Origin of the sequence: Bacillus cereus group sp. N6, assembly GCF_016483705.1 — a bacterium.
GTDB classification, from domain to species: domain Bacteria; phylum Bacillota; class Bacilli; order Bacillales; family Bacillaceae_G; genus Bacillus_A; species Bacillus_A wiedmannii.
The window spans coordinates 1-57671 of sequence record NZ_JAEHBI010000035.1 but is presented as its reverse complement, the minus strand read 5'-3'; the positions used below and the strand labels follow the sequence as shown (position 1 = coordinate 57671).

Here is a 57671-nt window from a genome sequence, read left to right as displayed (position 1 = left end):
CATTACTTATTTAGTTTTAAGGCGGTAATCTTCTATATCTACTCTTATTCATACGAGATAAAATAAAAAGAGGATTACTCATTATAAGTAATCCTCTTTTTGACTATTGATTTTTAAATATTCTGTTCCACTAAACTAAAATCTTTACTTAACTTCATACCACCAGCCTTTACGATCAAGGTAATCCGTCATTCCTTTAAGTTGCGCATCTGAAGTTGGTTCAGAGATAAAATATGTTAGACCATCCGATTGTAAGATGAAGTTAGCTGTCATTTTTAGTGACGTTAATGCTCCCATTACATCGGGGGTTTCATGCGGTGAAAAAGCTCCTGATTGAATGATATTTTTTTTCGATGGCGGAGTTGTCCCACCAGATTGCCCCGTTAACGCATAAACAATTGAATTTGCAATCTTATCTGGATTCCATTTTGACATATCTGCTTCATTATCGATAAATCCAAGTTCAATTAAGATTGCAGGTGCTTTCGTATTCGCTAATACATAAAGGTCTTTTCGCTCCTTCGCGCCACGATTTGACCAGCCAATATCTTTTGAAAGTTGCGCTGCTATCTTTGCTGATAAAGCTTGTTGGTCATAATACAGTACTTCAACACCATTAGCATTCGTATCATATGAGTTTAAATGAAATGAAACTACTAAGTCTACATCATGTGAGTTTGTTTTAGATACAATGTTATTTAAATTTTGCGCTTGTGTTGTCCCTACTTCATCAGTATCATCATAAACTGTATGCCCTAATGCTCTTAATTTAGCAACAACTGCATCCTTAACTTGGCGATCCATAATATGTTCTTTCCGATTCCCATAATTTGCACCCTGTACAATACTATTGTGACCTCCATGTAAACTATATCTAGCCATTGTTCAACATCCCCTTTTTTATTAATATATTCAAAGCTCGTCTTATTGTCCGGTCAAATATCCAGTAAAGCTCCAGCAAACAATAATAAGGGCACTAATCTATTTTTAAATTTTTAATTCTAGATTATCTATTTTCTAAAACAAAGAACTCATAAATAAAAACCACAACTAATATTTTTTAGTTGTGGTTTTTACGCATTTAAACTGTTTATTTTGAAATCTTTTTATTATAATACATAAAAATACGTTATAATATAAGCTACTGTTCTTTAGGAGGGGTTTAATGGCTGATAAATATAAATTTTTGATTCTCTTTGTTACAGCATTTGTTTCTTTCTTTTCCTTAATAAAAGATTTCCGTAACATTTCAAAAAGTTTCTTTTGGGGGAGCTTTGCAATCCTAACAAGCTTTATATTATTATTAACTCACGCTTTAGAATTAACTCCAATACTTCTCTATTCAGCTCAGATGGCTCTTGAGATTATTACAATACCACGTAAATTATTTCTTCCACCTGTCACTGAAGTTGCTAGTTTTTGCTAACAATTCGTATATATATATAAGTTTCAACTCTACATTTCTAATTATCTTTACAAATATAATAGTGCGGTTTCTCCTTTCTAGAGAAACCGCACTATATTAAATTTTAAACTGACTAGTATAAAAATCTCATACATCGCTGTTTTTTTCATTGAGTTCGTTTGTTTTGTGTAAAAGAAAAAGCACCCAACTGGTTGCTTTTTACAGAATCATCTTTTTCTTCTGCTTCTTTTTACTTCCTTTATTTCTCCTTGCTTAACTAGTTTTTCAATATATAAATGTACTAACTTATAAACACATTCTCTTCCCTAATTTTCCTGATCTTCTTGATTTTTCATCCAGACGCACAATGCTTTGTAGTTTTTCAGCTCCTTCACCACAAGTCTTCGCATTTCCTTTTCATCGATGTCCTCAAAAAATGACAATTGATTCATACGATACGGTCCCCCTACGTTCGATTTACTCTATTGAACTTTTACTTCATTTCCTTTTTACATTCTTCAAGAAAATCGATATCCTCTTGAAGCCGTTCTTTTGTTGAAAGTAATTCCATCACATTACCTTCTGTGCTATAAATACGTATCGTTCTTTCCTTAAACTCCATACCCAATATCCCATCATCATTTAAAAGCTTTACATTACCTCCCATTCTTTTAACCTCGCTTTCTATTCAAAGGATTATTTTATTGGTTTTTCAATTAAACTTCATTTCAAAATTCTCCGTTTTATATGAACCACTAGACACATACACCATATACTAATTTAAATACTTCCTAGGAAAGAAGGTGAAAGTTATGCCATCTATTGTCGGAAATATGGTTGTACAAAATAGTAACGGTTCTTTCAACTTAGGTGATTTTTATAATGTTTCTCCAAAAGAAAATACAAAAGCTTATAATGGTTCGGGTGCATCTAATGTTGCTTTTGTGCTTAATACATTTAACGGTGTTAGTGCAACCAACACATTTGATTCTGATGTTGCCGACCAAAGCCAAGTTGGAACCGCCTAAACTTATTTATTTCTTCTACTTCCGAATAAAAGCCAATATCCCGTTAATAATGTATATATAGTTTCTGTTTCCCCTTCATACCCGAAGGCTTATCAGTTAGCTTTTCTAGCTGTCCTTTTTAAATACGGGCTGCACACGTATTCAGCTTATAAATTAGGCCTTGTGAGCTGCCACCTTTTAAAGGAGCACATTTAAATATATGCTCCTTTTATTCAATGTTATTTTCACGATCATGTAGAATAAAACATAAGGTATATGGTAATTCAGTGCTCATAAAACCTATTTTTTCTAAGAGTTTATCCATTTGTAAGCTCTTTTTTTCTTTTCAAATAACTCTTTTATTTTTAAATTTGTATTATTTTAAATTATCTATTCTACTTCTCTTTTCTTGTTCATATGCCAAGTTTTTTATTCATAAACTAAAAGTACTTGACATAACTGAATGGAGGCTAATAATGTCTTTTTCAAATATTATTAAATACGGACGCGTTCCCCTCTTTAATTCTAACTTCCCTTTGATTTTATTTTGGAGTCAAAAAAGTGGCTGTACCTCTCTTGCACATTGGTTTTTTTATCAAATAAATTTATTTAAAGAAGCCATAAAATACGATTCTTTCATCCATAATTATGAAAATGAAATATACAAAAACTCCTCGGACTACTTTATTGAACTAGCTGCAGCTTTATATACAAACGGAAAAGATACCTATAAATTAGTGAGAAACCCCTATACAAGAGCTGTAAGTTCATTTTTTTCACTAATTGCCCCCCCTTACATAGAAAACCCAGCATGGAATCCTATTCGGAATTTTTATTATGGTAATGAATTTTGTAATAAACCTATTTCATTTAAAATCTTTCTCTACTACTTAAAAGAGCAAATGATAGATTTAGAACAAGTAGATCCACATTTAATGCAGCAATATGAACCAGGTGAGGAAGAGTTTGTTACAAAGTATATCTACCTTGAAGATTTCTCTACTGAAATTGAGCGCTTAGAACAAACATATCAATTAAAAACTTCTCCTTTACACATACTAACCAAATCATGGCATCATCAGAAAGACAGGGCGATTTTTAGAGGTAATTTTGCAGATGCTGATATTACCGATCCTTTATTCCCACGCCTCCCAACATACGATAGCTTTTATGACCATGAAACTATCCAATTAGTACAGGATATTTTTAATAAAGATTTTAGCACGTACAATTACCCATTAACTCCTTTAAAAAATATGTGATTTTCTAATTGTAGTTTCATATATTATAGAGAAACTTAGATTCACCTATTTAAGTTTCCTCATAAAACTCTCGTAGTAAGTTGGGGCACTGGAAACAGTGTCTTTTTTTAATAAAATTCAAATTGTATTATCTAATAAATCATTAAAACATTTAAATAGAACGTGAAATACTCATTAAGGTTGCCACCATTCGTATGTTTTACTTTGTATGCAAGAAAGACGCAGTTAAAACATTTAGTGAACAAATATTTAAATAGTAATGTTTACAAATATAAAAATGCGGTTTCTCCGTTCTAGAGAAACCGCACCTTATTAAAGTTTTTATTAAATTTTAAACTGACTCGTATACAGATCAAAGTAAAAACCTTTATCTTCCATAAGAGATTCATGATTCCCTCTTTCCATAATACTTCCATCTTTTATAACAAGGATTTGATCTGCTTTTTCAATCGTTTTCAGTCGATGAGCGATTACAAAACTTGTTCGACCTTTCATTAAATTATTTAGTCCTTCTTGAATTTGCAATTCTGTTCTCGTATCAATATTTGATGTTGCTTCGTCGAGAATTAATATATCTGCATCTGCTAAAATCGCCCGCGCAATCGCAAGAAGTTGTTTTTGTCCTTGACTTAAATTCGATCCTTCTGAAGCAATTTTTGTTTCATATTGATTCGGTAAATGTTTAATAAAAGAATGTGCAGATGCTGCCTTAGCTGCATTGATTACTTCATCATCACTAGCATCTAATCGACCATAACGAATATTATCCATAATCGTCCCAGCAAATAAGTACGTATCTTGTAAAACTACTCCTATTTTACTTCGCAACGAATTAATATCATAATCTTTTATATCTTTTCCATCGATATGAATTTGCCCTTGCTGTATATCGTAAAAGCGAGTTAGCAAATTAATGATTGTTGTTTTGCCCGATCCAGTTGGACCAACTAAAGCAATTGTCTCCCCTGGCTGTGCCTTAAGACTCACTTCTTTTAAAATCGTTTTATTTTCCTCATAACCAAATGAAACATTCTCGAGTGCAACATGCCCTTGTAAATTTTGTACAATGCATGCATCTTTTTTATTTTGAATTTCTGGTACTTCATCCATAATTTCAAAGACACGTTCTCCACCAGCAACTGCCGCTTGAATTGTATTCATTAAAGTGGCGAATTGACTTAGTGGTCTTGAGAATTGACGAGAATAATTAATAAAAGCCGCAATGACACCTACTGTTGTCATTCCATTTAAAACCATAACTGAACCAGCCCCAATTACAAGCCCCATACCTAAGTTATTTATAAAGTTCATACTTGGAAAAATAAAAGCTGAAAATGTATCCGCCTTCGTAGCTGAAACTCTTAATTGTTCATTAATTTTATTGAAAGTTTGTACGGTTTCTTTTTCTTTCCCATATAACGTTGTAACATCCGCTCCTGTTATAGCTTCCTCAATAAAACCATTTAATTCTCCTAAATCTCGTTGACGCTTTGCAAAGTTTTTACCACTATAAGTAACTAGTTTTTTTGTAACGAAAAACATAATAGGTACTGTAATTAAAGTAACAATCGCTAAAATCCAATCTAATGCGAACATCGCAATCGTTACACCTATAAAGGTTAATGCTGATGAAATAATTTGTACAACACTTTGCGTCAACGCTTGATTCAAATTATCTATATCATTTGTAACACGGCTCATTAAATCCCCTTGAGAACGTACATCAAAGAACCGTAAAGAAAGCGTTTGGATTTTCTCAAAAATATCTTGTCGTATTTTTTGTATTGTTTTTAATGCAACGTTAACCATGACAAATGTTTGTAGCCAAGTTAACAATACTGTTACACCGTAAATCGCGATAAGTAACAAACACATTCTCGCCGTACCGTTTAAATCTTTCGGTACAATATATTGATCTATAATTACTCCCATTAAATAAGGACCTAATAACCCAAGTAACGTCGTAACAAATACTAAAAATATAACGAACGTAAGAGCAGCCTTTTGATACCCCATATAGTTCCATACTCGCAATACAGTTCCTTTAGTGTTTCTAGCTTCACCCATTTTAGGCGCGTTACGCCCACCTTTATTAGCAAATTGCCCTTGAAAATTACGCATGTTCTTTCCCACCTTCTTTATGTAAATTGCCACCTTGGGAAAGATAAATTTCTTGATATACCTCACATTGTTCTAACAATTCTTCATGTGTACCATCACCAACTAATTCACCGTTATCTAAAACGAGAATTTTATCAGCATCTATTATAGATGAGATTTTAGAGGCGATTAATAATGTTGTTGTTCCTTTATATTCTGTTCTTAATGCCGATTGAATGTTAGATTCTGATTTCGCATCAACTGCTGATGTAGAATCATCTAATATAAGAATGGATGGCTTTCTCACAAGTGCCCTTGCAATTGATACACGTTGTTTTTGTCCACCTGATAAATTCGTCGCCCCTTGTGTTAAATGATATTGATATGAATCTTCCAACTTGTTAATAAACTCAGTCGCACAAGCTGATGAAGCCGCTACTTCCAGTTCGTCATTCGTTGCATCTTCTTTACCATAACGTAAGTTCTCTTCTATGCTACCTGAAAACAATAATGCCTTTTGAGGTACAAACCCGATTGAAGCACGAAGTTTTTGTAAATCGTATGCTCTAACATTTATTCCATCAATGCATACTTCCCCTTGATCAACATCGTATAAACGCGGTAACAGTTTTGCTAAAGTAGATTTACCACTTCCTGTAGAACCGATAATTCCTACTTTTTCACCTTTACATATGTTAAATGAAATATCTTTTAAAACATATTCATTATTTTTCGTGTAACTATAACTAACATTTTTAAAGTCAATTTGTCCCTCGATTTGCTTAGGTGCAACCGCATTTGTTTCCGTCGTAATATCAACCTCAGTATTTAAAACTTGCTGTACACGATCCGCAGATGGAAATGCTCGCGCGATTTGCATAAATACCATACTTATAGACATAAGTGACATTAAAATAATATTCAAATAGTTTATAAACGCTAAAATAGCTCCTACTTGAAGCGTTCCATCAAATACTTTTTCTCCACCAATCCATAATGTTGCGACAATCCCGCCGCTTACAACTAACATAATGATTGGCATCATTATGGAAATAAGCTGCACCGCTCGAATATTTATCTTCGTTAAATTTGTATTAACATTTCCAAACTGAGTAATTTCATATTTTTGTCTTACATACGCTTTAATAACACGTACTCCAGATAAATTTTCTTGTAGCTTTGTATTCACTTTATCTAATGCTTCTTGCACTTTTTTGAACGTTCCGCTCGCTTTACTTGCAATGAATATAATCGCAAGTAATAAAATTGGAACAACCACAAGTAATATAGGAAATAACTCGCGTGCTGTTACAAAAACAATTATTATACTTCCGATAAATAACAAAGGACCACGAACAAGTACACGTAATGTCATCGTCATCGCCGATTGAATAGAAGTAATATCATTTGTCACAATCGTTAATAATTTCCCAGTTCCAAATGAATCACGATTTTCACTAGAAAATGTTTCTACTTTCGCAAATACATCTTTTCGTATGTCTGTAGCGAAATTAACAGCTGCTTTTGTAGAATACATCATACACCCAAGTCCTCCAACTAAACCGAGTGCTGCAGCTCCTATCATAAGAAGCCCCATTTTTATTACATAATTCAAATCACGATTTGCTATCCCTACATCAATAATATGTTGCATAATAGTCGGTTGAATTAAGTCCATCGCAACCTCAAGTACCATAAATAGTGGTCCAATAATCGCGAAGAACATGTATGGTTTTAAATAATGTAATAATTTGCGAAATGATTTCATACTTAATCTCCTTTTTCCTATGAAATTACCACTTAATAATTCATACCCTCCTTACTTAAGCCATATAATTTTTGATTTTTCCAGTACTTCTATTATATTATGCAAATTAATATTTAACATTATTAAATGATAAGCATTAATGACTTTCCGGTCAATAAATGTGCTTTATATTACGCAAATAGAAAAACCGTATTCTTAAGTAGAAAGAATACGGTTTTTCATCTATATCTCTTCCATTGTAAAATCTAAAAACTCAGTCTCAAATCCATTGTTTTTAGAAGGACTACACGTGTAAAAACCTATTTTAACAGGCGCATTCCCTATATCCTCTATCAAATGAGCAATTCTTATTTGTTCCCATTGACAGCTATTTTTTACATATATTATATAATCGCCACGTTTACGAACAATTCGAAAATGAAGTTGTTGGGTAGCTAATTCTGTTGGAAAGTCTTGTGTTGACCAATCAGAATATCCATTATTCGTTACGACAGCTCCTAAATGAGAAGGGCCATCTGGAATATACTCTAATGAAGTTTTCAACCAACACTTTTCCGAAATCATAACAAAAAGACCTGCTTGATCGTATTTTGAATTTGGATCCATACACAATTGAACTTCAGCTTGAAAGTCTGTCATCATTTCATTATAAAATACATGACCATTCATTACTTCAAAACCATAATGTGTTTTAAGCCAGAAATCTGTTTCTGCTTTCGAACGGACAATAAACGACCGGTTGTCATTAATTTTATAATATTCAGGGACATTCATTATAGTGAGCTGCTCAATATGTTTAGGTATATACGATATATTCATAGTTCCTCCATAATAAAGCCTTTATACAAACATTTAAAACTCCGCTAATACAGGGAATTTATAACCTTTAAAATCTAACTCTTTATTACTTCGAACCATTAAATACTTATTAGACTGTAATTCTGTAAATTGTACATCCTCAATCCCTAATTGATCTGGTGAGAAGTAAAATTCGATTTCTGTAAATCTTTCAGCGATTTCTCCGCATATTTCATCTAAAACTGGAATTACTGGTGCAAATATTCCATATAATTTCAACTTTTCATTATCTACTTCATACACAATTAGAGCATCTAGTTTCTCTGAATAATACAATTTCTCATTCCATCCCGAATCATACATATTCAAATAAAACGAAGGACGGAAGTTTAATGTTGAAAAATTATTTGAAAGTCTTTGGCTACTATCAATAGTTTCATGTATTAACTTTCTATCCTCTTCCATATAATAATCTAATTTTCTAAGTAAGGAGTCATTATTATTCTTTTTATCATATAGAATAGTCATCAAATACTCCTGCACAACTTTAAACCCAAATGATGCATATAGTTCAGGTTTTTCCGTAAATAATAATGTACATTCACATTTCTTATCAATTTCTTCTATCATCTTACTTATTAATTGTGTCATGAGTCCTTGTCTACGAAAATCAGGGTGAGTCATTACCGTTTGAATGCCGGCTGCATTTATTCTTTCACCATTTACTAGCAATGGTAGCGAAAATACCGCAACATTTGCAATCGCTTTATCGTCATGTAAAAATGATAAAGCTTTGTATGTATCATCCCAATAACCTCTCTCTGAAAAATCATTCAATGTTTGAATTGTAATTCCAAACACTTCTTCAAATAAAGGAAATAACTGCTCTCTTTTTGGTTCTTCTAAAAGAAATTTTTCAAAAATTTCAACATTCCCCATGTTGTCCCTCCATACGTTAATTCCATCAAATTAGATTTAGTTATATAACCTGCTCTTAATGTAATAGGTCTTACCAATCAATATACTATCATAAAATATAAAAAAAGAGTCTAATTAATTTTATGTTTTGATTATTCGAAAATAAGTCGAATAAAACAATATTAAGATTTTTGAATATTAATAAGTTTATTATATAAAAATAGTGCTTTCTACTTCGTTTTTACTCATAGAAATGCACCATTTATAAAAAAATATTTTTTATTATTTTTTTCCTTCTAGTCTCTCCCTCGTATTAATTTCTTCTCCTCTCATTCGCTTTTCAAATGTATTTCTCCAACTTGTAGAAAGTGCATGTACTTCTAAGATCCTTTTTAGCCCTTCCATATTTTGTTTTTCCTTATGCATAATACGATTAGCAAATGCTACTGTAACACCTTTTGGATCAGACTTTATTAACTTTAACGTATCAACAGGTGATACCCATCCTTCTTTTAATACACGAAAATAAAATCCTGTATATCCTGTTTCTTGAAAATAAAGTGGTAACTTTGGAATATTGTATTTCTTAGCTAATTTAAAACAAGGTTGTCTTGGCTGTGTTACTTGTACAATTGCTTCTCCAATTTGAAATGTATCACCAATACAAACATCCTCTTCACCCAGACGATTAATTGTTATATTTTCTCCGAATGCTCCATATACAAGGGCTTGATTCAACTCTTTTTCCCAGTATCTATAATGTTCTCCAGAATACACACAAACTGCTTTATCTACTCCACCATGATGAACTAAGTCCGCTTGCCCATCTCCATTAAATTTTAAAAAGGATAAAAACACCGGTTCCCTTACTTGCTTCTTATTTATACCTGTATGAATTACCTTTCCGCCGTATGTAACCTCTTTTGGTAACCCTATATTTAAAGATAGTACCTCATATACTTTATTCATCTTAATCGCTCCTCTTACTTACCCTACAATTTTTCAATAGATTAATTTATACTTTCAAACTCTCTGTCTATTTTTCATTTAAAATGACAAAAGGTCAGCAAATGTAATAACCACTCAAATATCCTTGCTCCGATACTTATCTATCCTTACTTCAAAACTTTTCAATCCCTCTCTAATAAAGTGATTATAAGCTCAACAAAATCATTGTTCAATCCAATTATTTATATAATAATGATAGGTATAACCTATCATTAAACTTGAGGTGATTCCAATCGAATTAAGACAACTTGAATATTTTTTAGCTGTTTCAAAAGAATTGCATTTCACAAAAGCAGCTGAGAAACTAAATATTTCACAACCTTCTCTAAGTCAGCAAATACGTGCATTAGAACATGAAGTAGGAATGCCGCTTTTTGATCGCATTGGTAAAAAAATATCTTTAACTGATGCAGGAAGGATTTTATTATTACATAGTAAAACCATTTTTCATGAAGTCGAACAAGCTCGTTCTGCAATTCAAGATCTAAACGGATTACAGCAAGATTCCTTAACAATAGGCTCTTTGTTAACCGTCGTAAATTATTTACTACCACCAGCTATATTAAATTTTAATCATTCATATCCCAATATAGAGCTTTCTGTATTAGGGCTTCGTACAGGAGATATTCGTGAAAAATTATTACAAAACGAACTAGATATTGGCATTACATTTCTCCCGGTGCAAGATAAGGAGATTATTTCTATCCCTCTATACAAAAGTGAACTTACATTAGTCGTACCAACCGATCATCAATTAGCTGAACGTAATCATGTATCTATTGCTGAATTACAGAACTACCCTTTAATTCTTTTACCTAAAAATTTCTTTTTAACCGAACTAATTACATCTCATTGTCAAAAATTTAACTTTAAACCAAAACCAATTTTAGAAATTAGTACGATGGAATCTTTAATCCAAATGGTTTCAAAAGAAATGGGAATTACAGTGTTACCAAAACCGTATATAGACTTTTTACAAAATAAAAACATTCAAGCAATTAAAATAGAAAATCCTACCCCAACAATAGAAATTGGGCTTATTTATAGAAAAGATAAATATATGTGTGCTGCAACTCGAGAATTTATTGAACAACTAAAAAGAACAGTACGTTCTTTACAAAGCTAAACGAACAAAAGAGATTATCCTATAAAACCGTTTCACAACGCTCTAGTAGGATAATCTCTTTTCAAAACAAAATACAACATAACTTTTAAACTCAAATAAATTTCAATGTACCTTTTTAGATATTGGAATATATTTCGTAAAATATGCCCCGACTAGTAATAAAACAATTGAAATTAACCAAATAAAAATACCGCCAAAGTTAAACCAATATGCAAGCAAATTTAAGATTGCTAGTGTAAAGAAACAAATTGAAGTTAACGCACTCTTCAATCCTTTTACCCCTGCTTTTTTTCTTTTTTCATAAGTAATATACATTGAAACGGCAACAAATAAGATAAGAACAATCGATAACATTACTTTTAGCAATGGCAATCCCTCCCGTACATACACCTTACTATTACCATTTTATCTCATTTATTCTTCTTGAATCAATTAATAGCATTCTTCTCTCCAAAAGTCAGTATACGTTTTATTATTAAATTTCACATTTACCTGAGAAAATGAAAGACTTCCTCCAACTTTCAATGAGTACCAGTCGTTGAATAGTGGAGATCCGAAGCAAATATTCATTATACGATTATGCAAATCAAATAAGACAGAATGCAAAGTTCCAAACCATTCTTCATAATTATGTACTGTCAGCCCAGTAGGATACTCTCTTTCTACTAATTCTTTTAAAGAATCCATGCTCACTAGTTCATTTTGATTTAAATATTCATACAATATGTGATATCTGTTTGTGGATTGTTCTAATCTTCTATTATTCAATTTTTGAATAGGTAAACTAATCGCATGGTTTGTTGATACGATAAAATCATGGCTTTCCTCATCAATTGTGGTTATTGATTTATATCCGTCAAATATTTCAATACGCGCTGCGTCTAAAGGATCTGCTACAATTAGATTAATATTACTTGCAATTGGCATTTCATCAACTAGTGATATCGCCTCCTGCACATTTTTACATTTCTCCAATAATACTCGAATTACCGCAAAGCATTGTAAACCACTTAACACTGGCTTTCGTAAGCCTTCAATATTTCCTACTGGTTGACCACATGCTGAAAATGTAACAGATAACCCATGCTCGTTAACTCCTTCTGTTCGACCGAAATAAAAAGTAGAAAAGCCACTATGTACATATGCACCTTCAACATGTGTTGAGCAAAAACGCATATCATCTATTTTGGGTGACAAATCATAATTTCTTAATACATATGTGTGCTTTGAATCTGTCTTTTTAGGTAATACGACACAATGACTACATCCTGCTTTTAATAGTGTTTGATAATAATACATCAGATTTCTAGCAGGAATTTTCAACACTTCACAAAACCCTTCAATTTCTTCATTAATTCCTGGACAATATTGATTTAATATATTTCTAGATTCTGTCCAATAATTATCTGATACTAAATGTTCTTGCTGTATAAATTGTGGAATGAGATACGGATGATTTTTCACAAACTCTCCTTGTTGCTTTCCAATATCATAATGACTTCCTTTTAATGATGAAAAGTACCCCTTAACTTGGTACATCTAAATCCCCCCTTACATCTAATTTATCCATATCATACCAAATGAATTTTATTCATTCTTGATGTTTTTTACTGTCTTTCAAATCAAATTTGGCTGGAATAAAGAAAACAATTATAAAATAAAAATTAGGAAACTGTAATCATTAACAGTTTCCTAATTTACCTATACTATATTATCCCCTCTTCCACCAACGTTTCTGCAATTTGAACCGAGTTCCAAGCGGCCCCTTTTAATAAATTATCGGAAACAATCCAAAGATGGAATCCTTTTGGTGTATCAGGGTCTTTTCTAATTCTCCCGACAAATGTATCTATTTTCCCTTCTGCATATAATGGCATTGGGTACAGCTGTTCACTAGGATTATCTTGCAGTACAACACCTGGTGCATCCAGCAACACTTCTCTTATTTCTGCAACAGTTGCTTCTTTTTCAAGTTCTATATAAACCGATTCTGAGTGCCCGGATACGACCGGAACACGCACACAAGTAGCTGCCATTTTCAAGTTTTGGTCCTCCAAAATTTTCTTCGTTTCTTGAATCATTTTTACTTCTTCAAATGTAAAATCATTATCTGTAAATATATCTACTTGAGGCAATACATTAAACGCAATCGGATAGTGTTTTTTATCTTTTTTCGCTGGCAGTATAGTACTCTTAACCTCTTCACCTTCAAGCATTGACTTTGCCTGTTCTTTTAATTCATGAATCGCATGAATTCCTGAACCTGACACAGCTTGGTATGTGGAAACAATAATTCGTTCCAATCCGAATACTTTTCGAATTGGTTGAAGTGCCGTCACCATCTGTAATGCTGAACAATTCGGAACTGCTATGATACCGTTATGCTCCTTTAAAGTGTGCGCATTTACTTCTGGAACAACGAGTGGTACATCGTGCGCCATTCGGTATTCACTTGTGTTATCAATTACGATGGCACCACTAGTGACTGCGTGATTAACAAATTGTCTAGACACTTCTCCTCCAGCGCTAAAAAAGGCAATATCTACACCTTCAAAGCTAGTTGCTTTTGCCTCTTGTATCATTATCTCTCGTCCTTTAAATTGCACTAACTTGCCAGCGGATCGTTTTGACGAAAGCAATGTAACTTCAACTATATTAAATTTAGTTTCTTTTTCTAACAGTTCAATAATTTTCTGTCCTACTGCACCTGTAGCACCAACTACAGCTACATGATAGCCCTTTTTGATCATCATTTCTCCTCCAATATAACTTAAATGAATATTTCTGTAATTTCATTTTATAAAGAATTTAATCATTTGGAAAATTGAAATATGTGATATAATCATTCACAAATCATGATAATAAAAGAGGGATAGCTTATGGAAATGAGACATGTTAAAACATTTTGTGCCATCGTTAAGTATGGTAGTTTTTCTAAAGCTGCTCATGCGTTAGGTTATGCGCAATCTACTGTAACAGCGCATATGAAAGCATTAGAAAACGATTTACGTCTCCCTCTATTCGATCGATTAGGGAGAAAAGTACTTCTTACAAAAGCAGGTCATCAATTTCATCCTTATGCTCTAGAATTACTAGCTATTTATGAAAAAGCGCAAGAAATCCCTCAAAATAGTGATGATTTAGAGGGAACTTTAACGATTACATCTAACGAATCATTAGCAGTGTACCGATTACCACAATTATTACGTATGTACAAACAGGAGAATCCGAAAGTAAATATCGTACTGGAAACAACTACAAACGAACAAGCAATGAATAAGCTACGTGAAGGAGAAACAGATGTTATTTTCATAATTGGAGAAAGTATGGAACATAATGATTTTATTACGCGTACTTTTTGTAATGAAGCATTTGGATGGATTTTACCTCCCCATCACTCTACACACTCTAATCCATTTTGTTTACTAAATGATACTCAATTTATCTTTACAGAACAAAGCTGCGGCTATAGACCGATGGTAGATCGGTTTTTACGTCAAAGCGGAAATATTCCAGCTAAAACATTTGAAACTTCCAACGTTGAAGTCATTAAACAATCTGTGATGTGTGAGTTAGGAATTTCAATTCTTCCTTACATTGTTGTACAAGAAAGTTGTCAAAAAGAACAACTCTGTTTTCAGCCTATCGAAACTTCAACAGTTATTCAAAGCCATGTAATCTATCATAAATCTAGATGGATTTCACCCGTTTTACAATCGTTTCTTTCCTTACTAGAGCGAGACTAAAAGGTGCACAAAAAAAGAGTAACTGCCTAATAAGCACTTACTCTCTTCCAATATTATCTTATTTATTAGTCTGTCCCCCATCTGCAATTAATTTACTACCTGAATATGTACCTTTTTGCATAAACAATTGATTAATTAACTCTTTTTGTTCCGCTTCTGACATTATTCCTTTTCCTTCGCCTAAATTCCCGCTTTGTAATTTCCAAATCTTGTTGTGATCTGCGTCCATCTTTTCATATTTCCCTTGTTTCCATCTCTCTAAAATATCTGCATATGTATTTCCTTGTACTAGATCATTACTCTTTACAATATCAAGTAAACTTTCAATGCGTTCTTGTGTAATAAAAATATAGCCCCACTTTTGATCAGCTTTCGTTTTTTGATGTGCCATTTCATGTAATGCTGTCTGTATGTTCTCATCTGTCCATTTAAAATTTTTATTAAAACCGCTATTTGGTAATGAATGATTGCCATTTTCTAAAAGCTTTGCATCTTCAGCTTTTACATTACTATCAGCTAGTACTTCTGCTGCCGGAGCAGCTGGTGATGCCTTTTTCGCAGCTGGTTTACTATTATTTAGATAATACAGCATACCATATGTTACACCTACGCCGATTACCGCCATACCAGCTAAAATACCTATTATTTTAAAAAATGTTTTCATCTTGCTTGTTTCCTCCCACATATCCCATTCATATTTTCTATTTCTTGAACCACATATATATTTCCTTATATTATATTTCTTTTCTTTATCAATTGAAAGATTATTCTGTCAAAATATCCATCTTTTTCAAATGCAGATCCATCTCTAAGCATTTCGTTTTAATTTTATAAAAATATATGCTAGCCTACATATTAAGGAGATGAATAAATATGAGTTTATTGTATAGCGGTTTAACTTTTTTAAACTTTGACGATACATATTTATTACAAAATAAACTTCATTCTTATTCACATGAAGATATTGATTTTAGTCATTTAGAGCACACAAACCTGTATTGCGAGACTCCTTCTTTAAAGCGTATAAAACGGGAGTTATATCGTAGAAAGCAAAGAGGAATCACCTTTATCGGTTCTGGAAATTATCATTATGTATCTTATTTGCTACTAAAAGAAATAGATGAACCATTTAGCCTTATTTTATTTGATCATCACACTGACATAAACTTAAAAGAAGAAAATGAACATACTCTTATTTCTTGCGGGTCATGGGTATCGTTCGCACTTCAAAATAACCCAAAATTAAAGAAAGTAATTATTATCGGACCTTCTTCTTTAACCATTCATTCTAATGATTATTCATGCGTAGAAGTATTCCCGATAGATACAAATTATGAAGTATCTACACATACGATACTTTCGCATATTCATACAGATACTATATATGTAAGCATTGATAAAGATGTTTTAGATTCAAAAGTAACTATTACAAATTGGGATCAAGGACATATGAAACTTTCTGTACTATTAAAATGTTTACATGCTCTTATTAGGAATAATAATGTTTATGGTATCGATATTTGTGGTGAACTACCGGTTTATCCTTCTCAGCTCTTTCTAGCTAAATATGCAAATGCTATTAAGAAAAATGAAAAAGCAAACTTACAAATTTTAAAATCAATATATAATACATAAAAAAACAACGAGTACCTTATAAGGCACTCGTTGTTTTTATGCACGATGTTCTTTTAACCACTTCGTAATCGCATCTAACCTCGAAACATCAAAACGTCTCTCTTCACACACATTTAAACTGTTTAAACTTTTCACAATTTCTAATTCATTCGATTTTACATTTTTCGCATCAATCATTTTGCAATATCCGTCTGTAACAGCATTTAAATTTTCATAATAACGTTGAAACGATTTTGATATATGTAAATGTTTTTCAAAGTTTCTTCTTCTTTTTGTCTCGTCAGATTCTTTCCGTTTTCTAAGTTCTTCATCATTCGTATATAAATAAAAATATTGATCGGGAAAACCAATTTCCCTATGTATCAGCTTTTCTTTATAAAAGTTTTCTATTAAAGATAACGGCTGATTAAATATATCAAAATGGAAACACCAATTATAACTAAGTGGTTGATAAATGTCGCCATCAAGTATTACTAATTCATATTGCTCTGATTTCTGCGTTGCTATTTTCCAGCGCTCTACTTGTTTTTCAAAATACCAAGTTCTATGTTCGTTTTTTGGCCTTTCAAACAAAAAATTCACTTCAGGTATAATATACGCACCATAATTTTTTTCTAATTCACGACACGTGCTACTCTTACCAACCGCACTTGCTCCCTCAAACGCTATAATCCCCATAGTTTCTCCCACTTTCATTTACTTAAATCTCTTTGCTTTGCATTTTTTCCCCATAACTGTCCCCATAAAACAATTGAAGCGATAGAAAGCATGATTGTTGTAATGATACTCCCCTCAATACCGAACGAGCCCCCATGAAGGACTTCCGATCCTTTTGTTACAGGTTTAAAAAGTGGTGTAGAATACATTGCCATTCCACTTACTGCAAAACCATAAATATTAAACTGTGCCCAATTCCACAACGAATGCCACGCGCATATCCCCCAAAGACTACTGTCCTTTAAAGCGTAAAAAGCTGCAAATACACCAACTAATATTATATTCGATATTGAAAGAATTGTAATACCTGGATTTAGTAAATGAAGAAAACCAAATAAAAAAGAAGTTACAACAATCCCAATCCATATACGGCTTCTAACAGAAAGGACTGGAAATAACCAACCTCGAACAACAATTTCTTCTGTTGCACCTTGTATTAAAAAAGCAACTAAAGATCCCACAATTCCAATTATAGCGGTTGGCGTAATTTGTTGCATTTGTAGTTGTACATTTCCTGTAAATAAAAGTAGCATTACTGGTATTGAAATGAAAACAAAACCTATTAATGCACCTCTCAAATATTTTCTTATCCACTGATTTCTCCAAAAACCAATGGATGAAATTGATCTTTTCTCTACAAATCTAACCCATAAAAAAACAAAAAATACAGCTCCGCCAAACGTCAATATCATCTCAATATCACTATAAATTGCCTTCATTAAAAGTGTTTCTGCTTTCGGTAAAAATAACATAAATAACATGAACAATTCACCTAAAGTTAAAAATACAATTGCAAGTATAACAGCGAATATTGGATGAACTTTTTTTCTTCCTTCTTTAGCTGCTTCAATTATTTTAAATTGAGTAAATTGCAATATTCTCGCCTCCATAACAAATATATTAATACTATATATCGTTTCTATAATGCAAACTTTCAATAAAAATGTTCTCCGTTTATCATAAACCTAAATTTGGAATAATATATAAATAAAAGAGATGACTTTGTGCGTTTTACTATTATCACCAAGATTATTCACTGGTATTACCAGCACTTGCTATTTCCCACCATTTGTTGTAAGATAGTAATTAAGGTCAATTTAACACCATATTTCCTTTGCATATTATCAAGTATCAATCAGGATTATTTTGTACTCCTTATGGGTGTTTGATAATATGTGAACTTTTATTTTTCATTCAAATAAGGCCGATCATATTGTAATCTTTTTAAATTTTAGGAGGCATTACCATGACATTAACAGGTAAAGTAAAATGGTTTAACAGCGAAAAAGGTTTCGGTTTCATCGAAGTTGCAGACGGTAACGACGTATTCGTTCACTTCTCAGCTATCACTGGCGACGGCTTCAAGTCTCTTGACGAAGGTCAAGAAGTTAGCTTCGAAGTTGAAGACGGTAACCGTGGACCTCAAGCTAAAAACGTTGTAAAGCTATAATTCAAACAATAAAAAGGTTGTTACCAGCTCGGTTAACAACCTTTTTAATATATAACTAAAATTTTTTACATAAAAGGAGTGGTTATATGTATCGCAATCGAAAGAACGATGTAGCTGAAGTACCACCAGAACAAACCCCTGTCTGGGAATGTGAATCAGAGGATTGTTTAGGATGGATGAGAAAGAATTTTTCATTTGAAGAAGAGCCTAAATGCCCTTTATGTAAAAGTAGCATGAAAAGCGGAGAACGTTTATTACCTAAAATAGGTTAATTTTTACTTACCCCCTCTTTTATAAGAGGGGTTTTTTATTATAAATTTATATCCTCTACATCCGTTCGAACTATAGAATACAATAGTGCATCATGTTGCTTATTTCCTTGATGAATATAGCCACGTAATAACCCTTCCTTATGAAAGCCTATTTTAGATAACATTTTACAAGAAGTAACATTTTCAGGATATGTAATAGCTCCAATTCTAAATAAGCCTAAATCTCGAAATCCATAATGAATAATTTCTCGAGCCGCTTCTGACGCATAACCATTCCCCCAATAACGAGGATGTAAGTCATATCCAATTTCAGATCGTTTACTCCATAGTTGTAAATTATTTAATCCAATTGTACCCACTAAAGTATTTGTTTCTTTTAATACAATCCCCCATCGTATTGCCTTTTTCTCAAAGTAATTTTTTGAAAAAGATTCAATCATACGTGAAGCTTGTCCAAACTCCGTAAAAGAATTCATACCGTAATAACACGTTACTTCATCCAATGAAAAGATTTCATATATTTTTTGACAATAAGATTGTTCTATTTCAACTAAACGCAAACGTTCTGTTTCTAATATAGGAAACGCCACAGGATCACTCCTTTCTTTCTACTCATTCATTATAGCAGAAAAAGTATTTATAATTAGGAAAGTCCTCAATGTCCCATTTATCAAATATTTCTAGAGAAGCTTATCCTCTTAATTCAATACGAACTAAAAATAACCCTTCTTGCTTTTGCATGATTAGAAAAAATAAAGAGGTGATCAAAATACTATGATCACCTCTTTATGCTCTATTTATTTGCAACTAATGCCAAAGAGCTGTTGGTCTCCAGTTTACACTTAAAAAACCAGTTTCTCTAAGTAGTGTATCTTACTCATTAACAAAAGGATACAATCACATTCCCTACTCTTACCTTTATTTATAAAAATTAATTGTATTATTTTCATTTTCACCACTCCGTCTTATAATTTCGATTCCGTGCTCACTTTTCCCTTCTAAAACACACCCCTGATCCATACATTTATGGTAAAATGTAGTTAACGTTATGTTTTTCTGTGGAGGTGTAAATGTTCTATGTATATATTCATCGGCTTATCCCTCTTACTCATATTACTCATATTTTTATTTGCAAAAAAGTTCGCCCCAAATTCATTCATGATGACTAGTTTTAAAGGTAATAGCTTTATGACATTTTCAATCGGCATGTTAATCGCTTCCACTCTTTCGCTTTCATATGGAATCTATCACGCAGCAACCTATCAACCTAAACATTTAGATATCACGTTACAAAATCAAAACTTTACTGTTTTCGGTAATGTTGGGGAGCTTGGATATTTCTCAGAAGAGTTACTAAAAAAAGATACAGCAGTTGAATTACATTTTGCCTCTTGGGAAACAATTCAATTAAATAATCCAGAAATAATAGTAAAATACCCTTCAGGTAAACAAGAATCATGGAAACCGAACATAACATCACTTCCAGCCAATAAATTAAAAGAGAAACATGGCATAAAAGAGCTTTATCAACTCTCATCATATTCATTTAAAGAATCTGGGAACATAGCATTAACGATTACTGAGAATAATACAACTAATAAAAAAATCTCAATTCAAGTGAAATAAATAAAACGTCCCTCCAATATACTGGAGGGACATTTTATTTATATATGTATTCTATTTTGACTGTTTCTTTAATGTTGCAATTATTTCATTTGCAGTGTTCTTCCCATTTCCAATACACGCACCAATTCCGACACCGTAATATGAGGCTCCAGCTAAGTATACATTAGGATAAAGATCCGTCATTTTTTCTTGTAATATTTGAACAGCTTGATTATGTTCTAAATGATATTTCGGCATTAAATCTTTCCAATTTGTAACTTCAACTACTTCTGGTTTCCCTTTAATTCCCAGACTCTTTTCAATATCATATAAAGCGACTTGTGCCAATTCTTCTTCACTATAATTTTTAATCGTTGCATATACTGGATTTGTACTCTTATAAAACATTCTTACTAATAGCTTTTGTTTTCCCGATGTATGCTTCCACTTCCGGCTTGTCCATGTACACGCATCACAATGTAAATCACTGTTTTCCGTTACGATAAATCCTGTGCCGTCCGCCGGTAATTGTTCATCAAGTATATCAAATCCTAAGTAAATACTTATAAGAGATGAGTTTTTAAATGTATGAAACTGCTCGTTTAACTCATTAGACCGTAATAAAGTTTCTGCGATATCATGCGGAGCTGCTAAAACAACATAATCAGCTTGGATTGATTCATGATTTGCAAAGGAGATTTCATAGCGATCACCTTGTTTCCTTACAGCAGTCGTTACAGCGCCTTTCTTAACGACTGTCTCAGTCAGCATTTCTTCTAAACGATCAATAATCGTAGATAGTCCACCTTTAAATGATACGAACTTTTTGTTTCCTGCTGATTGAAACTGTTTTTTATTCTCTTCAAAACCTTTAATAATACTTCCATATTTATTTTTATAATCCAGTAAATACGGTAATGTCGATGCCATAGTAAGTTCATTCAATTTACCGGAATATACTCCTGAAAGCACCGGAGCAATTTGTCTTTCCACTAACTCTTTCCCTAAAAAGCTTTCTAAAAATACAGCAAGTGAAGTATCTTTTGTAAACTCTTTATTTTTCGTTATAAAATCTTTTAAAGCAACAATTTTCCCTTTCGTTGATACTAGCGTACTGCTAAACAATGACTCCACACTCATCGGTATCCCAAATATAGTGTCAGATGGAATTGGGTGTAAAGTATTATCAGAATGTATGTAAGAAATACCCGTTTCGTTATATACCATTTCTTCTTCTAAATTCAAATCTTTTACAAGCGGCATAACATGTTCATTACGAGTAACGATAGAATCCGCTCCTGATTCCATAATAAAATCCTTTTCTTCTACACTATGGATTTTACCACCTAAGTACTCTTCTTTTTCTACAAGGATTAAATTTAAATCGATATTATTATCCTTTTTTAATTTTTCTAAATAAAACATAGTAGAAAGTCCCGTTATACCTCCACCGATAACAACAACTGTTTTCATATGTACTGCGCTCCTAACCGATACAATTAATAATTCCTTTATTATTATACCCAAAAGTCCTTATATTCGACTAGCAGCTTGTGCATTCTGTAAGAAATTAGACAATATATTCGAATATATTTCTGGTTGATCGTTATGCACTAAATGACCAGCAAACGGAATAACAGCAATATAAATATTATCGTTTAATTGTTTGAACATTGTAGTAGCTGTAACTTCATCTTCTGCATCTCCCCCAGCAATACAAAGTGTAGGTATTTGAAGATTAGCTACATCACCTGTTTCATCAAATGGGTACCAATCTTTAACTTGCCACGATTCAAGTAATGCTTTCCAGTCACTTTTCTCATGAATTTCATTCATATACGTTATAACTTCTTTATTTTCCATCAATTCCTGATGACACTTTGCTTCATACTCCTGAGACTCTTCCCAATTTTCTCTCTTAACCGGAAAAATACCTGAAAAAGTTAATGTTCTCACTTTATCTGGATATTTTTTTGCAAATAATAAAGCGACTAATCCTCCTAGTGAAACACCAGCTATATGACATCTATCAATTTGTAAATGTACTAACGTATCATGTAAATCCTTTACAGATCGTAGGAAATAATTCTCCAACGTCCCCCCTGATCTTCCATGTCCTCTTAAATCAGGACGAATGATTTGATAGTTTTTTTCTCGAAAAAATGCTACCTGCTCTTCATACTCTACTAAACCTGTCATACCACCAGAGTGTAAAAGCATAATTGGTTCCCCTTCGCCTGAAATGTGCGTATGTAATATCATATATCTCCCTCCTTCAAAACAGAATATTCTATCTATTATCAGTATATAGAATATACATCTGAATTTCCAAATAAAAAAGAACTATAACATTTTCAAATCATGCCATAGTTCTTTTTATTTTAAAAACATAAAGTAATTAATCAATTTGTCTATTTCTTGACTTAATGCCAATACTTTTTCATGTTGAATTCCGTAATCCGATACTAAATATAAAAGTTCTTCTTTCTTTATTTCAATGACTTTTTCCAATTTCACTAATTCCATGTCGTTTTACTTCTCTCTCCAATACTAAAATATATGTATTTTAGTATTGCCTATTTACATAATTAGTAAAAGTAAAATAAGCATGTAAAATCTTACAAATAAAAAAATAATATACCTATCAACAAAAAATTTTAAATTTAACCCTTTATACAGATCATTAGACTTCATTATGTATTAATAACAAATCGGAATTTCTCTAATGTAATATCTTTATATTCTGGAGCTCTCTTTATATGATCAAAATAACTATATGAGAATTTAAAAACATGCCCGAAATCCCAATCAAACGCACTATAGTCTTTTAGCCAAAATTGATTTTCTGTTGGTAATACATAAGCACGTTTTGATTCGATTAAAGGTAAACGATCTATAGGTGAGTGCAAGTTAATTTCAGTATTCGGCATAAGATATTGACTAGCACGTAACACGTATACTAGTTTTAACAGTGGACGTATCCCTCGTTGGAATATATCTCTATGCCCTAAATCATACATAATATTAATTGCATGAGAAAAAGTAAGCAAATGACCAATTAAATCATGATGCGCTTCCGCTCTATAAATAATATTAAATTGCGAGAGCTCCTTTAAAATAAACTTAGATAATTGTTTCGGATTTTTGAATTCACTTTCTATCTCATCGTTTATACTTAATTGTTTTACTTCCTTCGTCGTAAAACCAATCCACGATCTACCAGGAATTGTTTTTCGAAACGATAATATAAGGTTAGTAATCCCCTCAATTGCTTGATTATTCCCCCATTTTTGTAACTCTTTCATAGCTAATAAACTTAATGCAGCATAAATGACATTATGCCCCACCCAATGAAGTTCATCAATTGTATGCTCCATTGATTTTATAATCAGTTTTTCAGCACTTTGAAAATCAATTTCTTTTTTACTATCGATGATTTCACCTAAGTTTTGATTGTTCAACATCATTTTTGTTTGAGAATACATACTACGATTTATCTCTTCTTCCATATTGTTATCTTTCATAAAAAAATAACTAGCAATTGCAGCTGCTCCGAAATGCGCATGCCAAATATCATTTGTTTGTTTTTTACACTGAGAAATAATTGAAAGACCCTCTCTTAAAACAGTTTTATTTTCCATCTATTTTTCCCCCGTAATAAAAATCACTTAATACTCATCCTAAAGATGGTGTCAATACAAATAAAATATGATTGGATTCATCACTTTTATTCAAAAAGCGATGTTTCACATTTGGCGGAATACGTACAACATCGCCTTCTTCTAAAAAATATTCTTTTCCTTCTAACTCCACATACACTTCTCCTTTCATAACAACAGCAATCTCTTCTTTATCTTCATGTGAATAGTGACTTTCCGTTGTGTTTGCTTGTTTATTTAAATCCATTATTAACATTTCAATTCGTGCTTTCATAAAATCCGGTGTTAATACATCATATACAATGTGATCATTGTTCTCCCGATACACTTTTTTTCGATCTTTTTTCTTAGAAATGAGTGAATCTGTATCAATCTCATTAATAAAAAGTGTAAATAGCGGCACATTTAATGCTTTCGCAATTAATTCCAATACACTTAAAGAAGGATTCGCATATCCTCGTTCAATTTGACTAATTAGTGAAGTACTAATTCCTGCATAATCAGCAAATTCACGAATTGTCATATTATTTTTCTTACGATAACTTAATACAGTTTGTCCGAGTCTATCATGTATCATAGTAAAACCTTCCTTTCGTTCATCATATTGCATGTTTCGTTGTCTTTGTGCTGACATAGTAAACAAAGGCAAATAATCCTTTCCTATCGCCTTAAGGACTTATATACTTACCTTTGTACATTATATCGTATTTAGTTCATTATAATAAACAATCTATCGGAGGGACAAACTGTGAAATCACCTATTCTTTCATATTGCATCTTATTTTTCGGCGTATTCGCCCTATCAACTTCAGCAATTTTCGTAAAATTGGCAGATGCTCCTGCGGCTATCATTGCTTTTTACCGTTTATTTTTTGCTGCACTGATTCTATTACCGTTATTACTATTTAATAAAAATAATCGAAACGAGCTAAAAACAGTAACAAACAGACAATGGGGATTCGGATTCATATCCGGGCTATTTTTAGCTGCACATTATGTACTATGGTTTGAATCATTACAATATACTTCTGTAGCGAGTTCTACAGTTATCGTAACGTTACAACCTTTATTTTCAATGATTGGTGGTTACTTTCTATTTAAAGAGAGATTTACGAAAGGAGCGGTCATTGGTTGCCTCATCGCTATTTCAGGAAGTATCGTCATCGGATGGCAAGACTTCCAAATTAGTGGAGAAGCTTTATACGGGGACATTTTAGCCTTTATTGCGGCCGGAATTATTACCACTTACTTTTTCATTAGCCAACATGTTCGTAAAGATTTATCACTTATACCGTATTCGGTAATTAGTTATGGAAGTAGCGCCTGTTTTCTCGGTATTTTTTCCTACATGCAGCAAGAATCTTTCATCCATTACTCTACACAAACTTGGTTGTGCTTTATCGGCTTAGCATTTATTGCTACAATTTTAGGGCAAACAGTTTTTAATTGGTTATTAAAATGGATGAGTGCTACTGTAATCTCTATGAGTATTTTAGGAGAAACGATTGGAACTTGTATACTAGCGTACTTTATATTAAATGAGACTATTTCTTTACAACAAGGGCTAGGCATTACAGTTATTTTTATTGGTTTAGCATTATTCTTATTACAACCAAAACTACCGAATCACAACTAACAAATAAAAAAGCATGACATTAATTTGTCATGCTTTTCACTATTCATTATGTACAATTAAACCATCAGGTCTAAAACGACTCATCATAATTTCATTAATAAACTTTCCGTGAGCCTTCAAATTCCCTACTTTTATTCCCTCTTCTACAAATCCAAATTTTTCATATAGCGATTTCGCTTTCGGATTCGTTTCTAAAACACCAAGCTCTACTCGCTCTAGCATTAACCAATTATCAGCTAAATCAAGCATTTTTGTAAGAAGTGTTTTCCCAATGCCTTTATTATGATATTCACTATCTACCCCCATAAACAAATCCCCCGAATGAGATCTACGTCCTGGGCTTTGGGTTAATCCAACAAATCCAACAACTTTTCCATCATACTCTGCAACAAATTCAAATTGATTTGGCGCTAAATTACGAATTCTATTTTCCATCGCATCTACACGCATACTAGGTAAGAAAACCATATAAGGTAATACATCATCTTGTACGCATATACGATGAATTGCTCTAGCATCTTGTATTTCTACCGCTCTTAGTTTGATCTCCATATTTTCTCCCCTCCATATTCATAACAATACATATTCATTCTAGACCCCTGGGTGAAACCCCTTCTCTTCTATATTTCTTTATGTTATTTTTACATAATCATTTCAGTATAACATCCAATTTATGAACAGCTTATCTACATTTGGTTAACTTTTTACTTTATTATATAACTCCAGCAGATTTTCAATTGGAATACCATTTATTTTCATACCAGTTATATCACAATTTTCTATTTCCATATTTTTCAGATTACTATTACTTATCGCACTACCTTCCAAATCACATCTATTAAATGAAATAGGATGTTTACCTTCTCCAAGGTGTGTATCTTTAAAATGAACTCCACCTAAAGTCACAAAAGAAAATTTACTACCGGAAAAATTTAAATCGGCATATAAAGAACTTTTAAAATTTATATTTCTAAACTTTGATTGACTCACATTACAATTACTCATCTTCATATTCATCATATTGCTACCAACAAAGGAACTGTTTTTTAAATTCACTTGATAATACTCTGTATTTGCTAGATTACAGTTTTCATATTGGCTATTTTTCATATCATTATTTTTAATCAGGTTCTCTTTAGCTGACTCTACAGTTATTCTTTTTACATAACAATACTCATCTTCAGATTTAAAAATTATTTCATAGCCCATTTTTTCATAAAAATGATGATTATTAAGTTGTCTACTGGATGTTTCGAGATCCCAAACCCTTATGCTTGGATATTCCACTTCAATTGATTTAATAACATGTGATCCAATTCCTTTTCCTTGATAATCAGGATCTACAAAAATACGATCAATTCGACCGTATGACTTACCAGAAATCGTAACTATAATTCCTCCGATTATTTTGTCATCCACTATTACCTTAAAAGAATCCAGTTCTTCGATTGAATATCTCATCATTTCAACTGAAGAATAGCCTGGTGGTTGGATGTTATAGTCAATGACATCACCTTGACCGCATAGCCATCGTTTTGCTTCTTCATCAAATGTTCTTGTCATTATTTCTGTTAACTTTTCAGCATCTAAAATTGTAGCTTTTTCTATAGATATTATTATCATTTTTGTTTTCTCCTTCATTGTTACAAGATAATAAGTTTTGCGAACCGTATAGTTATAAAATAAAGAAAATTAAAATTAATAACTTCATTTACTATTAAACTACAAATCAACCTATATTTTCCACCATTACTTAGTATTAATGAATAAAAAAGAGACCATGCTATATAAACATGTTCTCCTCTTTTATTCATTTTCAATTGTGTATAATTAAAAATTAGATATTACTTTAGCCACTCGTTGCAACTATTACTTAACTCCTGTAAATCCTCTATAAATCGACTCGCATGATATCCATCACAAACCGAATGATGAATTTGTAATGAAACTGGTAGCATAACCTTATTTTCTTCATTAAAATATTTCCCACAAGTTATAATTGGTAATAGAAAATCACCATCATTATTAATATTAAGATTAAATCCAGTAAAACTAGCCCAAGGTATGCTAGAAATAGGAAAAACATTTGGCGGAACATTTTCTTTTGTGAAGAGACCATGAACACCAGCATAGTACCTCATATCCTCTTCATAGTTTTTATAGAAAATGTGAAAATCATTAGAATAATCCGTCCATATACTTGAAAAAGATTTATCATCTTTATGGAAGATTGTATAACTTGGTATCATTTCCTCCCAATATCCTAAAACTCCTTCATCGTTAAAACATGTTCGAAATTCTTTATGATTATTTATTACTCTAGAAATTAAATATATAAAAACGGGATAAAATTTTATTCCTTTTTGATGTAATTCCTTTAATAACCTCGTAATATCAACATTCACAGTCATACTAAACGTACATTTCAACTTTAAATAATGTTCAAAATACTGCTCTCTATTCCAATTTTCTCTGTCAATTATATAAAACTTCATTGTAATAGCCTCCTAAAAATTTTTTATTTTAGAAGGCTAACTTTCTTGTTTTCACCAAACCTGTTCACTCCTAATAGTTAAAGTTTTTATTTAATTATATAACATCTACAAAAATTCATTCACATATTTATTGAAATCCAACCACATACTATTAATAAATCAACTGACGTTTGGAGGATTCAAACATGAATGACAAAAATGTAAATAAAAAAGATAATGCTATCGCAAACAATACACCTATTCAAAATGATAATACTGCAAATCTTAATATCGAAGAACAAGCAATGAACGGCTTATATGGAATGCCAGAAACTGCTATTGAAGATGCTGATCATGCTGTAACTGATGATTTGACTTCAAAAAATTAATAAAATACATAGAAGAAAGCCAAGGAAAATATCCTTGGCTTTCTTAACTATGCATCCACCTTTTGTACTTCTTCACTCTTTCTTGAAAGCTTTCCTGGCCAAAAAGCAAAGCGACCTAGAACAACTGTAATTGCTGGTACAAGTAATGGTCTAACAATAAATGTATCTAGTATTACACCAATTGCAGTTACAATACCAAATTGAACAAGAACTTGAATTGGAAGTGTACCTAACACTGCAAAAGTTCCTGCTAAAATTAAACCTGCGGATGTAATGACACTACCTGTTTGTATAACGCCATTTTTTATAGCATCCAAGTGATTTTGTGTCTTTCTGTTTTTCCATATTTCTGAAACCATAAAGATATTATAATCTTCACCTAAAGCAACCAGAAATACGAATGCATACAACGGTATCGCACCTTGAATGGCCGGCGCTCCCATACCATAATGAAGCAATAGCCACCCTGCTCCTAGTGCCGAGAAGAACGATAATACAACAGTTACAATTAAATAAATCATCGCGACAATTGATCGTAAGTAAACAAGTAATAATAAAGCTATAATACTAATTATTACTGGAATGATAACTGCTTCATCACGTTCCGTAATTTGCTTTGTATCATATAATGATGCTGTTTCTCCGCCAATCCATAGTTGATCTTCTGAATTACTAATCCCAGCATCTTTTAATACTTTTTCTACACTACTTTTCAATTTAGGGATTTGATCTAACGCTTCAATTGAGTATGGATTTTCAGCTAAAGAAACCTCATACATTTGTATTTGCTTATTTTCTTTACCCTCTTTTGGGTCTTTTACTGTATTTACAAAAGAAAATCCCTCTAGTTCTTCTTTAATAGGAAGCTCTTTTCCTTTCGTATCAACAACAACTTTTACTGGTGCTAGTTCTCCAGCTGAAAAATGATCACTAATTAACGTAAACCCTTCACGTGAAGGCATATCTTTTGGAAACGATTCTAATAAGTCATATGTGTATTGAATACGTGGTACAAATGAAGCCAATCCACCTAAAACAAATACAGTGAGCATAATTATTGTCCACGGTCTTCGTACTACGACATCTCCAAGTTTTTTACTAAAGGCACCTTTTGATTTTTTAACTTTTACAACTTTCTTTTTCTTTCTTGCAAATTCCTCATTCATTGAAGTTGTTCTCGGTATAAATGGGAAGAATGCAGTTCTACCGAAAATTAATAATAACGCTGGTAAAATTGTTAAAGCAGCAATTCCCATTATGAATACAGCAACACTAAATGGTACCGCAAATCGATGAAAGGCACCGTAATGAGCGAGTAATAATGTTCCTAATCCAAGTACAACAGTTAACGCACTCATTATAATTGCTCCGCCAGAAGCTTTAATTGCAAGTTGCAATGCTTTATATATACTTTCTTCCTCTAGCAAGTACTCTCTATATCTCGAAATTAAAAATAGACAATAGTCCGTTCCAGCACCAAACAATAATACTGTCATAATTGATATCGCTTGGGCATCTACTTTAATCCATCCGTGATCAGCTAAAAAACCAAGTGTAGGACTAATAATACCGTATGCAAAGCCCACAACAAGTAAAGGTAAAATTGCTAAAATTGGTGAACGATACAGTAAAATTAATAAGACTAATACGAGTAGTACAGTAGCAACTAACAGCTTCACATCAGCTTGACTAAATAAGCTAACCGCATCAGTTTGAATACCTACAGGTCCAGATAATCGAACATGTAAACCAGATTCACTTATTTTTTGTTTAAATGGATCTTCCTCCACCTTACTATTTACTATCTTTCTTAAATCTTCAAGATTTCCTTTTAATATATCTGTTCCGGCAGATTTATTAAAGAATACCGGTGTGACAAATGATGTACCATCTTTTGATGCGCTTTTTGCTAATACTTGTTCTGGTATTGTATCAAATGGTGGTAACGTTGATTGTTCTTTTAAAGGACTGGCCTTTAATTCTTTATAAACGTCTTGTATGAGTTTATAATCCTGTGACTGTAATCCACCATCTTTATACCATACTACTAACAAAGGATTCCCTGCATTATTCGGAAACTCGTTTTTCATTAGTGCTTCCGCTTGCTGCGACATAGCTGTTTCAGGTAAATTTTTCGGATTCGGTTCTTTTGTACTATTTACTTGTGGTAACGTAAATGAAAGTAATAATGTAATAAGAATCCATACTGATAAAGTTATCCATTGTGTATGCTTCCCTGCTACAAGCCTCCCTAACATATGTAACGGGTGCTTTTTCATAAAAACCCACCTTCCTTTTCTCTTCCACTATTAATTATATATACCGGTCGGTTAATTAATCAAGAATGAATAAAAATTTGTGTTATAATTATCTCAACAATACATGTCAGGAGCGAATAGATTTGGAACAAAAACAACGTCCTCTCGGAAGGCCTCGTCAAAATAAAAATACAAAATCTACAAAAGAAACCATTTTGGAAGTGGCAACTCGGCTATTTCTTACTCAAAATTATCAAGTCGTTTCCATGGATGAAGTCGCAAAAGTTTGTGGTGTTACGAAAGCAACCGTCTACTATTACTATTCAACAAAAGCAGATTTATTTACCGCTACTATGATTCAAATGATGATACGTATACGCGAGAATATGTCTCAAATCCTTTCTACAAATAAGACTTTAAAAGAAAGATTATTGGACTTCGCTAAAGTCTACTTACACGCAACGATGGATATTGATATGAAGAATTTTATGAAAGATGCAAAACTATCATTATCTGAAGAACAATTGAAAGAATTAAAAGACGCTGAAGACAACATGTATGAAGTATTAGAAAAAGCACTCGATAACGCAATGCAAATTGGAGAAATCCCAAAAGGAAATGCTACATTTGCTGCTTACGCTTTCGTTTCTTTATTATCAATGGGAAATTTTAAGGATGAGAGCCATAATGATATTCCTTCAAATATAGATAACTTAGCAAAAGAAATCGTTTCTTTTTATTGGAACGGGTTAGGTCATTAATATTAAATAGATTTTCTTGAATAAAAGAGCATGTTTGAATTTTTTTCAAACATGCTCTTTTATTTATTTACTATTAATTAGATTATACTTCAGCTCAGTTTAACAAAAAATTCCTCTTCAACTTTTACAAATTTTGAATTTGAATCTTTATATTCTCCTTACTTAATCCCCCATGGTAACAAACTACCGATTCAATATCAAGATTTGAATACCTCTTCAAAGACTGCTGTGCTTCCTTAACATTTAAAGTAGTTAGGACGTGAATTCCTCCTAACTTTCCATTCACACTATATATAGAATCTCCTGCAATAAGGGTTTTACTTTGTTTCAAATATAAACTAATATGACCTGGAGTGTGTCCTGGGGTATGTAGAATTAGTATCCCACCGCAATACGGAAGTTCTTGCCCATCAATCACAGTATTACTCACTTTTCCTTTTGGTGGATTCTCGACTTTTCCATCTTTCAATAAAGGTAAATTTCCCTCAATATATGGCTTATCTAACTCGTGCGCATAAACTTTAATATTACTTCCACAGCGTTGCAATAACTCTGGAAGACTACCTATATGATCTATATCCTGATGCGTCAAAATCACGACTTTTAACTTATCAAATGATACCCCAACCTTTTCCATCCCTACTTGTATATCTTCAAATTGTCCAGGAAAACCAGTATCTATTAAAACTGCCATTTCATCTCTCATAAAAGAATTGGGTGAATAATAAAGTGAAACTTTAATCAGTGGGGGTTTTCTTCATCCCCAACTGATTATTAGTTGAACCAATCGGACTTTTATGGGCAGTTGATCCCCCACCTAAATTCTTTGCTTTCGTTGAATTTTGAGGTGGGGGTCTTACTGCCCATTAAAGCGGGATAAATTCTTGAAACTCAAGTTGTAACATTTCTACCCCTTTAGCAATCTCCATATAGCAATTCTCCTTTATACTGAAGTTTGAAGATATGTACGAATAAACTGGAAATATAAAGCTCCACTATCTTATAATGTGTTTTGTCATTCCAACAGAAAATGCCTCAAACCCCATAGATTCATAATAAGATTGCAATTTTTCCACACACATAAGTTGAGGAATTACCTTGTTTTGTTCGCAGTGATGGATTAATCGTTCTACTATTTCTTTTCCAATACCAATGGACTGATACTCTGGTAATAACACAAACACCACAAATAACGCCTGTTATCACGCCATCTGATATAATACGCCCCATCCCTACTAGCTTCTTATCATCAAAAGCATACATTGCATACCAACTTTGTTTACACATTTGTTCTAACTCGTTAACCGTTAATTGAAGAGAATTCCATCCTAAAGATTCATATACAGTTAATAATCCATTGAAATTTGTTGGGTGTTCCATTGTATAATTTATACTGTTATTCATGTAAATACTCCTTATTTTCTCGTTTGTTTTTATTTCATACAATTATCTTTAATATGAAATTAATTTATACAAACTTCCCTAAGAACAATATAATTCCTTCTTAACATAAAATAAAAAGAAGTTATCTCACTTAAGATAACTTCTTTTTTATAAGACTCTCATTATATTATCAACCAAAAATTATACAACTGCATACGATAAGCACAAACAGAACTAATAAACCATTTGAGAAATACCCCATAGAATACTACCCCTTTATTTCATTATGTTAAAGATTTTATCATAAAATTATTTACAACATAATAACTGAAAAAGACATTGCATGCATTAGTTATATGTATTTAGTAATATTCCCTTTCCGGTCATACTCTCCTCTCCTAAAAGCATCTCTCATACTCTTCTATTTCAATTCATATAATTTTAAAAATAAATCATAGTAAACATTAATTTACTATGATGGATTAAATCACTTGTTTTATCATTAAAATAGTAATAAAATAATTACTAAATGCATAAAGGAAGCGAAAATGATGACCCAAAACGAATTATTAAACGAATACATGAATTTATTATTAAATATGTCAGGTACTTTCAAATTATTATCGGAAAAATCATCTGAATTTACACATATAGAGCAACACGTAGTGGAATATATCGCACAAAAAAAGGTGCCTGTAAATTTAAAAATGATTGCCAGTTATTTAAACATACCTAAACAACAATTAAGCGTAACAGTTCGTAATTTAGAACTAAATGGATACATTATAAAAAAACAAGATACGGTAGACAAAAGAGCTATATTAATCTCTCTAACAGAAAAGGCTGAAAAGGTACATTATGAGAGATGGAAACAAATATATAATAATTTCACTAATAATCTTGAGAAACTAAGTGAAGAAGATCAACGTGATTTAACTTACGGATTGTATAAAACAAATAAAATGCTCTCAAAAATGTTAAATAACGATTAAAAATATAAATAATTTTTTATTACACGGAGGATGTTTCATGGTTAAAGAAATAGATATTCATTCAGTACAAGGTACGATGCTTATTCCGCTATGGGGACGTGCCTATGGCAGTGAGAAAAATAAAGATATTTTAGATGATACGGAAGCAATTCGAATTATTAAAGAATGTGATTTTGACTTCTCAACAATAGCAAATACATTTGGTGAATACGGATGTATCACATACATTACTCGCGCACGAAAAATTGATGATACGATAAAAAAATTCATTATAAAACATCCAAATGCTACTATTGTAAATATCGGTTCTGGACTAGACACTACTTTTTCTAGAATTGATAACGGTACGATACATTGGTATAATCTTGATTTGCCCGATGCTATTTCATTTCGAAAAACATTAATTGAAGATACACCAAGAAACATGAGCATCGCTAAATCATTTTTTGATACTTCTTGGTTTGACGATATAAAATATGATCCAAACGACGGTATTCTTTTTATATCAGCTGGCGTGTTTTATTACTTTAAAGAAGAGGATTTGAAGAAAATCATAGTCGCTGTGTCAAAACGTTTTCCTGGAGGCGAATTATACTTTGACGCTGAATCAAAATTTGCACTGAACCTTTCAAATGCTACTGTAAAGAAATCCGGTAATAACGGCGCAATGATGCATTTTTATGTAAACAATCCAAAATCAATAGAAAAATGGTCTTCTACCATAAAAGTATTAAGCTGCTCTCCTTTCTTTAAAGATATACCTACAAATAAAGATTGGGATGGTAGTACGCGCATTATGATGCGAATTGTAAACTTAATAAAGATGTTAAAGTTTGTTCATGTGCGATTCAATAGAAAATAAGAAAAGAAGAAGATCTTAAGTTTACAAGGTCTTCTTCTTTTCTTATTTTTCAACTGCTTTAGTTACTGACTTATAATTGTATTGTATAGATGTAAACTCTTCACCAAAATATATTCACTACTTCTTATCCTCATTTATATGAATAGCTTTCTTACTCGAAAATAGATTTTTAAAAATTCCTACCCCTACAATTAATAGACCTATCCCAACTAATTTATTTATTTGCAATGGAATGCTCTCCATTCCAAATAATCCGAATGTATCAATACATAACGCAACAACTAATTGAGTAATAAGGCTAATTAACACCGTATACGCTGGACCTAAACTCTTTATTGCACCCATTATACAAATAATTAACCCGATGCCAAACAATCCACTTACATAAAACAAATAATTTGTAGTATACACTTTAATGCTAATACTGTTTTCTGTAATGATATAAAATAGAATAGAACTTATGAGACCTATTCCAAGAACACATGCTGTTGTTAACCACTGTCCTACACTTTCATTTACCTTTGCATTAAAAATAGATTGTAAACTAATTAATACGCCAGCTATTATAGCTAAACTAAATCCAATCATATTCCCTCTCCCCTATTCATTGCTCATATATATTATTTTTAGCAACTTCCTTCATTCTAAAAAAATCTTTAATTACAATAACACCATTTTTCTTTTCAATTAATTTTTCTTTATAAAATTTTTGTAACACCCGTATGACGTGCCTATAACTTACTCCTATAAAATCCGCAATACTTGATATCGAAGTTGCATCCAAATCTTTTTTATACATATTCCCGTTACTATCAGTAGAAATAGAAAGTAAATAACTAGCTACACGTACTTCTACTGGATAAAGTAAATTAAGTGCTGTAAAACGAGTCGATATTTTTAATGTGTTTGCAATGTTTTCAAGCAAGAAGTTCATAAATATAGGATCATGTAATAACTTATTTCTAATTACAGCATGAGAAATAGAGATGGCTATAACATCTGAACAAGCTTCAACGACATTATGCGCTTTGCTATTTTGTATTAATTCAATATCGCCAACAACCGCCAATGGATTGATAAAACGAAGGATCAGTTTCTTTCCCTCTGGTGTAATCGTATAAACTTTTACTTTACCTTTAACAACAAAATATAAACGATCCATTGCGTCATCTATATTGCAAATAAGCTCGCCTTTTTCAAAATGATTTACTTGAAAATAAGCTGTATCTATCTCTGAAAAAATTTCAAGCATTTTATTAGTTTTCAAATAATGGATAATTAAATCTGATCTATTCTCCATTTTCATTTCCTCCTTTCATTTACATATTAAATACAACAATACCTATAATCATTACTATTGTTCCCACAATATGATATCTCTCCATCTGTATCTTTTTTATTTGAAATAATCCCTTCATTTCAATTAGAGTTGCTGTTAATAATTGAGCAACCATAAGTGTTCCAGCTGTTAATGTAACTCCCATTGCATGTATCGCTACTGTTTCTGCACAAATAATTAATCCGCCAAGTGCACCAGCTACTAAATATATTTTTTTCACATCCTTTAAATCCGCTATTTTCTCTTCTTTCTTTAACAAAAATATTGTTGTTGCAATAATGAATCCAATTAAATGCGTAATAATACTTGTCGACCATATACCGATATGTGAACTAAGTTTTGCATTAAATGTACCTTGAAGTGTAATAAATACGCCAGCTAAAATAGCAAATACAACGCCTTTCAAAAAATCATCTCCTAATCTTCTATTTCTGACTTAATTAAAAGCTATAATCCTATAAAGGCAAAAGGACAAATGTCACATCAATATGAAAATAGCTACAAATGAACAATAAAAAACACAACTCAAAATATTTGAGATGTGTTTTTTATTGTTTTATCGTTATATAATATTTTAATATTTATAACTACGCTATATTAACAGGTTTATTCTTCATAACAAACTTTCCAAATAAGAAACGCACAAGTGGCCCCATAATAATTAATTGTAATGGATACGCCAAAATGAAATTTTTAATGAAAATTGAAAAATACATCGATACAAATGAGTCTCCTTGTAGTCCACCATGTAAATACATCATAGCCATTCCGTAAAAAGACATAAAGAAAACCATTCCAATTACCATAGCTGTCGCCATCGCAACTATAATATTTATTTTCTTCGATTTATCAAACGGTAACATGAATACAAGTTTTTTCGTACAAGGTCCAACGATACATATTTCAATTAATAATGCAATAATGAATCCAATTATTAGTTCTAATGCGATCTCCTTAATATGAATTGGCCCTCCTGCTCCATTCAGTAATAAATTATAAAACGTCATTACAATAACCATCCCAAGGCACATCATCATACCAAATTGGAGGTTTTCCTTTCTTGTTGTTGGCAATTTCTATCATCCTTTCTGTTTAAGTCTTTGTCATTATATCGATTATGGAAACCTCTTCGTAAGTGAACATTTTGTGAACAAATTTAAAGCGTTATCATATATTCACTATACTTTCTGATCAAATTCTCACTCTTACTTATAAAGGTTTTATATATTTCAATGTTGAATTACTAAATTTAACATTGAAATACATTACTACTAGGAGGATAACCATGAATGACATAGAATTTTACGTATACCACATCGTTACAAGGGAAAAAATGAATATTGGACAAATCATTCATTTCGATAAAAATCAAACGAATACCCTCTTTCATTTCTTTTTTGAAAGGGAACATTTGAATTCTAACGGTGAAGATCCCATGCAAATTTTAAAAGAACATTATACAAATGAAGAATTACATATAAATAATGAAAATGCTAAAGTAGTTATGAATTATATGAATCAAACAATTAGAGCCGTTAGAGAAACGATTGTAGAAATGGTAAGACTACAAGAATTCCCTGAATACCCTTCAAGATTATCTTGTTTATATGCTGCAAAGAGCTATGAAGATACTTTAAAATGGAAAGCATTATTTGATTCTTACAATCGAGAAGTTTTGCAGATTGTTAAACTACGAGTAATTGGAAATTGTTTTGAAGGTGACGGAAATCTTTTACCGAAAGAAGATGGTATTCCTTTCTCTCAAAAAATTGAACAAGCAAGAGAGTATTGGAAAGGAAACGTTAGTAATGAACTTCCTGAGTTACTGATCAATGGAAAAATTGAAGTGGTGGAAATTATTGATGATTTTTCCGCAATTCATATTTAATTCCTAACTAAATCATATAGGATGGAGATTATAATGATGAAAAAAGTGTACTTCAATCATGATGGTGGTGTAGATGATTTAATTTCATTATTTTTATTACTCCAGATGGATAATGTCAAACTTACAGGTGTTTCAGTTATCCCTGCAGATTGCTATTTAGAACCAGCAATGTCTGCAAGTCGCAAAATTATTGATCGCTTCGGCAAAGGAAATATTGAAGTAGCCGCATCAAATTCCCGTGCAAAAAATCCATTTCCAAAAGAGTGGCGGATGCATGCATTTTATGTAGATGCTTTACCCATTTTAAATGAGTCTGGAAAAGTTGTAACACCCGTAGCAGAAAAACCTGCACATCATCATTTAATTGAAACCCTACTACAAACTGAAGAGAAAACAACTTTATTATTTACAGGGCCTCTTACCGATTTAGCGCGTGCACTATATGAAGCACCTGTAATCGAGGGGAAAATTGAGCGCCTTGTTTGGATGGGAGGAACATTTCGTACTGCCGGCAATGTACATGAACCAGAACATGATGGAACGGCTGAGTGGAATTCGTTTTGGGATCCTGAAGCAGTAGCTCGTGTGTGGGAATCAAAAATTAAAATCGACTTAGTAACGCTAGAAAGTACAAACCAAGTTCCATTAACTATAGACATACGTGAAAGTTGGGCAAAAGAGCGTAAATATATTGGTGTTGATTTTCTTGGTCAATGCTATGCAATGGTTCCTCCCCTCGTTCATTTCTCAACTAACTCTACTTACTATTTGTGGGATGTATTGACTGCTGCCTTTATCGGGAAATCTGACCTTGCAAAATTACAAACAATTAATAGTATTATTCATACATATGGACCTAGCCAGGGGCGTACAGTGGAAACTGTTGACGGACGACCTGTAAATGTAGTATATGATGTAAACCACAATGGATTTTTTAACTATATAACTGAATTAGCGAAGAAAGCTTCCACTTGAACCACTATCTATATGAAAAATAAATAGAATGGCATTATTTTAGACGATAAACCCCATATTTAGAATTTGTTTGAAACTACATATTTAACTATTGAAAAGAGTATTGAATTAACTTTCAATACTCTTTTTATGTAGTTTAATTATATTTGATTAGTGTAGTGTCTTACTGATTATTCATTTCATAACCATTTACAAAAAACGTAATTGTTTCTAATTCATCTTCATTTAATTCTCTATTTACGTCTCGTTTATACGCTGTCTTTATGTTTTCTTCATCGCCTTTATGAATTTCTGTATAAGTTCCTACTGTTTTTAACAAATGCATTTCTTGTAAAAACTCATCCCGACTTATAGCTGTCCCATGAGAAAGAATATAAGTTTCAGCATCAAATGCCTCCAACTCTTCTATTAATTTAAACGTTCGTTTCATCGAATAGTTCCACTTTGAAGAGAAGATATCTGCATATATACAGTCTCCTAAAAATAAAATCTTTTCTTCTTTCACGTAAATAACAACTGAATCATGTGCATGATCTCCGCCGACATGTTTTAACACGCATGTCACTTCACCAAGGTCTAATTCAATTTGATCCTGGAACGTTAAGGTCGGAGGAATAATTTTAATATTTCTCGCTTTTTCTTCAAACTCTTTTTTAATGCAATCTGCACAAAATGCAATTTCAGTACCATCTTTTACGCGTGCGTCCAACGCTTCATCTGTCCATTCATAAGATACTAGTGGCTGCATTTCTTTCTTCGTTTCTGCATGCGCAATAGTTAATGCATCTTGTAGTACAGGCAATCCAAAAATATGATCCCAGTGCCAATGCGTTAATGCTACGAAATCAGGACTTGATACATTCTGTTCTTTTAGCATTTCTAAAAATAATTGTGCATGTTCTTCTGAATTCCCTGCATCAATCATTAAAGTTTTTTCTTGTCCAACGACCATTCCTAATATAGGTCTATCTGTTTCAGAAACTGGTGTCATATACCAAAATGAGTTTCCTATTTTTTTAATTTGCTGCATTACAAACCCCTCCATTTATTACTATTCTCTTCAATTATTATCTGTAAAACCTTCATCCAGCACATAGCATGAAATAATATATATCGCTTTCTTTAGAACATAGTAACTTCATCTATCCATTTAAATAAGCATCCCAATCATAGTCTTCAATTTTATAGAATCTACCTTCATCATTTCTTTCATATGCACATAAAGGTGGTTCTTCAAGAAAGTTTAAAATAGAATCATCCATATTCAAAATGACTCCAATTGAAATAATTTGAAAGTTTTTAGGATTATTGACATAGTCATCACTTTCATAACCACTTAATATTGACCAACCAGAGTCACCTTCTTCTCTTGAATCCTCTTTAAGCATAAAGTTAAATTCTCTTTTTTCAAGTACATCATCACTAACAATTACCTTCGTATCAAAATAAAAATCCCAATCTTTTGAAGCTGGATCATTATATTCCGTATCACATATATTTTCAATTCCAAATGAAATTTTATCACCTATTTTTAAATCTAAACGATATGGATCATTGATCAGTTCCCCTACAAACTTTTTCTCATTTCTTTCAGTGATTTCCACCCACATTCGTTCACCATGAAACCCATCTTCGTCTTCGATTTTAGTTACAAAAATTAACTTTACCAAATCTCCAACCTTTAATTTCTCCAAAACTTCTGAGCTAGGAAGATAGAATGTATAGGGCGCTTCTTTATTTATTTCATAAACATTATCTAAGTACCAAGTCATCTTTTTCTCTCCTTAAAAGCTTTTCACACTCATATTTTAAAAATAACACTATTTTTTCTTCCGGCAAACTACTACCATAGAATAGCAGTCTTCCCCTAACTCATTTCCTTCCCAATCATTATATATATGTAATAATTCAAAACCATTCACTACTAATAATCTTTCTAACTCCTGTGGATACGTATAGCGAAGATCAATCGTTGTTTTCAGTTCTTCTACTTGCATATCACCCTCATAAAATCTTCTTGTTGTTATGTAATGCTGTATTTGCTGAATTGAATCGTATGTCATTTCAGTATATAGATCGCATTTTCTTTCCTTTTCATCAATAATAGTTGTCCAATATTCTTCTGTAAATGGTTGTATTAATTCTTCTTTTGAAGGAAAACGTGTATCGAATATGAATATACCATTATCAGCTAACACATGATGAATAGATGTTAATAACTTATTTTGATCTGTATTCGTAAGAAAGTGTTGAAATCCATGATCAACCATAAATGCTAATGGAATCGTTTCTTCAATCTTTAATTGTAAACAGTCTTGTTGTAACCATTTTACTTTTTTACAATCCATAGATTTTCTCTTTGCTTCAGCAAGCATACCTTCATGTATATCTACACCAATCATTTGATATCCGTTTTCTATAAATGGAATTGTAACCCTTCCTGTTCCGCAGGCAATATCTAGAATCCATTCATTTTGTATATTTAGTTTTTGCGCCCATGATAGTAAGAACGGAAAATCTGACAGACTTTTATTTTCTATATCATATCGTTTTGGATTTTCGTATTCAGATAGACTCCATTTTGTTTGCAAACGTATTCCCCATTTCATATTTCCACTTAAGTTTAATATATAAATTATAACGAATTATTAGTTTTTTCTCTATAATCAAACATAATTACTTGGACTAATCTAACTTTCCTTTTCGTAAGCTAAAAATAAGTGGAAGAATCGGAGTGTGATACGATGGAACGATTATGGATTCCAATGATTGTTACGTTTTTTTCATTTGGTGGATTACTATTAGGCGGTGCTGTTGGCATTGCTACACGCCAGCTAATTGAAGAAAAAATGCATCGTTTATACGCATTATGCGGCGGAATTTTGCTTGGGCTTTTATCCCTTGAAATAATTCCTGAAACATTTGCAAGCTATGAAATAATTGGGCCTATACTTGGTATAGCTATCGGTATTTTAGTTATGAGCTTATTAGATAACTATTGTCATCATCCAATGATACATAAAAAAGATCAACAAGCATGGCAAACTTTTCTTTTTCTTTCTTTTGCTATATTTATTCATAATTTGCCAAGTGGATTTGCTTTAGGTACAGCTTTTATTAATCATGCTGAATCTGCAGTTCCTTTTTTAATAGCAATCGTTGTTCACCATATTCCTGAAGGATTAGCTTTAATTATCCCCTTTCTCTTTACAAAGCATAAATATATTTCATTTTTACTAACAACTTTATTACTTTCACTTATTCTCGGTACCGGTACTGTTTTTGGCATTTTGATGGAAGGAAAAGCTCTTCATCTACAAGGGCTCATTATGGGAAGTGCTATCGGTTCCCTTAGCTATGTTACAATTCATGAAATGCTTTGGAAGGCAAAAAGACAACTCTCATTCCTGACATTTTTAACATGGGCAACTAGTGGATTTTTACTAATAACAGTATTTACACTATTCGCTGGTCATCATTAAAGATAATAATATAATCATTTGTATATTTTTCCTTTTTCTCCAAAACATAATAGTATCTACCTAATTATAAGGAGGAAAAATTATGTTTGGGAAAACAGCCGGTGAAGCTCTAGTTGACCTTTTAATTGACTGGGGAGTAGAACATATATACGGAATGCCTGGAGATTCCATCAATTCTATAATTGAAGCTTTACGAAAAAAACAAGATAAAATCAAATTTATTCAAGTGCGCCATGAAGAAGCTGGTGCACTTGCAGCAGCTGCCTATGCGAAATTAACAGGGAAACTCGGCGTTTGTATGGCAATCGCAGGGCCCGGTGCTATTCATTTATTAAATGGTTTATATGATGCTAAACTCGATAAAGTCCCTGTTCTAGCAATTTCAGGTCAAGTAGAAACAGATTTACTCGGGACGGATTTTTTCCAAGAAGTAAACTTAGAAAGATTATTCGATGATGTTGCGGTATATAACCAGCGCATTATGTCAGCAGAACAGTTGCCTGCTGTCGTGAATCAAGCGATTCGAATGGCTTATACGAAAAAAGGTGTATCTGTTCTTACGATTCCAGATGATGTTCCGAAATTCGAAGTAAAAAGTGGTGCTCGTGTTACAAATACTTCTTTTACATTACCTGAGTTATTTCCGCAAGAAGAAGATTTACATGCTGCAAAACTCGCAATAAATGAAGCGAAAAAGCCTGTAATTTTAGCTGGAAAAGGTGCGAAACATGCGAGAGAATCTTTACTTACTTTCGCAGAACACATCGGTGCTCCAATCGTACTTACATTACCAGCTAAAGGAATTATTCCTGATGAACATCCACTTTGTATCGGTGGATTAGGATTAATTGGAACGAAACCTTCTTATGAAGCAATGAAACATGCGGATACTTTAATTATGATTGGTACATCCTATCCGTTCACAGGTTTCTTGCCCGAAAAAGCAAAAACAATTCATATCGATACTGATCCTGCCCAAATAGGAAAACGTTACGTAACAGATATTGGCTTAGCTGGTGATGCTGATAAAACATTAAAATGGTTAATTGAAAATGTAGAAAAACACGAGGACCATTCCTTCTTAGAGCATCATCAAGAAATGATGAAAAAGTGGGAAGAAAAATTACACAATCAAGAAGAAGATTCTTCTACTCCAATTAAACCACAACGCGTTATGCATGCACTGCAACAAGTAGCTCATGATGATGCAATATTATCAGTCGATGTCGGAAATGTAACAGTATGGACAGCAAGGCACTTTCGTATGACAAATCAGCAATTTATTATTTCTAGCTGGCTCGCAACACTTGGCTGCGGTTTACCTGGTGCACTTGCTGGAAAAATTGCTTTCCCGGATAAACAAGTATTTGCGGTTTGTGGTGACGGTGGTTTTGGAATGACAATGAACGATTTCGTAACAGCTGTTAAATATAAACTACCAATCGTTGTCGTCGTTTTAAACAATAATAAAATCGCCATGATTAAATTCGAACAAGAAGTTATGGGGAATATCGAATTTGGTACAGACTTAACAAACCCTGATTTTGCAAAATACGCAGAGGCGTGCGGAGGTATTGGATACCGTGTTGAGAATGTAGATGAACTACTTCCTGCTTTCGAAAGTGTGGTAAAACAAAATAGTCCGTGTATTATTGATGTAGTTGTAGATGTAAATGAAGCACCAATGCCAGCAAAAATCACCTTTGGTCAAGCCGCTGGTTATACGAAGCATATGATAAAAGAATTATTTGAAGAAGGTAAGATTGATTTACCACCACTTTAAACAAAAAAAGATAGCTGAAAACGATTTGTTTTATTTAGAACCAAGAAATAGGTATTTAGCATATGTATATCAATAATAGTTATATAATGTTGCACATTGTATAGACGAAAAAGAAGAGGATAGATAAAGCAGAAAGTATATGCATTATCTATCCTTTTTGTACTACATATGACCTCATTTACTAAAACAACATTTTTAGACCTTATTGAACTAACGCATGCGTTAGTTCAATAAGCATTTTTTCACAATCTTTACAGAAATGCTACCCTTTAGTTCAATGAGGAAAAACTGCCTTAATTGCAGCCCTTGCCTCTCCTTTTGTGCGTGGTGGGTGGTACTTCCATTTTACCAATGGATGGTTTCTTCTTGTTTTTCTTGACATAAAAAGGGGCCGTCCCAAAAGCCAATTTCCGATGGCTTTTGGGACGGCCCCTCTAACCCTTTAACTGAAAGAAAACCTGTTCAAAATTGCCTCAGTACTAAGTATGACAGTGTTAAGCTCATTCCCTCAGCTATCTTTTCCTCTTCTGAAATAGAGACTGCGTAAAAAATTTTTGCTGTTCACGCGAGCAATCACCTGACTGCGACTTCTCGGCAAATTGCAGCATTGCGCTAAGCCGCTAATCCAATCAGCGATTTCTTGATGTGGAAGTAACTCTTTGTCAATCATCGTATCCACGATGTTTACCAACCGCTCATCATCCTCATCGCTAAAAATGTGTCTACCATTATGAAGCATGCCAGAAATAGCGACAAGAACCTCACGCAGCATTGCGACGCTGCTCTCCTCGCACTGCACCAGCTCGACAAAAACATCCGCACCATGAGACGCGCTGTGAGCCCAGCCTCCTACTGAAATGTAACCTCGCAGATCCTTCTCCTCTTTATAATAACGGAGCATCGCATGTATTAATTGCTCAATTTCCGCTTGATTAAAAAATGGATTCTGTCTGTGACGTTGCACAATCAAAGCGATAGGTAAAGCAGAGAACGTCCTTGTAAAAACTGACTGATCATCCTCGCTACCAATACTATAGAACAAATGGTTCTCATCAGTCAGAACAGTTAAGAGGCTTCGTAACTCCTCTTCACTGAATCTATTCTCTTCTCTAATCCACATATAAAACATCGAATAAATCAGGTTATCCCGTAATTCTGGCTGAGGATCGCCAATATATTGAAGTAACAAAGGTAAGAAATCTTGATGCTGCTCACCTTCGCGTAACTGATACTCATCCTTCTCAATTCTTTGCAAATCCAGCATCAATTTAGTCCTTGTATCGCTCATTTCCCCATCTCCTTCCACATTAACATAATCTCCTCTATAACAACTTCTGGCTCATCATGATGAATATAATGTCCACTTCGACTAGCAATCCGGTACTTGCTTGACGTTGATAGCCATTGGAATTCTGCTTGGAGTCTTTGCTCAATTTCCAATATTTCTTGAGATGGCCATCCCTCTTCAACATTGTCAGGTAAACCTCTTGTAATAATTACAAGAGGGAGGTTACTTTGCTTTGAATGATCAACGATTTGCTTATAACTTTGTATTTTATCAATCTTCTCACTATTCAACATAGGATTCTCGTAATATTCCCTATTTCTTGCAAGCAGATTTTCGGGTAGAACCTTTTCATAGGCAAGTTCTTTATATTCCGGTGCAGCGTCAACCAAAATCATACCGCAGATGTTCAGTGGATAAAGGCTGGCATATAATCTAGCGACCAAACCACCAAAAGAATGTCCTACCAATATATAGGGCTTCTCCACTTCAAGCGCTAGCAACAATTCGTTTAGCTCCTCGACTAGATTATAGCAAGTCGTCGGGACGGATGCGACTTGACTCCTGCCAATACCCGACCTGTTATAGGAAAAGGTTGATGTTTCTTGCGATATTCGGTCTTGGACTTTTTTCCATGTCTCATAACTATCGCCTAACCCTGCTATGAAGATTACGCTTGGAATACTGTTACGTGAATATTTATTTAATAGTCTGTGGTTATCACATATATCAATTATCTTTTTATTTTGTATAGTCACTTTTAATCACCCAGTTCAATTATAGGATTTACACTATCGATATTTCCATAATAATTCGATTATTATTTCTTTTAAAACTTTACTGTTTTTTAACTTCAGCTATCTTTTTTATTTTTGTACCTCTCTATAGAAAGAAAAATCATTCACATTAGTTTGTATTCGTTTCTCTTCCTTTACTTCTTTATCCTTGCTCTTAAGTATTTTTATATTTCCTAGTTTAATCGCATCTTGCATACTATTACTAACTAGATTTCCCGCTAAAATTGTCATACTATAAAAAGCAATTGGTATAAGTACAATCCATGTATGTGTAGTTAAATGGCGGAAGTTTTGACCAATTAGGCCAGTCCATTCTTTTGTTACACTATCTGGATCCATTCCACTGAAGATTATTGTTCCACCAAAAAATAATTGCAACAAACCAAGGTGTAAAAGAAGCAATAAAGTACTCACAAATTGTTGGGCTACTAATAAAAGAAATGGTGGTAACATATGCGGCCATATATGGCGCTTCAACCTCTGCCATTTACTCCCGCCGAGAACAGTAGCTGCCAACATAAATTCCTCTTTCTTAATACGTTTTACTTCTTGCGCTACATATAGCATAACTGTTGGTACAGCAAGAAATACAAGAACTATAATTTGAAATGCCACCCGCAAATACAACGGCACAACTTCCGCTCCACTGTCAAACGTTAAAACTTCATTTAACATAAAATAAGAAATCATGACCATTGGTACAATACTAAAAGGATCAAAAAATGATGAAATAACTGGAAAAGAACGTTTACCATACATACCAAGAAGTAAACCAACTCCCCCTCCAACTATAACTCGTAAAATCGCTATAATTATACTCGCTCCAACTGTCCATTTCGCGCCTTCTATTATTAATTGAACAATGTCGCGGCCTTTCACATCACTTCCAAACCAAAATTTACTTGATGGCGAAAATGGAGCTGCCTCTAGTTCTCCTTTTTCGTTATACATCATCGTAAGTTCGCGAATATTCCCATCAAAAAACACCGTATATCCAATACTAACAATCATTAGTACACTTAAAAAAGTAATACCTATCCAAAATCTCACATCTCTTTTTACAACTTGCCACATATTACACACGCTCCTTTATCACATTTTGCAAGAGTGTATGTAATATACGAAATAGTATAAAAAGCGGTACGTATAATATTACTAGACTCACTGTAAATATTTCTAATTTAGAATTTTCTTTTACAAAAACAAACATACCATATGTATTAAATATCCATTCAATAATATATAAATTGGAAAGCATAAATAATATATTTGTTTTCGCATAATAAATTGTCGTCAATAAAACATTTCTTGAAATATGATGTGTCAAAATATGCTGTAAGCTTAATCCTTTACTCTTGGCAAACAAACTATAATCTTTCTCTAACTCTTCTTTAAATCGTAATAACAACAGTTTAATAAATAATAATGTTGTTGGTATTGTAAGACATATAATCGGTAACAAACGTATCCTTTCTTCCCCTAATCCAGCTAGTTTAACCGGCATAAATCCTGTTTTTTGAAAAAGAATTACGACAAGAAGTTGTGATAATAAAATAAGTAATATATCTGGTATACTCTCAAGCGTAAGAAAAATCCCGTTCCACATTTTCTGTTTCATATGAGAACGTTGCAATACCCAAACGACAAGTACATACGCTATAAGCAAAGATAGTAAAAACGCTGATAGAAATACAATCATCGTTTCAATATAATGAATCCATATTTGTGGAAATAATTTTCTTGAGTCCCGAAATCCATATGTAATTTCACCTGGTTGAAGTAACTTTCCTCCAAGAAATACAATCGTGTTCCAAAAACCGATTAAATCCATTTGCAATCCCTTAAATAAACGTGGCAGCGCACCTAAGCAGATTATACATAAAATAGCAGCTACTAGTTGTAAACAAGTAATCCCACACCATTTAACAATTCGCATCAACATAACGATTTCTCCTTACTATCCGATAGAATATTCAGAAATCAAAAACCAGATATATTACATCTTTTCAGCTATACCTTGCACTCGTTTCTTTCCACTAGGTAAAATGGCTCGATATAAACACGTAACAAAAAATAATAAACCAAATAAAATAATAAACAACGTATCTGCACGAATCCATTTCGGGAACAACATCGCTATCGCACCGAGAGATAACAGCTGGAATCCTGTCGTTAATGGACTAAGTAAACTTTGAACGCGTCCCATGAATGACTCTTCTACAATTTCATACATCCAGCCCATTATTGCAACATTAATAAATGGTAAAAAGAAAGTCGCAAAAGCGATACATACATAAAAAGACCATACGTGATTTACAAAGTAACACATACCGAAAAAGACTCCTGAGCCCGCCATACCAAATACAATAATAGGCTTAGGTGCATATTTCTTACCTATACTTGTTGCTACTATACTTCCAATTAATAATGAAATCCCTCCAACTACACCGCCCACCATCGCTAAACTTTCATACGTTGCTGGTGCTAATTTATATTTTAATATGTAAGTAGTGGATACGCTTAAAATACCATTTAATAGTCCAAATACGATAAATCCTAAAAGTAATTTTTTTAAAGTGTCATTTTGATATATATACTTGATTCCTTCTTGAAACTCTGTTATTAACATCTTCAAATTAACTTCTTTCCACTTTGTTCTACCATTTGGCAAACGAACTTTTTCTGGAACGGAGATCGTTTGAATCAAAATACCACTCATAATAAATGTGAGCGTATTTACTAAAATGCTCCCATAAATTCCAAAAGTCCAGTACACCATCGTTGCAATTCCTACACCAAATAAAGCATACAAACTATTTACCATTTGATTAATCCCTGCTGCTGCGCCATATTGGTCTGATTCAACTACTCCCTGTATCATCGACTGTTCTGATGGAGAGAAAAATTGTATACATGCATTTTCCAAAAACAAAAATATAAAGACGAGTATAATCATTCCGTAATAAAGCGAAATTAGAATTCCGATATTACAGAGCGAACAACATATATTGCTTACCGTACAAATACGTTGTCTATCAAAACGATCCACTACTGTCCCTACTAATAGAAAAAAGATTAATGCGGGTAATGCCATCATAATTTGTGTCATCGTTGCGTAAACTGGTTGTTTTCCGTACTGGTCTAACAAATAAAACATTAAAGAAATTCCAGCAATCATAGAACCGAGTCGCTCTAAAATATTTGCTAGAAAAAAACGGGCATACACTTTGTTGCGAAATAACTGTAGCATTTCTTTCATACTTCTAACCCTTTCTCTCGACAAAATTTTATTTTTTCAGTCATTTCTTGGAAGTTATATTATATTTTTCGATCATTATCCAATCTTTTCCTTCTGTATAGAGAACAATATAAAAAAGACTCTTGTTTTTTATCAAGAGTCTTTTTATTTAACTTCGCTTCAGTTAATACTATGCATCTAAATATCTTTATACGTCTCGCTAACTATTATAATTTTCTAAAGTTCGGATACACTTTATTTATTTTACGAATGTATCGCACATCCAATTATAAAATTTTTCTTCCTCCTCAAATTGTGGATAATGAGCTGACTTCTCAAAAGTAATAAATTCTTTTTGACCTGCTTCAATCGTATCAAAATATGTTTTTGCTGCATGATATGAAGTGTTATAGTCATATTTCCCCATAATGAAATAAAGCGGTAGCTTCATTTTAGTCACCTTAGTAGGCAATGGATTCTTTAAATCCTTTTCTAATAAGACAGTTTGAGAATGTGATAATCCAACGTTATAACGAATTACGTCTAACAAGTTATATTCATTACTGAGTAACATTCCGATGTTATCACCATCTGGATTTTCAATGAGTCTTGATGTTCCACCATATTTCGCAACATAATTTCTCGGAGTGTATGTATCGCCATTTTTAATTTTTTCAGTCAACCCATTTAAATAGGACACCTCATCTGTATTCCCAGCTTTTTGTGCCTGTTCAACCACATATTTTAAACTATCGATTTCACTTTCTACTGTATCACTCATTTGCCCGATGCCAACATATGCTTCAAATTTTTCCGGGGCTTTATTGGCAGCTTGCATTCCGATATATGTACCGTAAGAATGACCAACCAATATTATTTTTTCTCGACCAAGACGGTTTGAAATATAATCTGTCATAGCTAATAAGTCTTCTACAAGAAGATCTGATATAAGGTTCGAATAGTCTTCAAAGAAATGATACGACTTCCCGCTCGCTCTTTGATCGTAATTAACAACTGTGAATTTCTCTTCCAATAAGTTTTGGTATTTTTGAGCATATGGTATTTCTGAAGTTCCTGGTCCACCATGTACAAAAATAATAACTGGATTGTTCCTATCTTTGCCGCGTATCATAATTTCATGACCACTGCCATTTATCTCTACTTGCTCTAATATGTTTATACTGTTCTTCCCCTTTATTTGCGAAGTCCATGTAGGAAATATTAGTGCTACGATTAATAATAGTGTAGTGATGGCACCAATAAGTTTTATTAATTTTTTTATCTTCTTCATAAGTAGTCTCCTTTCTTTTAAATTTATAAAAACATCAATTTAATTCTGTAAAACTCCCTCAAAATAATATTAATATATAACAATTTCTCTCTCTAATTTCATCTTGCTCGTTTGCACATTTTTAATATCCCATACACTTCTTAACTTTCCCCTATATAAACTCTTAATATTTTCTTAATTTTCAATATAAATTTTATAGAAAGACTCGGTCACAATGTATTAAAAATAAAGAAAAAAGCCCTTGTTTTCAAAACAAAGACTTTTTTCCTTTAACTATTTCGCTACCTCTTCTTTCGGCATTACCATACCTTTGTAAAGTTGAACAGTTATCCAGTAATAGATGAAATAAATGACTAAGAAAATCCCTATCGGCACCCACACTTTTACAAACGGGTCAACTAATATGAAGCTAAATAAGTTTAGCCCTACTAACACGTGGGAAATCCCAATGATTGCCGGGAAGATAAATAAATATGAAATTTCTTTATATATACTTTTCGTTAACATACTACGTCTCACACCAATTTTTCGTAACATTTCATAACGTCGTACGTCACGAGAAGCACCTGTTAATATTTTGAACATAAGAGAACTTGCCATCATTGCTAAAAAGGCAATTCCGAGGAAAAATCCCATAAACATTGTTCCACTCATGAAACTGTTCATAAACTGATAAATTGTCATTTTCGTAAATAAGTCTACTTTTGCACCTGTTGTTTTTTCAATTTGTTCTTTTTGTCTCTTGTCTATTTCAATTAACAACGGTTTATATTTTTTCATATCATCTACTTTTGCTAATGTTACACTATGTTCCGTTCCTTGAACTGCTTTGTAGTGTTCTTCATCTGCAATCCTTACAGGTTTTCCGTTAAATTGATTATGTGTAATTTGTATTTCTCTTACAACCGCATCTTCCCAATCCCTTGGCATACGAGGAAGTTTATTGGCTGCTTCAGGAGCTTCCAAAGCAGAATAAACAGGTTCAGTTAAAGGTTCAGCCACACGTTTACGAGCAGGTTCTTTTAAAGTTTTTGTATCAAAGTGGTCTGAAACAAGTGGTGGTTTCTCAGTTAAGTCGTTACGTAAATAATAAACCGCTTCTCCATCTACTTTATACTTATACTTGCTTTCTTCCACAATTTCCATTTCTTTTAAGGCTGCTTTATCTTGATTATTTGGATCATGAATTACGACATCATATACACGAGAGAAGTCTGTCATAATACCTACATTTTTTTGGAACGCCATCCCTGCCGTCATCGCACCTGCACCTAATGCAATTAACATCGCTACGGTACCTAATACTCTCGATAAACTATTTACTCGAAAGCGTAGCTGTGCATATGTAAAACTATTTAAGCCCGTTTCATTTCGTTTTTTATTCCCTTTAATTTTCATCACAAAAAATGGAAGCAATGAACTAAAGATAAAATATGTTCCGAGTGTTGTAACGATTGTCGCTATTATAAAACCAAGTTCAGCAAACATTTTTATATTTACCATAAAATAATATCCTGTACTTACTAGTAATACACCAAGTACAGTCATTATAATAATGCGAGTTTTACTTTTCTTCACTTCATCTAGTGTTTCATCTTCACGTATTAATTCTAATTCTGTTTTACGTAATAAACGGATGCTATTCATTAAACCAGTAATAAAAAATAGTATTAAGAAGAAAATAGCTGTAACTAAGATTGCTGGTGTATATACAGATGAATAACTACCTTTTGCTGAAATTTCCATACCATTCATTAAAAAGTTTCCTGCTACACTTGCAAGTAACATCCCTACTAAGATCCCGATAATAATACTGACAATACCCATACCGAATGTTTCAATAAATAATAACTGTGCTACTTTTTTCTTTTTCGCACCGAGCATCATGTACATACCGAGTTCTTTTCTTCTTAATGTGAGTAAGAAAGAATTGGCATATATAATATAAAATACAGTAATGAAAGATAATAGTATGGCACCTACCCAAAATACGAGTCTAATACTACCAATAAGACTATTATCCTTCGTAAATTCACTATTCATCGCCATCGTTTGGAACATGTAGAAAATACTAATACTAATAACGAGACCAATAAGTAAAACCATATAATCTTTTAACATCTTTTTCATACTATGACGTGATAATTTGAATAACATAGTCTCGCCCCCTACTTAGACTCAGCAGCTGAGCCCATATGAGCGAGCACGCCTAAAATGTCTTGATAGAAATTTTCTCGCGTTCCTTGACGCTTTAACTCTTTATAAAGAAGACCGTCTTGAATAAATAAAATACGTTCACAATAACTCGCGCTAAATGCATCGTGTGTAACCATCAAAATACTTACATTGTGATTTTCATGTAAATCTTGCATCGCTTCTAATAAGCTTTTTGCATTTTTACTATCAAGCGCACCTGTCGGTTCATCTGCTAATACGATTGCTGGATTATGTACTAAAGCTCGTGCTGCCGCCGTTCTTTGCTTTTGTCCACCAGAAACAGCAGTTGGATATTTCGTTAAAATTTCAGTAATCCCTAATTTCTTTGCAACCTCATTTACCTTCCCCGTAATCTCACTTGAAGGTACGCCTTGCAGAGAAAGTGGTAAAGCGATATTTTCATAAATTGATAAGTTTTCTAGTAAGTTAAAATCTTGAAAAATGAATCCTAATTTTTGAGATCGAAAATCAGATAATGCATTCCCCTTCATAGAAGTAATATTTGTACCAGCTATTGTCACACTGCCACCCGTTGCTTGATCCAATGTACTAATCACATTAAGTAAAGTCGTTTTTCCAGATCCAGAAGGACCCATAATCCCGACGAATTCCCCTTCTTTAATACTTAATGACACACCCCTTAACGCTTTTGACTGATTCTCATTTCTTTTCCCATACGTTTTTTCTACACGTTCTACAGTAACTACATTTGTTGACATCTCTTTCACTCCATCCCTTTTGTATAAAATTAATTTCTCACATATTTCTTATCTTTTTCTCATGTAAATCCTTAATAATTTTTAAACTTTTCAATCAGAAAGGATTACACGAGTTACGTAAACCTTTTTCCTATTCCATATTCTCACTTTTCTAAAACTCGTTCCTTCGATTTCGCTTACATTTACCTTACATTTTTGTAAGGTAAAAAATATTACAGACCATTTCATAAGATGGATTCATTTGTAATGAGCAAGTTTTTTATTTTTATCAAAATTAATAGGATACATAAATAACAATAATAATAATAATAATAATAAGTTAAAAAACAATATAATTTTATTTTAAAACGATAAATTATATGATAAAATCATGTTGTCATTAAATAAACGAGGTGCTTTTTATGAAACAAGTTACAACACTCTTTTTAAAACTAGCTATTGTTTTTATAGGTATAGTAGTACTTGCATTGTGCATATTTTTAGTTCCTAAAATCGGGAATTTCGCTGGAGAATTGTATCCAGCTATTGCTTATATGAAATCTCTCGTTTTAATCGATATGTACGTAGCGACGATACCTTTTTACTTCGCTCTGTATCAAGTTTTTAAACTTTTAAGTTATATTGATAAGAACAAAGCGTTCTCGGTATTATCAGTAAAGGCTTTAAAAAATATAAAATACTGTGCCCTCACTATCGGTACCATATACATACTAGGTATGCCAATTTACTATCTTATGGCAAAAAAAATTGATCCTCCAAGTTTTATACCAATTGGATTGATCATTATTTTCTCCTCTATCGTGATTGCTGTTTTTGCTGCAGTTCTCCAAAAGCTCTTACAAGAAGCCATTAATATAAAATCAGAAAATGATTTAACGGTATGAAGTGAAGTATATGGCAATAAATGATGAAGGGATAGCGATTAAGCTATCCCTTCATCATTTATTATGGTTCTTTAATGAGTTTAAATTCAGTAATACATGTTAATGGTGTATTTTATTATCAATCTCTATTTCTTATTTTTTATTTCCTCTTTTATACTCTCCACAAACCCATTTAGTTCAATAACTTCTGACTGGTCTTCACCGTATTTACGTACATTTACAGATCCGTTCTCCATTTCCTTATCCCCAATAACAAGAACATAAGGAACTTTTTGCATTTGTGCTTCTCTTATTTTATATCCTAACTTTTCATCTCGTACATCTCTTTCAACACGAATGCCAGCTTGTGCTAATTTATCCGCAATCTCATCTGCGTATTGTACATGGACTGCATTCGAAACTGGAATGACCTTCACTTGAACCGGTGCCACCCATGCCGGGAACGCGCCTCCAAAGTGCTCAATTAATATCGCTAAGAAACGGTCTAAAGATCCTAAAACTGCTCTGTGAATGACAACTGGTCTTCTCTTTTCATTCTTCTCATCTATATAATTTAAATCAAACTTCTCTGGCATTTGGAAATCTAGTTGGATTGTCCCGCACTGATGACTTCTATTTAAAGCGTCTTTAATATGGAAGTCGATTTTCGGTCCATAAAATGCACCGTCACCTTCATTTAGTCTATATTTATAATTCAATGAATGTAATACATTTTCTAATGCCTCTTCTGCTTGCTTCCACAACTTATCATCACCCATTGAATCTTCTGGACGAGTAGAAAGCTCTACTTCATATTCGAATCCAAAAGTTTTATAAACGTAATCAATTTGCGCCATTACAGATTTAATTTCATCTTCAATTTGTTCTGGAGTTACAAATAAATGAGCATCATCTTGGCAGAAAGTACGTACTCTTAATAATCCATTTAATGCCCCGCTAAATTCGTGTCGGTGTACTTGACCGAACTCACACATACGAATTGGCAATTCGCGATAAGAGTGTAATTTATTTTTGAACATTAACATATGTCCTGGGCAGTTCATTGGTTTTAATGCGAAACTTTTATTGTCTACTTCAGAGAAATACATGTTGTCTTTGTAATGTCCCCAGTGTCCTGATTTCTCCCATAATTCTTGGTTCATCATAAACGGAGTACGTACTTCTTGATACTTATACTCTTTTTGAATTCCTCTTAAAAATGCTTCTAATTCATTACGAATAATTTGTCCTTTCGGTAAATAAAATGGCATTCCCGGAGCCTCTTCAGAAAACATAAATAACTCCAGCTCACTACCTAATTTACGATGATTTCTTTTTGCTGCTTCTTCAACGAAATGTAAATAACCTTCTAATTCTTTTTGAGAAGAGAACGCAACACCATATATACGCTGAAGCACTTGATTGTTACTATCACCTCGCCAATATGCACCAGAAACGTGAGTTAATTGGAAGGCTTTCAAATAGCCTGTTGACGGTAAATGAGGTCCTCTACATAAGTCTACAAATTCACCTTGTTTATAGAGTGTTACACTTTCCCCACTAGGAATTGCTTCTAACAATTCTAATTTCAGGTGATCATTCATTTCTTGAAACAGTTTTTTTGCCTCTTCTCGTGAAACCTCAACTCGCTCTATTTTTATATTTTCATTTATAATTTTTTTCATTTCTTTTTCGATTTCCGGTAAATCTTCTACGTTTACACTACTCGGAAGATCCATATCATAATAAAATCCATTTTCAATAACAGGTCCTACACCAAGGTTTACATTACCATGCATTCTCTTTACAGCTTGCGCTAAAATATGTGCCGCAGAGTGTCTTGCAATTTCTACCCCTTCATTTGAATCTATAGTAACGATTTCTACTTCCGCATTTTCTTCAATATTTCGGCGTAAATCATATAACTGATCATTTACTTTCCCTGCGACTGCTTTCTTTTTTAAACTACTGCTAATGGATCCCGCAATTTCTTCTAAAGTAATTCCTTTTACAAATTCTTTAACGCTTCCATCCGGAAATTTCATTTCAATCATCTGTTCTTTCATTTTTCATCTCTCCATTTCATAATAAAAAGCACACTCATCCCTAAAATAGGGACGAGCGTGCTTTTACCCGTGGTTCCACCCAGATTCCCATTGTAAATATACAATGGCTTCTTTTACGGTAACGTCGTTTACACGGCACTAGATACTTAATTTCCCCAGTACAGCTCTAAGGTGGTAAGTTATTTTTCTGCGTTAGGAAGTTCTCAGCTTTCCTTCCTTCTCTGTATAACCGGATAAAATAACTCGTGTCCTTTTCTTCGCTTATTATGAAATTGAATACAAAAAAGCATATTCATCCCTAAAATAGGGACGAATATGCTTATATCCGTGGTTCCACCCAGATTCCCATCACAAAAAACATAATGGCTTCTTTTGCGATAACGTCGCTTACACGGCACTAGATACTTAGTTTCCCCAGTGCAGCTCTAAGGTGGTAAGTTATTTTTCTGCGTTAGGAAGTTCTCAGCTTTCCTTCCTTCTCTGTATAACCGGATAAA

The 57671-nt window shown here is 32.7% G+C and carries 58 protein-coding genes, 3 pseudogenes and 1 other annotated feature; of the genes and pseudogenes, 19 read left to right on the top strand and 42 right to left on the bottom strand.

Going from position 1 to position 57671, the window contains the following annotated elements; all coding sequences use genetic code 11:
* Positions 1-144 precede the first annotated feature (144 nt).
* Positions 145-882 (bottom strand): N-acetylmuramoyl-L-alanine amidase, encoded by a 738-nt coding sequence (locus tag JDS99_RS21470; RefSeq protein WP_098095006.1) that lies wholly within the window; start codon positions 880-882, stop codon positions 145-147.
* 283 nt (positions 883-1165) lie between these two features.
* Between JDS99_RS21470 and JDS99_RS21465 the strand changes: the two genes are divergently transcribed.
* Positions 1166-1426, top strand: a complete 261-nt coding sequence (locus JDS99_RS21465; protein ID WP_061672984.1) for a hypothetical protein — start codon at positions 1166-1168, stop codon at positions 1424-1426.
* A gap of 305 nt (positions 1427-1731) precedes the next feature.
* On the opposite strand, the gene JDS99_RS32425 is transcribed toward JDS99_RS21465, so the two are convergent.
* Together JDS99_RS32425 and JDS99_RS21460 are read right to left on the bottom strand one after the other, a co-directional pair.
* A complete protein-coding gene (locus JDS99_RS32425) occupies positions 1732-1857 on the bottom strand; it encodes a hypothetical protein (protein WP_255294011.1) in 126 nt (41 codons plus the stop codon).
* 41 nt (positions 1858-1898) lie between these two features.
* Positions 1899-2072: a hypothetical protein gene (locus JDS99_RS21460; RefSeq protein WP_176551435.1), complete on the bottom strand. Its 174-nt coding sequence runs from the start codon at positions 2070-2072 to the stop codon at positions 1899-1901.
* Positions 2073-2217: 145 nt separating this feature from the next.
* Between JDS99_RS21460 and JDS99_RS21455 the strand changes: the two genes are divergently transcribed.
* Positions 2218-2433, top strand: coding sequence for a spore germination protein (locus JDS99_RS21455; protein ID WP_088063347.1), 216 nt, complete (start codon positions 2218-2220; stop codon positions 2431-2433).
* Positions 2434-2888: 455 nt separating this feature from the next.
* Positions 2889-3674 carry a sulfotransferase family 2 domain-containing protein gene (locus JDS99_RS21450; protein ID WP_199695676.1) on the top strand — a complete coding sequence of 262 codons (786 nt, stop codon included), beginning with the start codon at positions 2889-2891 and terminating at the stop codon, positions 3672-3674.
* Between the two features lie 324 nt (positions 3675-3998).
* Here the strand turns inward: JDS99_RS21450 and JDS99_RS21445 are convergent, their stop codons facing one another.
* The 5 genes from JDS99_RS21445 to JDS99_RS21425 form a co-directional block, all read right to left on the bottom strand.
* Positions 3999-5795, bottom strand: a complete 1797-nt coding sequence (locus tag JDS99_RS21445) for an ABC transporter ATP-binding protein (protein ID WP_098857073.1) — start codon at positions 5793-5795, stop codon at positions 3999-4001.
* Positions 5788-7542 carry an ABC transporter ATP-binding protein gene (locus JDS99_RS21440; RefSeq protein ID WP_097906923.1) on the bottom strand — a complete coding sequence of 585 codons (1755 nt, stop codon included), beginning with the start codon at positions 7540-7542 and terminating at the stop codon, positions 5788-5790. The genes JDS99_RS21445 and JDS99_RS21440 overlap by 8 nt, the downstream gene beginning before the upstream one ends.
* A 222-nt stretch (positions 7543-7764) precedes the next feature.
* The gene (locus JDS99_RS21435; protein WP_199695675.1) at positions 7765-8361 is read right to left on the bottom strand and encodes a DUF1349 domain-containing protein; all 597 of its coding nucleotides are present in this window, start codon (positions 8359-8361) and stop codon (positions 7765-7767) included.
* A 33-nt stretch (positions 8362-8394) separates the two neighbouring features.
* Complete coding sequence (locus JDS99_RS21430; RefSeq protein WP_199695674.1) at positions 8395-9279, bottom strand: GNAT family N-acetyltransferase; 885 nt, start codon at positions 9277-9279, stop codon at positions 8395-8397.
* 261 nt (positions 9280-9540) lie between these two features.
* Positions 9541-10227, bottom strand: a complete 687-nt coding sequence (locus JDS99_RS21425) for an MOSC domain-containing protein (RefSeq protein ID WP_199695673.1) — start codon at positions 10225-10227, stop codon at positions 9541-9543.
* A 262-nt stretch (positions 10228-10489) separates the two neighbouring features.
* Here JDS99_RS21425 and JDS99_RS21420 point away from each other — a divergent pair, with 262 nt between their 5' ends.
* Positions 10490-11392 (top strand): LysR substrate-binding domain-containing protein, encoded by a 903-nt coding sequence (locus JDS99_RS21420; RefSeq protein WP_199695672.1) that lies wholly within the window; start codon positions 10490-10492, stop codon positions 11390-11392.
* A 102-nt stretch (positions 11393-11494) separates the two neighbouring features.
* On the opposite strand, the gene JDS99_RS21415 is transcribed toward JDS99_RS21420, so the two are convergent.
* The 3 genes from JDS99_RS21415 to JDS99_RS21405 form a co-directional block, all read right to left on the bottom strand.
* Positions 11495-11758 carry a hypothetical protein gene (locus JDS99_RS21415; RefSeq protein WP_199695671.1) on the bottom strand — a complete coding sequence of 88 codons (264 nt, stop codon included), beginning with the start codon at positions 11756-11758 and terminating at the stop codon, positions 11495-11497.
* Positions 11759-11824: 66 nt separating this feature from the next.
* Positions 11825-12931 carry a C45 family autoproteolytic acyltransferase/hydrolase gene (locus tag JDS99_RS21410; RefSeq protein WP_098857079.1) on the bottom strand — a complete coding sequence of 369 codons (1107 nt, stop codon included), beginning with the start codon at positions 12929-12931 and terminating at the stop codon, positions 11825-11827.
* Positions 12932-13098: 167 nt separating this feature from the next.
* Positions 13099-14142, bottom strand: a complete 1044-nt coding sequence (locus tag JDS99_RS21405) for an aspartate-semialdehyde dehydrogenase (protein WP_097906920.1) — start codon at positions 14140-14142, stop codon at positions 13099-13101.
* A 129-nt stretch (positions 14143-14271) separates the two neighbouring features.
* Between JDS99_RS21405 and JDS99_RS21400 the strand changes: the two genes are divergently transcribed.
* Positions 14272-15138, top strand: coding sequence for a LysR family transcriptional regulator (locus tag JDS99_RS21400; RefSeq protein WP_098857080.1), 867 nt, complete (start codon positions 14272-14274; stop codon positions 15136-15138).
* 58 nt (positions 15139-15196) lie between these two features.
* Here JDS99_RS21400 and JDS99_RS21395 read toward each other — a convergent pair whose 3' ends face one another.
* Positions 15197-15823 (bottom strand): PRK06770 family protein, encoded by a 627-nt coding sequence (locus JDS99_RS21395; RefSeq protein ID WP_199695670.1) that lies wholly within the window; start codon positions 15821-15823, stop codon positions 15197-15199.
* A gap of 188 nt (positions 15824-16011) precedes the next feature.
* Here JDS99_RS21395 and JDS99_RS21390 point away from each other — a divergent pair, with 188 nt between their 5' ends.
* The gene (locus JDS99_RS21390; protein WP_199695669.1) at positions 16012-16773 is read left to right on the top strand and encodes an arginase family protein; all 762 of its coding nucleotides are present in this window, start codon (positions 16012-16014) and stop codon (positions 16771-16773) included.
* Between the two features lie 36 nt (positions 16774-16809).
* Here the strand turns inward: JDS99_RS21390 and JDS99_RS21385 are convergent, their stop codons facing one another.
* Positions 16810-17451: an AAA family ATPase gene (locus tag JDS99_RS21385; RefSeq protein ID WP_199695677.1), complete on the bottom strand. Its 642-nt coding sequence runs from the start codon at positions 17449-17451 to the stop codon at positions 16810-16812.
* Between the two features lie 14 nt (positions 17452-17465).
* Complete coding sequence (locus tag JDS99_RS21380; RefSeq protein ID WP_098857083.1) at positions 17466-18365, bottom strand: CPBP family intramembrane glutamic endopeptidase; 900 nt, start codon at positions 18363-18365, stop codon at positions 17466-17468.
* 371 nt (positions 18366-18736) lie between these two features.
* Here JDS99_RS21380 and cspD point away from each other — a divergent pair, with 371 nt between their 5' ends.
* Together cspD and JDS99_RS21370 are read left to right on the top strand one after the other, a co-directional pair.
* Positions 18737-18940, top strand: a complete 204-nt coding sequence (cspD, locus tag JDS99_RS21375; protein ID WP_000176365.1) for a cold-shock protein CspD — start codon at positions 18737-18739, stop codon at positions 18938-18940.
* 86 nt (positions 18941-19026) lie between these two features.
* Entirely contained in the window at positions 19027-19212 is a 186-nt protein-coding gene (locus tag JDS99_RS21370; RefSeq protein WP_000286202.1) for a cold-shock protein, read from the top strand.
* A gap of 38 nt (positions 19213-19250) precedes the next feature.
* On the opposite strand, the gene JDS99_RS21365 is transcribed toward JDS99_RS21370, so the two are convergent.
* Positions 19251-19802, bottom strand: a complete 552-nt coding sequence (locus JDS99_RS21365) for a GNAT family N-acetyltransferase (protein WP_046954301.1) — start codon at positions 19800-19802, stop codon at positions 19251-19253.
* Positions 19803-20289: 487 nt separating this feature from the next.
* Between JDS99_RS21365 and JDS99_RS21360 the strand changes: the two genes are divergently transcribed.
* Complete coding sequence (locus tag JDS99_RS21360; RefSeq protein ID WP_088081739.1) at positions 20290-20838, top strand: hypothetical protein; 549 nt, start codon at positions 20290-20292, stop codon at positions 20836-20838.
* Between the two features lie 51 nt (positions 20839-20889).
* On the opposite strand, the gene JDS99_RS21355 is transcribed toward JDS99_RS21360, so the two are convergent.
* The 5 genes from JDS99_RS21355 to JDS99_RS21335 all read right to left on the bottom strand — a co-directional run bounded on the left by JDS99_RS21355 (position 20890) and on the right by JDS99_RS21335 (position 25053).
* The gene (locus tag JDS99_RS21355; RefSeq protein ID WP_199695668.1) at positions 20890-22290 is read right to left on the bottom strand and encodes a protoporphyrinogen oxidase; all 1401 of its coding nucleotides are present in this window, start codon (positions 22288-22290) and stop codon (positions 20890-20892) included.
* A 60-nt stretch (positions 22291-22350) separates the two neighbouring features.
* Positions 22351-23079, bottom strand: a complete 729-nt coding sequence (locus tag JDS99_RS21350) for an alpha/beta fold hydrolase (protein ID WP_097906917.1) — start codon at positions 23077-23079, stop codon at positions 22351-22353.
* Positions 23080-23193: 114 nt separating this feature from the next.
* Positions 23194-23343, bottom strand: coding sequence for an aspartyl-phosphate phosphatase Spo0E family protein (locus JDS99_RS21345; RefSeq protein WP_000424361.1), 150 nt, complete (start codon positions 23341-23343; stop codon positions 23194-23196).
* 167 nt (positions 23344-23510) lie between these two features.
* A complete protein-coding gene (locus JDS99_RS21340) occupies positions 23511-24458 on the bottom strand; it encodes a hypothetical protein (protein WP_088063336.1) in 948 nt (315 codons plus the stop codon).
* A gap of 34 nt (positions 24459-24492) precedes the next feature.
* A complete protein-coding gene (locus tag JDS99_RS21335) occupies positions 24493-25053 on the bottom strand; it encodes a helix-turn-helix domain-containing protein (protein ID WP_000581036.1) in 561 nt (186 codons plus the stop codon).
* A 171-nt stretch (positions 25054-25224) separates the two neighbouring features.
* Between JDS99_RS21335 and JDS99_RS21330 the strand changes: the two genes are divergently transcribed.
* Complete coding sequence (locus JDS99_RS21330; RefSeq protein ID WP_199695667.1) at positions 25225-26112, top strand: EamA family transporter; 888 nt, start codon at positions 25225-25227, stop codon at positions 26110-26112.
* Positions 26113-26151: 39 nt separating this feature from the next.
* Here the strand turns inward: JDS99_RS21330 and JDS99_RS21325 are convergent, their stop codons facing one another.
* From JDS99_RS21325 to catA, 3 genes are all read right to left on the bottom strand, one after another.
* On the bottom strand, positions 26152-26664 hold the full coding sequence (locus tag JDS99_RS21325) for a GNAT family N-acetyltransferase (RefSeq protein ID WP_098857087.1): 513 nt from the start codon (positions 26662-26664) through the stop codon (positions 26152-26154).
* A 144-nt stretch (positions 26665-26808) separates the two neighbouring features.
* The gene (locus JDS99_RS21320; RefSeq protein WP_199695666.1) at positions 26809-27735 is read right to left on the bottom strand and encodes a GNAT family N-acetyltransferase; all 927 of its coding nucleotides are present in this window, start codon (positions 27733-27735) and stop codon (positions 26809-26811) included.
* Positions 27736-27956: 221 nt separating this feature from the next.
* Entirely contained in the window at positions 27957-28607 is a 651-nt protein-coding gene (gene catA, locus JDS99_RS21315) for a type A chloramphenicol O-acetyltransferase (protein ID WP_199695665.1), read from the bottom strand.
* Positions 28608-28792: 185 nt separating this feature from the next.
* On the opposite strand from catA, the gene JDS99_RS21310 reads away from it, so the two are divergent.
* Positions 28793-28975: a DUF4021 domain-containing protein gene (locus JDS99_RS21310; protein ID WP_088609714.1), complete on the top strand. Its 183-nt coding sequence runs from the start codon at positions 28793-28795 to the stop codon at positions 28973-28975.
* Between the two features lie 47 nt (positions 28976-29022).
* On the opposite strand, the gene JDS99_RS21305 is transcribed toward JDS99_RS21310, so the two are convergent.
* Entirely contained in the window at positions 29023-31254 is a 2232-nt protein-coding gene (locus tag JDS99_RS21305) for an MMPL family transporter (protein WP_199695664.1), read from the bottom strand.
* 116 nt (positions 31255-31370) lie between these two features.
* On the opposite strand from JDS99_RS21305, the gene JDS99_RS21300 reads away from it, so the two are divergent.
* Positions 31371-31994, top strand: a complete 624-nt coding sequence (locus tag JDS99_RS21300; protein WP_088063330.1) for a TetR/AcrR family transcriptional regulator — start codon at positions 31371-31373, stop codon at positions 31992-31994.
* 124 nt (positions 31995-32118) lie between these two features.
* Here JDS99_RS21300 and JDS99_RS21295 read toward each other — a convergent pair.
* Positions 32119-32720: pseudogene (locus JDS99_RS21295) on the bottom strand (MBL fold metallo-hydrolase).
* Between the two features lie 269 nt (positions 32721-32989).
* Positions 32990-33398 (bottom strand): annotated as a pseudogene (locus JDS99_RS21290) (GNAT family N-acetyltransferase).
* 530 nt (positions 33399-33928) lie between these two features.
* Here JDS99_RS21290 and JDS99_RS21285 point away from each other — a divergent pair.
* Together JDS99_RS21285 and JDS99_RS21280 are read left to right on the top strand one after the other, a co-directional pair.
* Positions 33929-34369, top strand: coding sequence for a MarR family winged helix-turn-helix transcriptional regulator (locus JDS99_RS21285; protein ID WP_088609711.1), 441 nt, complete (start codon positions 33929-33931; stop codon positions 34367-34369).
* A 37-nt stretch (positions 34370-34406) separates the two neighbouring features.
* The gene (locus tag JDS99_RS21280) at positions 34407-35231 is read left to right on the top strand and encodes a class I SAM-dependent methyltransferase (protein WP_199695662.1); all 825 of its coding nucleotides are present in this window, start codon (positions 34407-34409) and stop codon (positions 35229-35231) included.
* A gap of 117 nt (positions 35232-35348) precedes the next feature.
* Here the strand turns inward: JDS99_RS21280 and JDS99_RS21275 are convergent, their stop codons facing one another.
* From JDS99_RS21275 to JDS99_RS21260, 4 genes are all read right to left on the bottom strand, one after another.
* Positions 35349-35819, bottom strand: coding sequence for a DMT family transporter (locus JDS99_RS21275; RefSeq protein ID WP_088609709.1), 471 nt, complete (start codon positions 35817-35819; stop codon positions 35349-35351).
* Between the two features lie 16 nt (positions 35820-35835).
* The gene (locus JDS99_RS21270) at positions 35836-36531 is read right to left on the bottom strand and encodes a Crp/Fnr family transcriptional regulator (RefSeq protein ID WP_149214001.1); all 696 of its coding nucleotides are present in this window, start codon (positions 36529-36531) and stop codon (positions 35836-35838) included.
* Between the two features lie 19 nt (positions 36532-36550).
* Positions 36551-36976, bottom strand: coding sequence for a DMT family transporter (locus JDS99_RS21265; RefSeq protein ID WP_060488717.1), 426 nt, complete (start codon positions 36974-36976; stop codon positions 36551-36553).
* Between the two features lie 181 nt (positions 36977-37157).
* Positions 37158-37643: a DUF2798 domain-containing protein gene (locus JDS99_RS21260; RefSeq protein ID WP_088063326.1), complete on the bottom strand. Its 486-nt coding sequence runs from the start codon at positions 37641-37643 to the stop codon at positions 37158-37160.
* 212 nt (positions 37644-37855) lie between these two features.
* On the opposite strand from JDS99_RS21260, the gene JDS99_RS21255 reads away from it, so the two are divergent.
* Positions 37856-38458 carry a DUF2441 domain-containing protein gene (locus JDS99_RS21255; RefSeq protein WP_088609707.1) on the top strand — a complete coding sequence of 201 codons (603 nt, stop codon included), beginning with the start codon at positions 37856-37858 and terminating at the stop codon, positions 38456-38458.
* A gap of 33 nt (positions 38459-38491) precedes the next feature.
* Positions 38492-39433, top strand: coding sequence for a nucleoside hydrolase (locus JDS99_RS21250; RefSeq protein WP_142293542.1), 942 nt, complete (start codon positions 38492-38494; stop codon positions 39431-39433).
* Between the two features lie 163 nt (positions 39434-39596).
* Here the strand turns inward: JDS99_RS21250 and JDS99_RS21245 are convergent, their stop codons facing one another.
* From JDS99_RS21245 to JDS99_RS21235, 3 genes are all read right to left on the bottom strand, one after another.
* Complete coding sequence (locus JDS99_RS21245) at positions 39597-40463, bottom strand: MBL fold metallo-hydrolase (RefSeq protein WP_087982389.1); 867 nt, start codon at positions 40461-40463, stop codon at positions 39597-39599.
* Positions 40464-40575: 112 nt separating this feature from the next.
* Complete coding sequence (locus JDS99_RS21240) at positions 40576-41205, bottom strand: immunity protein Imm33 domain-containing protein (protein ID WP_098857097.1); 630 nt, start codon at positions 41203-41205, stop codon at positions 40576-40578.
* A 48-nt stretch (positions 41206-41253) separates the two neighbouring features.
* Entirely contained in the window at positions 41254-42042 is a 789-nt protein-coding gene (locus JDS99_RS21235; protein ID WP_199695661.1) for a class I SAM-dependent methyltransferase, read from the bottom strand.
* Between the two features lie 135 nt (positions 42043-42177).
* Here JDS99_RS21235 and JDS99_RS21230 point away from each other — a divergent pair, with 135 nt between their 5' ends.
* The gene (locus tag JDS99_RS21230) at positions 42178-42915 is read left to right on the top strand and encodes a ZIP family metal transporter (RefSeq protein WP_097907514.1); all 738 of its coding nucleotides are present in this window, start codon (positions 42178-42180) and stop codon (positions 42913-42915) included.
* 82 nt (positions 42916-42997) lie between these two features.
* A complete protein-coding gene (locus JDS99_RS21225) occupies positions 42998-44698 on the top strand; it encodes a pyruvate oxidase (protein ID WP_199695660.1) in 1701 nt (566 codons plus the stop codon).
* A 442-nt stretch (positions 44699-45140) separates the two neighbouring features.
* On the opposite strand, the pseudogene JDS99_RS21220 reads toward JDS99_RS21225, so the two are convergent.
* The 8 genes and pseudogenes from JDS99_RS21220 to JDS99_RS21185 all read right to left on the bottom strand — a co-directional run bounded on the left by JDS99_RS21220 (position 45141) and on the right by JDS99_RS21185 (position 54245).
* A pseudogene (locus JDS99_RS21220) lies at positions 45141-45986 on the bottom strand (DUF2785 domain-containing protein).
* Positions 45983-46741, bottom strand: a complete 759-nt coding sequence (locus tag JDS99_RS21215) for an alpha/beta fold hydrolase (protein WP_199695659.1) — start codon at positions 46739-46741, stop codon at positions 45983-45985. Before JDS99_RS21215 ends, JDS99_RS21220 begins: the two are co-directional and overlap by 4 nt.
* Positions 46742-46849: 108 nt before the next feature.
* Entirely contained in the window at positions 46850-47854 is a 1005-nt protein-coding gene (locus JDS99_RS21210) for an ABC transporter permease subunit (protein ID WP_097907512.1), read from the bottom strand.
* Position 47855: 1 nt separating this feature from the next.
* Positions 47856-48722 (bottom strand): ABC transporter permease subunit, encoded by an 867-nt coding sequence (locus JDS99_RS21205; RefSeq protein ID WP_060488707.1) that lies wholly within the window; start codon positions 48720-48722, stop codon positions 47856-47858.
* A 54-nt stretch (positions 48723-48776) separates the two neighbouring features.
* Positions 48777-50063: an MFS transporter gene (locus tag JDS99_RS21200; protein ID WP_199695658.1), complete on the bottom strand. Its 1287-nt coding sequence runs from the start codon at positions 50061-50063 to the stop codon at positions 48777-48779.
* Between the two features lie 214 nt (positions 50064-50277).
* Positions 50278-51309, bottom strand: coding sequence for an alpha/beta hydrolase (locus JDS99_RS21195; protein ID WP_199695657.1), 1032 nt, complete (start codon positions 51307-51309; stop codon positions 50278-50280).
* A gap of 273 nt (positions 51310-51582) precedes the next feature.
* A complete protein-coding gene (locus tag JDS99_RS21190; RefSeq protein WP_199695656.1) occupies positions 51583-53466 on the bottom strand; it encodes an FtsX-like permease family protein in 1884 nt (627 codons plus the stop codon).
* Positions 53467-53477: 11 nt separating this feature from the next.
* Positions 53478-54245: an ABC transporter ATP-binding protein gene (locus JDS99_RS21185; protein WP_000106412.1), complete on the bottom strand. Its 768-nt coding sequence runs from the start codon at positions 54243-54245 to the stop codon at positions 53478-53480.
* A 401-nt stretch (positions 54246-54646) separates the two neighbouring features.
* Between JDS99_RS21185 and JDS99_RS21180 the strand changes: the two genes are divergently transcribed.
* Positions 54647-55129: a DUF2975 domain-containing protein gene (locus tag JDS99_RS21180; RefSeq protein WP_199695655.1), complete on the top strand. Its 483-nt coding sequence runs from the start codon at positions 54647-54649 to the stop codon at positions 55127-55129.
* Between the two features lie 125 nt (positions 55130-55254).
* Here JDS99_RS21180 and thrS read toward each other — a convergent pair whose 3' ends face one another.
* Entirely contained in the window at positions 55255-57174 is a 1920-nt protein-coding gene (gene thrS, locus JDS99_RS21175; protein ID WP_199695654.1) for a threonine--tRNA ligase, read from the bottom strand.
* Between the two features lie 44 nt (positions 57175-57218).
* Positions 57219-57441 (bottom strand) — a binding site (T-box leader).
* Positions 57442-57671 lie beyond the last annotated feature (230 nt).

What these genes read in the sequence shown, in the direction of transcription:
- JDS99_RS21470 (WP_098095006.1), bottom strand. Translation starts at nt 882, where the DNA reads ATGGCTAGATATAGTTTACATGGAGGTCACAATAGTATTGTACAGGGT.
- JDS99_RS21465 (WP_061672984.1), top strand. Translation starts at nt 1,166, where the DNA reads ATGGCTGATAAATATAAATTTTTGATTCTCTTTGTTACAGCATTTGTT.
- JDS99_RS32425 (WP_255294011.1), bottom strand. Translation starts at nt 1,857, where the DNA reads ATGAATCAATTGTCATTTTTTGAGGACATCGATGAAAAGGAAATGCGA.
- JDS99_RS21460 (WP_176551435.1), bottom strand. Translation starts at nt 2,072, where the DNA reads ATGGGAGGTAATGTAAAGCTTTTAAATGATGATGGGATATTGGGTATG.
- JDS99_RS21455 (WP_088063347.1), top strand. Translation starts at nt 2,218, where the DNA reads ATGCCATCTATTGTCGGAAATATGGTTGTACAAAATAGTAACGGTTCT.
- JDS99_RS21450 (WP_199695676.1), top strand. Translation starts at nt 2,889, where the DNA reads ATGTCTTTTTCAAATATTATTAAATACGGACGCGTTCCCCTCTTTAAT.
- JDS99_RS21445 (WP_098857073.1), bottom strand. Translation starts at nt 5,795, where the DNA reads ATGCGTAATTTTCAAGGGCAATTTGCTAATAAAGGTGGGCGTAACGCG.
- JDS99_RS21440 (WP_097906923.1), bottom strand. Translation starts at nt 7,542, where the DNA reads ATGAAATCATTTCGCAAATTATTACATTATTTAAAACCATACATGTTC.
- JDS99_RS21435 (WP_199695675.1), bottom strand. Translation starts at nt 8,361, where the DNA reads ATGAATATATCGTATATACCTAAACATATTGAGCAGCTCACTATAATG.
- JDS99_RS21430 (WP_199695674.1), bottom strand. Translation starts at nt 9,279, where the DNA reads ATGGGGAATGTTGAAATTTTTGAAAAATTTCTTTTAGAAGAACCAAAA.
- JDS99_RS21425 (WP_199695673.1), bottom strand. Translation starts at nt 10,227, where the DNA reads ATGAATAAAGTATATGAGGTACTATCTTTAAATATAGGGTTACCAAAA.
- JDS99_RS21410 (WP_098857079.1), bottom strand. Translation starts at nt 12,931, where the DNA reads ATGTACCAAGTTAAGGGGTACTTTTCATCATTAAAAGGAAGTCATTAT.
- JDS99_RS21405 (WP_097906920.1), bottom strand. Translation starts at nt 14,142, where the DNA reads ATGATCAAAAAGGGCTATCATGTAGCTGTAGTTGGTGCTACAGGTGCA.
- JDS99_RS21400 (WP_098857080.1), top strand. Translation starts at nt 14,272, where the DNA reads ATGGAAATGAGACATGTTAAAACATTTTGTGCCATCGTTAAGTATGGT.
- JDS99_RS21395 (WP_199695670.1), bottom strand. Translation starts at nt 15,823, where the DNA reads ATGTGGGAGGAAACAAGCAAGATGAAAACATTTTTTAAAATAATAGGT.
- JDS99_RS21390 (WP_199695669.1), top strand. Translation starts at nt 16,012, where the DNA reads ATGAGTTTATTGTATAGCGGTTTAACTTTTTTAAACTTTGACGATACA.
- JDS99_RS21385 (WP_199695677.1), bottom strand. Translation starts at nt 17,451, where the DNA reads ATGGGGATTATAGCGTTTGAGGGAGCAAGTGCGGTTGGTAAGAGTAGC.
- cspD (WP_000176365.1), top strand. Translation starts at nt 18,737, where the DNA reads ATGACATTAACAGGTAAAGTAAAATGGTTTAACAGCGAAAAAGGTTTC.
- JDS99_RS21370 (WP_000286202.1), top strand. Translation starts at nt 19,027, where the DNA reads ATGTATCGCAATCGAAAGAACGATGTAGCTGAAGTACCACCAGAACAA.
- JDS99_RS21360 (WP_088081739.1), top strand. Translation starts at nt 20,290, where the DNA reads ATGTATATATTCATCGGCTTATCCCTCTTACTCATATTACTCATATTT.
- JDS99_RS21355 (WP_199695668.1), bottom strand. Translation starts at nt 22,290, where the DNA reads ATGAAAACAGTTGTTGTTATCGGTGGAGGTATAACGGGACTTTCTACT.
- JDS99_RS21350 (WP_097906917.1), bottom strand. Translation starts at nt 23,079, where the DNA reads ATGATATTACATACGCACATTTCAGGCGAAGGGGAACCAATTATGCTT.
- JDS99_RS21345 (WP_000424361.1), bottom strand. Translation starts at nt 23,343, where the DNA reads ATGGAATTAGTGAAATTGGAAAAAGTCATTGAAATAAAGAAAGAAGAA.
- JDS99_RS21340 (WP_088063336.1), bottom strand. Translation starts at nt 24,458, where the DNA reads ATGGAAAATAAAACTGTTTTAAGAGAGGGTCTTTCAATTATTTCTCAG.
- JDS99_RS21335 (WP_000581036.1), bottom strand. Translation starts at nt 25,053, where the DNA reads ATGATACATGATAGACTCGGACAAACTGTATTAAGTTATCGTAAGAAA.
- JDS99_RS21325 (WP_098857087.1), bottom strand. Translation starts at nt 26,664, where the DNA reads ATGGAGATCAAACTAAGAGCGGTAGAAATACAAGATGCTAGAGCAATT.
- JDS99_RS21320 (WP_199695666.1), bottom strand. Translation starts at nt 27,735, where the DNA reads ATGATAATAATATCTATAGAAAAAGCTACAATTTTAGATGCTGAAAAG.
- catA (WP_199695665.1), bottom strand. Translation starts at nt 28,607, where the DNA reads ATGAAGTTTTATATAATTGACAGAGAAAATTGGAATAGAGAGCAGTAT.
- JDS99_RS21310 (WP_088609714.1), top strand. Translation starts at nt 28,793, where the DNA reads ATGAATGACAAAAATGTAAATAAAAAAGATAATGCTATCGCAAACAAT.
- JDS99_RS21305 (WP_199695664.1), bottom strand. Translation starts at nt 31,254, where the DNA reads ATGAAAAAGCACCCGTTACATATGTTAGGGAGGCTTGTAGCAGGGAAG.
- JDS99_RS21285 (WP_088609711.1), top strand. Translation starts at nt 33,929, where the DNA reads ATGACCCAAAACGAATTATTAAACGAATACATGAATTTATTATTAAAT.
- JDS99_RS21280 (WP_199695662.1), top strand. Translation starts at nt 34,407, where the DNA reads ATGGTTAAAGAAATAGATATTCATTCAGTACAAGGTACGATGCTTATT.
- JDS99_RS21275 (WP_088609709.1), bottom strand. Translation starts at nt 35,819, where the DNA reads ATGATTGGATTTAGTTTAGCTATAATAGCTGGCGTATTAATTAGTTTA.
- JDS99_RS21270 (WP_149214001.1), bottom strand. Translation starts at nt 36,531, where the DNA reads ATGGAGAATAGATCAGATTTAATTATCCATTATTTGAAAACTAATAAA.
- JDS99_RS21255 (WP_088609707.1), top strand. Translation starts at nt 37,856, where the DNA reads ATGAATGACATAGAATTTTACGTATACCACATCGTTACAAGGGAAAAA.
- JDS99_RS21250 (WP_142293542.1), top strand. Translation starts at nt 38,492, where the DNA reads ATGATGAAAAAAGTGTACTTCAATCATGATGGTGGTGTAGATGATTTA.
- JDS99_RS21245 (WP_087982389.1), bottom strand. Translation starts at nt 40,463, where the DNA reads ATGCAGCAAATTAAAAAAATAGGAAACTCATTTTGGTATATGACACCA.
- JDS99_RS21240 (WP_098857097.1), bottom strand. Translation starts at nt 41,205, where the DNA reads ATGACTTGGTACTTAGATAATGTTTATGAAATAAATAAAGAAGCGCCC.
- JDS99_RS21235 (WP_199695661.1), bottom strand. Translation starts at nt 42,042, where the DNA reads ATGAAATGGGGAATACGTTTGCAAACAAAATGGAGTCTATCTGAATAC.
- JDS99_RS21230 (WP_097907514.1), top strand. Translation starts at nt 42,178, where the DNA reads ATGGAACGATTATGGATTCCAATGATTGTTACGTTTTTTTCATTTGGT.
- JDS99_RS21225 (WP_199695660.1), top strand. Translation starts at nt 42,998, where the DNA reads ATGTTTGGGAAAACAGCCGGTGAAGCTCTAGTTGACCTTTTAATTGAC.
- JDS99_RS21210 (WP_097907512.1), bottom strand. Translation starts at nt 47,854, where the DNA reads ATGTGGCAAGTTGTAAAAAGAGATGTGAGATTTTGGATAGGTATTACT.
- JDS99_RS21205 (WP_060488707.1), bottom strand. Translation starts at nt 48,722, where the DNA reads ATGTTGATGCGAATTGTTAAATGGTGTGGGATTACTTGTTTACAACTA.
- JDS99_RS21195 (WP_199695657.1), bottom strand. Translation starts at nt 51,309, where the DNA reads ATGAAGAAGATAAAAAAATTAATAAAACTTATTGGTGCCATCACTACA.
- JDS99_RS21190 (WP_199695656.1), bottom strand. Translation starts at nt 53,466, where the DNA reads ATGTTATTCAAATTATCACGTCATAGTATGAAAAAGATGTTAAAAGAT.
- JDS99_RS21185 (WP_000106412.1), bottom strand. Translation starts at nt 54,245, where the DNA reads ATGTCAACAAATGTAGTTACTGTAGAACGTGTAGAAAAAACGTATGGG.
- JDS99_RS21180 (WP_199695655.1), top strand. Translation starts at nt 54,647, where the DNA reads ATGAAACAAGTTACAACACTCTTTTTAAAACTAGCTATTGTTTTTATA.
- thrS (WP_199695654.1), bottom strand. Translation starts at nt 57,174, where the DNA reads ATGAAAGAACAGATGATTGAAATGAAATTTCCGGATGGAAGCGTTAAA.